We start from the raw sequence: 56,538 nt of genomic DNA, 5'->3' as shown, positions 1-56,538 counted from the left end.
CTTCTCCGTTGGCTGGAACTCCACCCCTTCAAGGAGTCCCACCCGCACATCTATGGGGCCAACCTCGGGGTCAGGGCATCTGCCTACCTGCAGTCCGGCGGATTCCCCGCTGTCCGTGCCCACGAGGACAGGATGCTGGTGGAGAGGCTTCGCCGGCACGGGTTCCTGGTGCAGGCAACAGACTCCATCCGTGTCACCACCTCGGGCCGCACCCACGCCCGGGCGCCACAGGGTTTCGCAGCCTACCTCCGCTCGCTGGCACAGGATGTCCCCGTGATTGCCGAGTCGGCGTAGGTGGACCACCAGCCCGGTACCGCCACGACCCACTTTGAGGTCCGGGCTGCCCCGACACGCCGTACATCACGGCGGAACAGGGAGCTCAGTGCTCAAAGTGGGTCGCGGAGGCACGCAGCTCTGCCGCGAAGGGCAACGAAGGCACAGCGAGCAATCAGCGCAGGGCCATGCTCGGATCCAGCTGTTCGATCCCCTCGGGTGTCACCAGCACCACGCGGGCCGTGTTGATGTCGAAGAACAAACCCGTGGCCTGAACATGCCCCGAAGCCAAGGCCGGTCCGGTGGCGTGGTGCTCATCCAGCTTGGACAACTGGACGGCAACGTTGACCATGCTGAGCTGGTCCAGCCGGCTGAATCCGGCGGCCGCCGCAGCAAGGCCCACCGGGTGGTCGGCAAGGAGGGCCTGATAGCTGGGACGGGCATGCTCCAGCCACGTATTGAACCCTGAGCCCAAGGCCGGGGCGGCGCCCTCGGCATCTGCCAGGACGGCCTTCATGGCCCCGCAATTGGAGTGCCCACACACCACGATCGAGTCCACTGACAAGGCCTTTACGGCAAAGGACAACGTGGAATCGATGGAAGCATCGTTGCTGTCGCTGCACACCACGTTGCCAATGTTCCGGAGCGTCAACAGATCGCCCGGGCCACTGCTGGTGATCAGGTTCGGGTTCACGCGCGAGTCCACGCAGGCAACAAACAACGTGTCCGGGTTCTGCCCGTCGGTCAGGTCCTGCACCAATGGCCGCACCTTGTCTGCGTGGCGGCGGTGGTACTTGTCGATGCCCAGGAGGATGGACCGCAAAGGCGGCTGGCCGTCGTCGTCCGTTTGCCCAGCTACCTCCAACGACTGCCAGGACGTACGCGGCGGAAGCGGGAACTCCCGCGGGTCCTGCCGCTGTGGCGCACTGTGGGCGGCATCGGTGAAGGCCGTGGTCCCGTGCTCCTCGAAGGTCACGGTGGCTCCGGTGTTTTCCCGCTGTGCACGCCAGGCCACCAAGGCTTCACGGAAAGCGTGGTCCAGGTAATCGGCGTTGAGCTCCACCACGACGTCAAGGCCGGCGGGCACGGCCTGCAGCACCCGGTTCAGCCGCGGCAGCGCGAAGAAGCTGCAGGATCCGGCGATGGTCACACGCCATGCCTGGCCCTCACCCGCGGGAGAATGGGCATGGATTTGGGCCCGCAGCACGCGCCAGAGCACAGACAGCGCAGCAACGGCCAGCCCAATGATCACGCCTTCAAGCAGGTTCAGCACCACCACGCATACCAACGTCACACCGTAGACCAGGAAGTCTCCGGTCCGAAGGCTCGTCTTGATGTCTGCCACCTTGACCAGCTTCGCGCCGATTACCAGCAAAAGCCCGGCCAGCACGGACAACGGGATCAGCTGGATCAATCCCGCGAACAGGGCCGAGAACACCAGCACCCACACGCCATGCAGGATCGCCGAGGAGCGGCCCTTGGCACCGGCCTCCACGTTCGTGGCACTGCGCACGATCACACCCGTCACCGGCAAACCACCAAGCAGGCCGGAGACCACATTGGCCGAGCCCTGCCCTACGAGCTCACGGTTGAGGTTGGTGGGCGTTCCGCCGTGCATCTTGTCCACCGCCACCGCGGAGAGCAGGGATTCGATGCTGGCAATCAGCGCGACCGTCACAACGGCCATGGCCACGGAACCCAAGCCACCGTCGGGCAGCCTTGGCAACGCAATCGCGTCGAAGATGGAACCACTGAAGCTGATACGTTCAACACCCGGCGCCACGGCAACGGACACGGCAGTGACCAGGACGACGGCCACCAACTGACCCGGCACTTTGCGGACCATGGCCGGGACGTACTTCCACAGCATGAGGATTCCCACTACCGCGATACCCAGCACGGCAGAATCCACCTTCATACCCGCAATCGCGGCAGGCAGGGTCACGAGGTTTTCCACGGCGGAGCCGGCTGCCTTGCCGCCCAGCAGGACGTGAAGCTGTTGCAGGATGATGGTGATCCCGATGCCTGCAAGCATTGCCTTGACCACCACCGGCGAGACAGCCAGCGCGGCGCGGCCCAGGCGGCTGACGCCCATGAGCAACTGCACGACGCCGGCAGCGGCGGTAATGGCGCACGTCGCCTGCCAGCCGAACTCCTGGACCAAACCGGCGACGACGACGGTCAGGCCGGCGGCGGGGCCACTCACCTGGAGGACGGAACCCCCGAGGCTGCCTGCGACGATGCCGCCCACAGCCGCGGCGATGAGGCCCGCCATGATCGGCGCACCGGACGCGGCCGCGATACCGAGAGACAGCGGCAGGGCTACGAGGAACACCACCAGCGAGGCCGGAAGGTCGGCAGCAAGGTTGCCCAGGAGCCTTGGTTTGCCGGGGCTGGGCTTGGCCCCGGAAGGCTTGTTGCCGGGCGGGCTCAGGGTGTCGCCGGGCACGGCAAGAGGACCCGATAAGTGAGACATGAATATTCCTTTTGGCTCGGAAAGACTATTTCCGCAGCCTAAAAAGACACCCAATCGTCGTCAATAAAATGTGATGAGAAAAACTAAAGTTGCCATTCTCGGCAAATATTTGGTATTCACAGCATCCATTTGAGCAAGCAATAAAACCAGCCTTCAAATAGCCAATATAGACCAGAAACCTAGGTTTATGAAAAATCAGCATTCAAAAACGTACGTTATTTCCCAAATACCTCAGCGAATTTGAGAATTACCCACCGGACAGCATCGATCGAGCGGCGGCGATCGCGGAAGTCGTAATGGCATCCCTGTCCCCCGAGCCATCCACCGTCAGCAGGATTCCGCGCCGGGAGTAGGCCGTGATCACGGGCTGCGTCTCGTCCCGGTAGAGTTCCAGCCGGCGCTGGATGACAGCCTCGGTATCGTCGCTGCGGCCTTGTTCGCGGGCCCGGCGGAGCATCCGCTGTACCAGTTCGTCGTCGGACACCGTCAGGGCCAGCACAACTTCCAGCGCCTGCTGCCGTGCGGCCAGCAGCTCGTCCAAGACGCCAATCTGGGCCACCGTCCTGGGGTAGCCGTCCAGCAAAAAGCCCGCACCGGCGTCGTCGTTTTCCAAGCGTCCGCGAAGCATGGCAGTGGTGACGTGGTCCGGGACAAACTCGCCGTGGTCCATGTACCTGCGGGCTTCGCCGCCGAGTTCGGTGCCGTCGCGGACGTGCGCCCGGAACAGCTCGCCCGTGGAGATCGCAGGAACACCGAAGTGCCGCGCAATGTACTCAGCCTGCGTACCTTTTCCTGAACCGGGAGGGCCCATGATGATCAGTCGCGCCATGACTCACGTCCGTTTCGAGAGGCGGCCGGGAGTTAAACCATAACGCCGGCGACGACGGGTGGCTCCCGCCGTCGCCGGCTTTTCTTTGACGCTGATACGGCGTTCAGGCGTTGGCGGTTTCCCCGAGCAGGGCGTCGATCTGCTCAATGGCCAATCGCAGACCTTCCTCCATGCCCATCTCGGCCATTTTCTCCATTTGCTCTGTGGACTCGAAGACAGAGGTGAGGGTCATTCGGGTCCGCCCGCCCAGGGGTTCGAGCGTCACTGTGGCATGCGTGACGCCGAGGTGGTCCACGGGTTCGCCGTGCTCGTCCGCAAAGCCGTCGTCGAATTCGAGGTGTCCGGGCGCATTGATGGCCGTGATCTTCCACCAGCCGCGCGCCTTGGTGCCATCGGGACCGGTCATGTAATACGCCGCTTTGCCACCTGGAGTGAAGTCGTAGCTGGGAAATGTAGCGGGCCAGGTGGGCGGTCCCCACCAGCGCTCCAGTTGGCGCGGGTCCTCCCATATGCGCCAGACGCGTTCAACCCCGGCATCGAACTCGGTGACAATGGTGAAGCTCAGCGCCTCAACGTTCTTGTCCACACTGACAACAGCCATGGCAGATCCCTTTCAGTTATCTTCAGCGAGAATGTCCGCAATCCGGCCGGCCCGTTGCCGCCAGACGTCTTCGAATTGATCCAACAGGTGCCGGGCTTTGTGCAGGCCATCATGGTTGCCCCGCACAATCTGCTCCCTCCCCCGCTTTTCCTTGGACACCAGGGAGGCCCGTTCCAGGACCGCGACGTGTTTTTGCACGGCCGCGAAACTCATGGCGTAGAGCGCAGCCAACCCGGACACCGTGTACTCCCCGGCAGTCACGCGGGCCACGATGTCGCGGCGCGTCGCATCGGACAACGCTTGGAAAAGGCGGTCCAGTTCGACGTCGGACGGTTTGCTGCTGAGCTGATCTACAACCATTTGGTTGTACGATACTGCGGGCGGCTTGGGGAGTCAATGGCCTGCCGGCATCTCCGGACTCCCCTTGCGGCCCGCATCACGCCCGGGGTAGGTTTTTGAAACGTCACAAAGAAAGCGTTTTCCCAGACTCTTGAGGTGAATCTCCATGACCCAGCACGCCCCGGCAACGTGGATCGACGGCGAACCCCCGGCCACCCTCAGCGGAGGTGCCACGTGGGGGATGCCCTTCCCACGGGGTGCAGTTCAGGCTGCTTCTGCTGTTTCGATCGAAGACCATGAGGGCACCCGCATCCCTGCCCAGGCCTGGCCCCTCGCAACCTGGCCGGACGGGACCCTCAAGTGGGCCGGCCTTGCCATCGCTGCAACGGAGCAGCCCTCCCCTGCGTACACCGTCCGGTACGGCTCCGGCGATCCGGACGCAACGGAAGCGCACGACGGCGGCGCGGCGGCCGCCGTCGTACGCTCGCCCCAAGTGACCGTCACCGAAACCGGAGATACTGTTGCCGTCTCCACGGGACCCTTGGACATGGTGATTCCATGCGGCGGGCAGTCCTTGTTCCGCAGCCTGTCCCGCGATGGCTCGGTGGTGGCTTCCGACGCCAGGTTGGTGAGCCTCCTGCAGCACGGAGTGGTGGAGGGCGCCGGCAGCACAGGACGCGACGGCTTCACCGGACACGTCCGCTCGGTCACTGTGGAACAGCGCGGGCCGATCCGGGCTGTGGTTCGCCTTGAGGGCGTGCATCAAGCGGATACGGGAACGCGTGAGTGGCTGCCTTTCACGGTGCGCTTCACCTTCCATGCCGGCGCTCGAAGTGTCCGCATGATGCACTCGTTCGTGTGGGACGGCGAGGCTGAACAGGACTTCCTGGCGGGACTTGGCGTGCGGTTCACCGTGCCACTGGAGAGCGCCCTGCACGATCGTCACGTGCGCCTCGCCGGAGCGGACGGCGGCTTCCTGGTGGAAGGCGTCAGGGGTTTGACCGGGCTGCGGCGCGATCCGGGCGAAGCCGTGCGGCGGGCCCAGGTGGCCGGACACGCCACGCCGGCGTTGGGTACGTGGAATCCGGAAGTCTCGGAACGGCTGCACCTCATTCCTTCGTGGAATGACTACACCCTTACGCAGTTGTCCGCCGACGGCTTCGAACTCCGGAAACGCACCGCGACCGGGCACGGATGGGTGGGGATCTCGGGAGGGACGCGCGCCGCCGGATTCTGTTCGCTCAGCGATCTGCGTGGCGGGTTCGGTGTTGGCGTGCGCGATTTCTGGCAGTCGCACCCCGGGCAGCTGGACATCCGCCGCGCAGCCTCCTCAGAGGCGACAGTGACGACGTGGTTGTACTCCCCCGAAGCCCAGCCAATGGACCTGCGTTTCTACCACGACGGCCTGGGCCAGGACACTTTCGAGGAGCAGCTCGAAGGCCTGGAGATCACGTACGAGGATTACGAGCCGGGCTTCGGAACCCCCACGGGAATCGCGCGCACCCACGAGCTGACCCTGTTCGCTTACGAGGCCAGGCCGTCCACGGAATCCCTCGCCTCAGACGCCATCGCTGCATCCACTCCTCCGTTGTTGCAGGCTCCGCCGTCATACCTCCACGCATGCAGCGTCTTCGGCGACTGGGCCCCGGTAGACCGCAGCACCCCCGCCCGCGCCGAACTCGAGGACAAACTGGACTTCCTGTTCGACTTCTACGCAGGCCAACAGGAGCAACGCCGCTGGTACGGGTTCTGGAACTACGGCGACGTGATGCACACCTACGACTCCGACAGGCACGTCTGGCGCTATGACGTAGGAGGCTACGCTTGGGACAACTCCGAGCTCTCGCCAGACCTGTGGCTCTGGTACATGTACCTCCGCTCGGGCCGCGCCGACGTGTTCCGTTTCGCCGAGGCCATGACCCGGCACACGGGCGAAGTTGATGTGTACCACTCCGGGCCCTGGCGCGGGCTTGGTTCCCGGCACAACGTCCAGCACTGGGGCTGCAGCGCCAAGCAGCTGCGCATCAGCAACCCCGCCTACCGGCGCTTCTACTACTACCTGACCGCCGACGAACGCACCGGGGACCTCCTCACCGAACTCGTGGACAGCGACCAGAACTTCCTGGGCCTGGACCCCGTCCGCAAGGTCCGGCCCGACGCCAACACCTACCGCCCGGACCGCGGCGCGCTGGGCGTTGGCCTTGGCACGGACTGGGGATCGCTCGCCGCCACCTGGCTCACCGATTGGGAACGCACCGGCAACCCCCGCTCCCGCGACCGGCTGCTGGGCACCATGGAGGACATCGGTGCGCTGAAATACGGCTTCCTCACTGGTGAGGCGCTCTACGACCTGGACGCCGGAAGGTTCGACGCCGGAAGGGAAGTCATCAGCGTCTCCCACCTCAGTGCTGTGTTCGGGCTCGTGGAAATCTGCAGCGAACTCATCAACCTGGTTCCTTCCCCGGCCTTCGAGCAGGCCTGGATGCAGTATTGCCGGTTGTTCCTGGCCTCCCCCGCAACGCAGGCGTCGGAGGTGGGGCAGCCCTTGTCCGGCATCTACCTCACCCAAGCCCACAGCCGCCTCACCGCGTACGCTGCGGCCCGGCTGGGTTCGGCGGAGTTGGCTGCCGCGGCCTGGGAGAGCTTCAGCGTCGGGGGCGAGAACCTGAACCACGCGGAGGCCTTCACCGTGCAGAAGATCCTCCCGCCCTACGTCCTGGCGCCGGTTGACGAGGCCCCCACCGTCTCCACGAACGACGCCGCGCAGTTCGGCCTCGCCGTCATCCAGAACCTGGCCCTCGTGGGCGGGCACCTGCCGGCGGGCGCCTCGCAGCATTAGCCCGGCGCGTCGGTTCTCCGCCCACCGCTGGAGGCTCCGGCGTCGTACTTCCTGCGCGCCGCAGCCCGGCGCGTCGGTTCTCCGCCCACCGCTGGAGGGTCCGGCGTCGTACGAGCTGTGCCGCCACCACCCACTTTGCCGCGTTTCGAGGCGATAATCAGCCCACGCGGGTTGATTTTTCCGCGATCCGGGCCGAAAGAAGGTCGGGACGGTACACCTGAATCCACCGGTCGCCGCACACAACAAAGCCGCCCGCCTCCGAAAGGGGCAGGCGGCTTTGTTGTTGGGGCTTACTTCTTGCCGGTATATACGACGGCGGGTGCGGCCGGAGCCTTCATGCCCTCACCGATGAAGAAGCTCGGGTGCGGCGGCTGGTTGTACGCCACGTTCTCGCGGGCCACGGCCGTGCGGTACACGGTGTCGTGCATCAGCGTGCGGAGGCGAACCTCGGTGGGAGCCGTGGTGGTGTAGATCCGCAACTCCGTGCTGTCCGTGGACGGCCACGCGATTTCCTCGCGCCAGTCACCCAGGATGTCCGCCTGGATGGACGGGTTGCCCTTGGTGGTGTTGTTGCTGCGGGCGCCTTCGGCGGTCAGCAGGCGATCGCTGGTTTCGGTTTCCCAGTTCCACTTGGAGATGGTGGGAACGCCGCGGGAAACGGTGGCGTCGTAGTCGTGGTCGACGATTTCACGGAGCAGGTCGCCATCCCACCAGGCAAGGAAGTTCGCGGCGGGGATGTTCTCCGCGATCAGCTCACCCTTGGCGGACATCAGCTGGCCACGCGGTGAATCCCACGCCGCCGTTCCGCCCACGGCCCATCCCTCGGCACCTTGGTAGCGGGGATCGATGTCGCCTGCAGCTCCACGTCCGGTGTCCTTGGTGGCCGGGATGCTCCACAGGACCTCGCCGGTAGCTGCATCACGGAAGGTTGCTCCGCGGTTGCCGCTCTGGCTCATGCTCTCGTGGACGGCGAAGGTTTCCAGCCCGGGCCGTGACGGGTCCAGGTCGCTTGTGTGGATGGCGTCGCCGTGCCCGAGCTTGGTGTTGTAGAGGGGCTGGCCATTGTCGTCGATGGTCATGGAACCGAAAACGAACTCGTCCTTGCCGTCCTGGTCAACGTCGGCCACGGACAGGTTGTGGTTGCCTTGGCCCTTGTACTCGTCGCCGGCAGTGTTGGAATCGAAGGTCCAACGCTTCACGAGCTTGCCGTTCACCAAGTCATAGGTCACCAGCACGGTACGGGTGTAGTAGCCGCGGCTGAACATCATGGACGGGTGTTCGCCGTCGAGGTACGCGACGGCGGCGAGGAACCGGTCAACGCGGTTGCCGTAGTTATCGCCCCAGCCGGCCACCGATCCGCGCTCAGGCTCATAGGCGACTGTGTCCAGGATGGTTCCCGTCTCACCCTTGAATACCGTAAGGAACTCCGGGCCGGCCAGCACATAGCCGGCGCTGTTGCGGTAGTCGGCGTTGGCGTCACCGATCACGGTGCCTGAAGCGTCCGTGGTGCCATCCGCCGTCTTGAACGAAACCTCGGCCTTGCCGTCGCCGTCGAAGTCGTACGCCAGTACCTGTGTGTAGTGCGCGCCGGCCCGGATGTTGCGGCCAAGGTCGATGCGCCACAGCTTGGTGCCGTCCAGTTTGTAGGCGTCCACATAGACGTTGCCCGTGTAGCCGGACTGCGAATTGTCCTTTGCGTTGGACGGCGACCACGTCTGGATGACCTCGTACTTGCCGTCGCCGTCGAGGTCCGCCACGGTGGCATCGTTGGCTGAGTAGGTGTAAGCCTTGCCGTCCGGGGTGACGCCGTCCGCAGGCTTGTCCAGCTTGATCGCGAGGTAGTTCTGCGCCAGCGGCGTCACAGCCTCGGTCAGTTTGTCCCTGCCTTGGCCATTGCCCACCGTCTTGATGACGTAGCTTGAGGTGGCCGTTCCCGTGGGATCCACGAAGAAGGTTGAATTGCGGATGGGTTCGGGCGTGATGTTTTTGCCGTCGCGCAGCACTTGGAAACCGATGCTGTCCTTGTCCAGGCCCAGCATGCGCCAGCTGACGGTCACACCCTGGTCAGTGAGGACAGCAACCGGGGCGCGGTCCAGGTTTTCGACCTGGCGCTTGGGCGTTTGGTCCTTCGCAGCGCTTACGACGGCGGGTGCGTTGCCTTGCGCTGTTTGCGTGGTTGCCGCTTGCGCGAGGGGCACACCCGTGAAGGCGAGGGCTGCTGCGGCAAGGGTGGCCGTGGCGGTGAGGGGAACGAGCGGTTTGCGGGAGGAACATTTCGAGGGGTAAGCCAAAGAACATCTCCTTTGATGCTGGGCGGCGGAGGGTCCGCCAACCGAGTTTGGAACGTTTCACTAACGTGGCCCCAAGCATCCCTTCCTTCAAGTGTCGGGATCCGAGGTTGCGCACCCAAGTAGGTCGCACTTCAGGTCGTTCTGAGCGCTCATAACGACGTCAACTGCGACTTAGTTGGGGAGTGAAAACGCTTTCCGGGGTCTATATTTACAGCGCTCCACACCTTGGTCAAGGGTTTGACTGGAAATAACTGGGAGTTTTCGACTCTTGACGTTCACTTTTGTTCCCCCTCCCCTTCCCCGCCCCAATCCCTCCCCTCCCCGAAACCGGACGCTCGCTCACCGAATACCCCTTCCCTGCCATCCCTCTCCCACCAAACCGCCCTTCCCGTTCAACGCTCTCTCACTCGGCCCACGGCTCTCCGGGGTACTGACAGTCACTCCCTGCGTGGACCTGCCCCTCGTACGGTAAATCCCGTGAATAACCGAAAGATGCTCCCATGAACAAGACGCTGGTGCCGGCGTCCGCACTGCTGTGGGGTCTCCAAATGGCTTTCCTGAGTCCCGCCCTGGCACTGATTCTCGTGAATCTTTACGGGGCTTCGACAACCGATGTTGGTTGGGTGCTGGCCATCTACAGCATCGGCGGGTTCGTCGCTTCCTTGGTGATTCCGGCCTACGCGGACAAGAAGCGGGACTACCTGTCTCCCATGCTTGCGTGCGGCGCAATGACACTGCTGCTGGCGGTGATCCTGGCCTTCGCAACCACCCTGCCCATTGCCACGATCGCACTGGTGGTGGTGGGCGGGCCGGCCGGCGTCGGAAGTTCCATGCTGTTCGCCCACCTCCGGCACTCCGGCGCGGGAACGTCCACCATCGTCAATACCCGGGCCGTCGTCTCAGTGGCGTGGGTGGCCGGTCCCCCGCTGGCCACCTTCATCATTGGCTGGTTGGGTAATCCGGCAATCCTTCTGGCAATCGCTGCAGTCGCAGTGCTCAACATGGCCACCACGTGGGCCATGATCAGGAAGAACCGGGCGTCCACCCGGGAGCCGGAGGACGGCACCGAAGATGCCCCATCCGATGCCCACGAGTCTCCAGTGAGCCGCACGGGAATCGTCCTGGTTACCGCGGCGTTCATTCTGCTTCAGGCCACCAATGCCACAGCCATGACCATCATGACGGTCTACGTTGCCGAAACGCTTCGTTTGGATGTGCTGTGGGCAGGTGTGGCCTTGGGTGCTGCCGCGGCCCTTGAGGTTCCAGCGTTGCTGATCATTGGAAGGTTGAGCAACCGGTTCGCGCATCTCAGCCTGATCGCCACCAGCTGCGTTGCCGGCGTCGCCTACTACGTCGGTTTGGCCTTTGTCACGGAACCCATCATGCTCCTGGCCCTGCAGTTGCTGAACGCGTGGTCCTTCGCCGGGATCGCCGGAGTGGGACTGCCCCTCTTCCAGCAGATGATTCCACGGCCTGGGCTGTCCACCGGCCTGTACATGAACACACGCCGCGTCGGCGCGATCGTGTCGGGTCCCATCATCGCCTTGGGTTCGGCTACGGCTTTCGGTCAACGCGGCATCTTCGTGGCCAGCGCCGTCCTCACCACCGTGGGTCTGGCGGTCATCGGCGTCGCGGGTCGGAAAGGACAAACAAAAAGGCCGTTGGACCATGAGGCCCGCATCCCCGCGTAATCTGGGTCGCAAACGCGGCGCCTGCTTAGGCCGCATGTGACGGTCTGTTGCCCCCGGTTGAGCCGGATGTAGCCCCGTTGAGGACAGTGACAGCGGGACTTTGGCACCCGCGCCGGGCTCCGTAGTGTGCTGCCATGCCGAAGCCTTCCGTGATTCCCTTGTCAGTCCTTGACCTCAGCCCTGTGTCAGCCAACCAGAGCTCCGGCGAGGCCCTGCGCAGCACCATCAACCTGGCCGTCGCAACGGAAGCAGCAGGCTACTCCCGGTATTGGCTGGCCGAGCACCACCTCAACGACGGGGTGGCCGGTTCGTCCCCGCATGTACTCGCCGGCCTGGTGGCATCGGCAACAAAGAGCATCCGGGTAGGTACGGCAGCGACGCTGCTGGGCAATTACCGGCCCCTCCAGATCGCGGAGAGCATCGGCACCCTGGCAGCCGTCTTCCCTGATCGGCTGGACTTGGGCTTTGGACGCTCCGGTCCGCCCAAGTCACCCAGCGAACCGGCGCCCGGTTTTATTGCACCGGACAGCAGCGAACCCGAGGAGCGCATAGTGGACGGACTGGTGGTTCCCGCTCCCCGGCCCATCTTTGGCGCGGTCCTGCCACGGAAGTTTCGCCTGCAGAGCGAACTCCTGGGGCGTTTCCCGGGCGACACGGACAACTTCGAAAACGACGTACAGGACATCATCGGCTTCTTTACCGGGGACTACCGCACCAAGCATGGTGAGGAAGTCACGGCCACACCGGCTCTGGGCCAGTCGCCGCAGTTCTGGATCCACGGCTCGACGGCGGGGCCGAGCGCGAGGCTCGCGGGCAAGCTGGGCCTCCCGTTCGGCGCCAACTACCACGTGGCCCCGGCAACCGTCCTGGATGCCATCGCCGAGTATCGATCACACTTCAAGCCCTCCGAAACCTTGCCGGAGCCGCATGTGATCGTCTCCGCGGATGTCCTGGTGGCACCTGACGAGTTCAGCGCCCGTCGCTTGGCCCGCGGCTACGCGCAGTGGGTTTACGGTATCCGCAGCGGCCAGGGCGCCATCCCCTACCCTTCGCCTGACGACGCTGCGGACTTCACGCTGGACGGCGAAGCCGAAGAGTCGGTCAAGGACCGACTGGACACCCGCTTTGTGGGAGACCCGCATCAAGTCAGCGACAACCTCCGGACCCTGCAGCACGCAACGGGAGCGCAGGAATTGCTCATCACTACCATCGCCCACCACCCCAGCGACCGCGAGAGCTCCTACCAGCTACTCGCCGAGGCCTGGGGTCTCTGAGTTTGTCCGTCACCAACCAAAGGAGCATCAATGACCACCGAAACCACGACTGAAACAGATACCCAACTCATCACTGCCGCACAAGCGGCCGGGTTGATCGCTGACGGCGCGCTGGTCATCGATGTCCGCAGCGAAGGCGGCCGCGCCAGTACCGGCGCAGTGCCTGGCGCCGTCATTGTGAACCGCGAGCACGTGGACGAGGACTTCGCCCCGGACTCACCGCACCGACTCCCGCAGCTCAGCGGCACTGACCAGAGGATCGTCGTTTTCTGCGGCTCGGTGAACGGCTCGCGACCCGTCGCGCAGAAGCTCAAGGTCCTGGGTTACGACAATGTGGTCCACGTGGACGGCGGATTCCCAGCCCTGCGCGACGTCGGCGTCCCCACCACCGGGCCCACGGAGCCACCGGTTGAAGCCGCCCAGCGTGATGAAACCGCCTCGGAGTCCATAATTCGGGGCCAGCTTTAGCAAACGCCCTGACGTTTGACCGCTAGCAACGAATCGCTCTATCACCGGGTGAGAGAGGAACGGCGGATAAGGGCGATTTCGTGAGAGAGGAACGGCGGAAAAGGGCGGTTTCGTGAGAGAGGATCGGCGGAAGCCGCCGACGCCCGCCGCACGGGCTGACCGCCGTCGTCGAAAGGACCACCATGACCACCCAAGCAACCGCCGCCACCGGCACCTACGTGATCCGCGAGGCCCGCCACGAAGAGTACGACGCCGTGGGGCGGCTGACGTACGAAGGTTTCGGCCATCACCTGCCCGGCGCCCGCCAGCCCGACGACGAACGGCTCCACCTGTTGCTCGACGCCGCGGCGCGTGCACACGAAGGCGTGCTGTTGGTTGTGGAAGACGCCGAAACGGGCTGGCTGGTGGGAACAGCGAGCCTGCTTCCCTACGGTTCCCACCTCAGCCGCCAGGCCGCGGAAGGCGAAGTGGAACTCAGGCTGCTCGCCGTGCTGCCCGAAACCCGCCGGACCGGGCTCGGCAGGCGGCTCCTGAACGAGGCCGCGCGCCTGGCCGCGGAACAAGGCGCCAAGCGTGTAGTGCTGGATACCGCCGTCGACAATGAACCATCCCAAAGCCTGTACCGGCAACTGGGCTACGTCCGCAGGCCCGAACGCGAGAAACCGCGTCCCGCGCCCAAGGTGCAACTGGTGGTGTACACGCTGGAGCTGCCTGCGAGGGGTTAGCTCCCGCGCCTTTCGCACATGCATAACGCCGAGAGCCGGCCCCTCGCTGTTAAGGACTCATCAAGAATCCTCCCAGCCCGGTACTAAGCACACTTTGCGGTGCTATGTTCAGCTCACACAATGAGCGTCGGGCTGGGAGGAAACCCATGACCACGTTGAGCAGGCCGCCCGCGGACCCTTCGGCGCCCAAGCCCGGGGGCTGGACGTCGTTCAAGACTTGGCTCCTGTTCGGCCTCCAGGACAGCAAAGGCAGGCATCAAGGTCCTGGCGGTGTCACCACGGCCCATGAGAAGAAGCACCACTGGTGGCAGGTCATGTGCCTCACCGGCGTGGACTACTTCTCCACCCTGGGTTACCAACCGGCCATTGCCGCCCTGGCTGCGGGTGTCATCTCGCCCATGGCCACGATCGTGCTGGTGGCTGTGACCCTCTTGGGCGCCTTGCCCGTGTACCGGAGGGTGGCGGGCGAAAGTCCCCGGGGCGAGGGTTCCATCGCCATGCTGGAACGGCTGCTCCCCCGCTGGGGCGGCAAGCTCCTGGTCCTGGTGCTGCTGGGCTTCGCCGCAACGGACTTCATGATCACCATGACCCTCTCCGCAGCCGATGCCACCGCCCACTTGATCCAGAACCCGGTGATGCCGGGCTGGTTGCAGGGGCAAAACGTGCTGGTCACGCTGTTCCTGCTGGCCCTGTTGGCGGCCGTGTTCCTGCGTGGCTTCAAGGAAGCGATCGGCATGGCCGTGGTCCTGGTGGTTCTGTACCTGGGCCTGAATCTGGTGGTGGTGGCAACAACGGTGTTCGAGGTGCTCACCCATCCCACGGCCGTTGGCGACTGGTGGCAGCTCCTCTGGACCTCGCACGGAAATCCGGTCATGGCCGTGGCCATCGCGTTGATCGTGTTCCCCAAGCTCGCCCTGGGCCTTTCCGGCTTCGAAACCGGCGTGGCCGTGATGCCGCAGGTCAAAGGCAACCCGGACGACACCGAAGCGAAACCCACGGGACGCATCAAGGGAACCCGCCGGATGCTGACTACCGCCGCGCTGATCATGAGCACGTTCCTCATCACCTCCAGCTTCACCACCGTGGTCCTCATCCCGGACCACGAGTTCGAGCCCGGCGGCCAGGCCAACGGACGTGCCTTGGCGTTCCTGGCCCACGAATACCTGGGCATCGGCTTTGGCACCGTGTACGACATCAGCACCATCGCCATCCTGTGGTTCGCCGGTGCCTCGGCCATGGCCGGCCTACTCAACCTGGTCCCGCGGTACCTGCCGCGCTATGGCATGGCGCCCGAGTGGGCCAAGGCCGTCCGACCCCTCGTCATGGTCTTCACGTTGGTGGGGTTCTTCATCACCGTGGTGTTCAACGCCGACGTCGACGCCCAGGGCGGTGCCTACGCCACCGGCGTCCTGGTGCTCATGACGTCAGCCGCCGTGGCAGTAACACTGTCCGCCCGCCGTCGTCATCAACGCAAGCGGACCCTCGGTTTCGGCGCCATAGCCGCCGTGTTCGTCTACACCACGGTGGCCAACATCGTGGAGCGGCCCGAGGGCATCCGGATCGCGGCGATCTTCATTGCGGGCATCATCGGCATTTCGCTGCTGTCCAGGGTGCGCCGGTCCTTCGAACTGCACGCGACCCACGTCCACCTGGACCGGCAAGCCCTTGAGTTCATCCTCGACGACGATTCCGGACCCATCAGGCTGATCGCGCACGAACCCCGCAGGCTCACCGCGGAGGCCTACAGGGAGAAGCTTGTCTCTGCCATCGAAGTAAGCCACCTGCCGCTGAACTACCACGGTATCTTCCTGGAAGTGGTGCTGGAGGACACCTCCGACTTTGAAACCGAACTCTACGTCACAGGCATCGAGCGGCAAGGTTACCGGATCCTCGAAGTCCACGGCCCGGTCATCGCCAACACCATCGCTTCCGTGCTGCTCCATATCCGGGACGTCACCGGGCTCATGCCGCACATCTATTTCCGCTGGACCGAGGGCAACCCCATCACCAACCTGCTGCGCTTCCTGTTCCTTGGCGAAGGCGAGATCGCCCCGGTGACGCGTGAGGTCCTCCGCGAGGCCGAACCGGATGTGAGCCGCCGGCCATGGGTCCACGTGGGCTGAGGGGCACTGGGAGTACCCGGATCACCCGTCACTCCCGCAGCACCGCGGAGTAGCGTTCAGTGGGAGAGGACAACCCACCGAAAGGAACACCATGACCACCTGGCTCATCACAGGCTGCTCCACCGGACTTGGCCGGGCACTGGCGCGCGCCGTCCTCGCCCAAGGCGATAACGCCGTCGTGACCGCCCGCAGCACCGAGCCGCTTCAGGAGCTCACAGCGGAATTCCCGACGACGTCCCTCGCCGTGGCACTCGACGTCACCGTGCAGTCGCAGGTGGACGCCGCCGTACAGCAGGCCGAGGAAAGCTTTGGCGGTGTGGACGTACTCGTGAACAACGCAGGGTACGGCTACCGTGCCGCCGTGGAGGAAGGCGACGACGCCGACGTCCGCGCCCTGTTCGACACCAACGTTTTTGGACCCGTCGCCATGATCAAGGGCGTCCTGCCCGGCATGCGCTCCCGACGCTCCGGCGCAATCGTGAACATCTCCTCGATCGGTGCCCGCATCTGCCCTCCCGGCTCGGGCTACTACTCGGCCACGAAAGCAGCATTGGAAGGCATCTCCGGCTCGCTGCAGAAGGAACTGGCTCCGCTGGGGATCTCGGTGACCGCCGTGGAACCGGGCGGGTTCCGCACTGACTTCGCGGGGCGTTCCCTGACCCAATCTGCCGTAGCGATTGACGACTACGCCGAGACCGCCGGCAAGCGCCGCAAGGAGAACGACACCGTCCACGGCACCCAGCCCGGCGACCCGGAGAAGGCTGCCCAGCTGATCATCAGTGCTGTTGAGGCTCCCGAAACGCCCGCATTCCTCCTCCTGGGGGCCGACGCGGTGTACGCCTACAACGCCGTGGAGGAAGCCATGCGCGCACAGGTTGACGGCTGGCGGGAGCGCAGCGAAAGCACCGGTTACACAGAGTAAAGAGGAGCGTGTAATCGGTCACACTTGTGGCGTTTGGCTTGTTTTTCCGGGTGTGCAGCATGAACCATGAATGAGGGAACCCGTTCCCGTACAAGCTGAATCAGCAACCTCACCGACGAGGATGCGGCCCCGGGCGAAGAGGCTTGGGGCTGTTAAACAGCCTGAGTGAAAGTACTGACAATGACGACACATACTGACTCCATCACGCTGAAAATCTGGGATAACACGGCCATCGACCACACCATCGATGCTGCCATCCGGGATCTCACACCCCGCGCCACCGCAGAAAACTGCGGGATCGCCGTGACGCTCAGCGGACCGAAAACCTTCACCGTCAGCCTGGCCCGCTAAAGCAGCCCCAGCAGACAAAAGCGGACGACGCCGGTACCCACCGGCGTCGTCCGCTGTCGTTTAAGCGGGCGCTCCGTGCGACTTCGCGGGAAGTGTGCCAAAGCTCCCGCAAGTTTCCGTGCTCGCTGGCATGTTTCCCCGCGAAGTCGTGCCAAGCCCCCAACTAGTGCGTTTGATGCACGCTTCGTGACGCCGCAGTGCAATTTTGCAGAAAGCTTGTGTATTTCTTGATCCTTTGGCGGGTCGTTTCTTGTGTTGGCCTTGGAAATCTAAGGGTGTCAGCACGCCAGGACGAACGAAAAGGACCGCCATGAGCACGCGAACCCTGCAGGCAAGGCCGGACACGGGCGCCGAGCTGCGCCACGGTGCCCACCGCGCCGCCGGCGGAGTGGTCACGGTCCTGGTCCCGGCACACAACGAGTCCGCAGGCATCACCGAAACCTTGGTCTCGCTGGGAAACCAGACCCGGCGACCGGACCGCGTGATCGTGGTGGCGGACAACTGCACCGACGACACAGAGGAACTCGCGCTTGCCCAGGGCGTTGAGGTCCTCCGTACCGTGGGGAACAAGGACAAGAAGGCAGGCGCCCTCAACTACGCCCTCAGCACCCTGCTCCCGGACGCTGATCCCGAGGATTTGATCCTGGTGCAGGATGCCGATTCACAGCTGGCCCTTGACTTCATCGAGAACGCCACGGCGAACCTCCTCAAGGATGAACTGCTCGGTGCAGTCGGAGGCGTCTTCAGCGGCGGACCCGGCGGCGGCTTCGTTGGACACCTCCAGCGCAACGAATACGCCCGCTATGCCCGCGATGTGAAGCGCCTCCACGGCAAGTGCCTGGTAGTGACCGGAACGGCAGCGCTGTTCCGCGTCAAGACCCTGCGCGACGTCGTCTCCGCCCGTCTGGAAGGTATCCTCCCTCCCGGCAATGGCAAGGGAGGCGTGTACGACACCTCCGTGCTCACCGAGGACAACGAGCTCTCCTTTGCATTGCTGACGCTCGGGTACCGCATCGCTTCGCCGTCAAACTGCACCCTGGTCACCGAGGTCATGCCCACGTGGCGTGAGCTCTGGGCCCAGCGCCTGCGCTGGAAGCGGGGCGCCGTGGAGAACTGCGTGCAGTACGGCTGGACCAAGGTGACCCGCGCCTACTGGGGGCGGCAATTCCTGTCCATGATCGGCGTCGTAGTTACCGCCGCCTACTTCGGTTCCATCATCTTCGCCATGGTCACGGGCATGGGCCTGAACCTGCAGCCCTTCTGGGTGGCTGTCACCGCAATCTTTATTTTGGAACGCATCGTCACGGTGCGCTTCAGGGGCTGGAGGTACATGCTTCTGGCCGCCACCATGTACGAAACCGTCATCGATATCTTCCTGCAGGCCGTTCACGCCAAGGCGTACCTGGATGCAGCATTCAACCGCAAGAAAGTTTGGTAAGGACTCATGTACAACAACCCCGCAGGTCCCGCAGCCGGTGCATTCGTTGGCGCCACAGGATCCGGAACGCTGGCTATGACCGGTGCAGGCGATCTGTTCTGGTTCGCCCTTGCAGCCTTCGCCATGCTGGCCCTTGGACTGGCCATCAAGCGGATCGTCCCGGTGCGCGCTGAAAAGAAGGCCTGAGAATACAGGTTCCCCAAGCCCAGCAAGCCCGCCTTTGTGTCGGATGCCCCCAGCGCGACACAAAGGCGGGCTTGCTGCCTGCCGCAGCCTCAGCTCACTGCTGCGGTATTCGCGGAGTACCTGGAGACCGTGGTGTAGCCGGCCTTGGTGCCGGTAACCCGGACCATCATGGTGTCCGCCCGGTCAGTCGCCACCAGCGTGTAGGTCTTGGCCGTGGCGCCCGTAATGGCGACGCCGGACCGGTACCACTGATAGGTGAGCGTGGTACCCGTGGTCCACGTACCGGTGTTGGCCGTCAGGGTGGACCCTACGGTCAGAGCCCCGGAGATCGTTGGCGTGGGACCTACCAGAGTGCCTGCCGCGACGGTTGCCGTTTGCGCGGATTCCTTGGTGGTGGTGGCGTAACTGTTCTTGGTTCCCGTCACGCGGACCGTCAGCTTGCTGCCCTGGTCGGCCGCCGCGAGGACGTAGTTGGATGCAGTGGCACCGGAAATGGCCGCGCCGTTCCTGTACCACTGGTAGGCCAGGCTGGTTCCGGCGGTCCAGGTTCCTGCGTTGGCAGTCAGGGTGTTACCCACGGCTGCCGTTCCGCTGATGGTGGGCGTGGGAGCGGTCAGCGGGATGCCGGCAACGAAGGAGAAGTCGCGGATAGTGACGGATTCCGGAGCGACGTGGGCCGCATCGCCGCCGCCTCCGCCGGTGACCCAGAGGTTGAAGTGGATCTGTTCCTTGGCGGGAACCGGAACGGTGGATCCTTGGAGGACCGTACGCTTCAGCAGTGTTCCGCTCGCATTCGCCCCCGCGAACGTCTCAAAAGTAATCTTGCCCGGTTCCCACACCATGCGGTGGGTCAGGATCGGGGCGTTCGTTGTGTCGAAGTTGATGGTGTCGTTGCCTTGGCCAGGAGGCTTGGTGGCGTCGAACCAGTATCCGTGACCCTGAACCACCGGCCAGTCCTCTCCATACGCAGCCCCGCCACCCCAAGCAGACGCCTCGCAAAGATCAATTTCGGTGTAGCCCGGAGCAGCATTGGGATCGTAAGTGAAGAGGCACCCCCACACCACTTCCTTCTGGAGGGAACTGACGTCCTTCTCCACCGTGGTGCTGTAGGTGCCGTAACCAAAGCCCTCGCGGGTGGACTGGAATTCTGCGCCGACAGGAGCCGAACCTGTCGGGTTGCTGATGGAAAGCTTCACGTAGCCGTTGGCATCAGGGGTGCTGACGTTGTTCGGGTCCCAGGTCCCGTTGTACATGGGAGCCCCACCCCAGAAACGCTTCTGCCAGTTGAAGCCTTCCCAAGCGAAGCTGCCCACCGGTCCTGGATCTTCCGCAACCACTGCTGCCTTCTTTGCCGCTTGTGCCGATCCGATTCCTGCAAACATGGACAGACCCACCGCCAAGGTGAGGGCCAACCCCATGACTTTTCTGCCCCCAGTTGGAAGGAGCCTTACTGACATTGACATAGCTGTAGCCTCCGATTGATGCGCCCAGAAAGGCCTCCGACAATCACCGGAGGCCCGCAATGACGTTCCACCCCCACGAGTAACGTCATGTCCGTTGATTATGAGGGAGACAGTTTTCTTCGGGAAGACGACCGGTTAACCAAGTTCATCGTTAGGCCATCAATTGGATGTGTTGGCCGTTGCCTGGGGTAGCGTTGGCCTTGTCTGTCCGCATGTGGTTTCGGGAGGGCAAATCAGCATTCGAAGCGCAGGAATTCTCCTCTACCGGCACTCCCCCGCGGGCGTGCTGGAACTCTGGATTGCCCACATGGGTGGGCCGTTCTGGGCACGCAAAGATCAACACGCCTGGTCCATTCCCAAGGGAGAATTTCCCGAGGATGAAGACCCTTTGGTGGCTGCGCGCCGCGAGTTCACGGAAGAGATCGGCACTGCACCGCCCGCCGTCGAGTACCACCTCCTCGGCGTGTTCAGGCAGCCTTCAGGAAAGCTGATCACGGCCTACACCGCTCAGGCCGATTCGTTTCAGCCGGGCCACATCGTCAGCAACACGTTCCCTATGGAATGGCCCAAGGGGTCCGGCGCCATCAAGGAATTCCCGGAGATCGACGATGCCCGGTGGGTGGATGAAGCTACGGCACGGACCAAGCTGGTCAAAGGGCAACTGCCGATTGTCGATGCGCTGGTGGAGCATCTTAAGGCGTAGGACTACGCCACCTAAAGAGGTTCTCAAAATACCTAGACAGTTTCTCAAAATACCTAAATTTTGAGATTCGACCACCTAGAGACCTTCAAAAACCGCGTATTTCCGGGGACGGCCAACACCTAGGGAATTTTCTGCTCCACTCAGAGAGCAAAATTTAGGGCAAGCTTCCCTTGAAGGCGAAAACCGTAGAGGGGACTTGGCCGTGAACAGCATCGTCTTAGCTCGGCGACTTCCACCGAGCCACGGCAGCAGATCGGAAGCTCGGTGCAGTCACGGAACGGACGAGAATCCATGGCCTGTTGTCCACTCACAATCCATACGTCGTTTTGCACATTTTGGACTGGACCCATCTTGCTTCAGGGGCGGGATACGAGGAAGGACGATATTGAGTGCAGGAAGTATCCGTAGTAGTTGGCATCCGGGATGCCCACTTGCAATCAGCCTTGGCAGCAATCTTTCGTTTCAACCCGCAGACCCGGGCGATATTCAGTGGAGCTACGTCGCCTCTTGAGCTCGCTGCCGACTGTCGAGCCAATCAGGCGGATCTCGTGGTCATTGACGCCAGGTTGCCACACAGCAAGGACTCCCCGGAGTTCCTCCCCGTACTCTCCTTCTACCCACAAGCGCATCTAATAGCCTTCATAGATACGACTTCGGCGGAGCTAATACCGGACATCATCGACGCAGGAACCCGTGGACTACTCACCAGGGACGCCTCGGTTCGCGAGATCCAAACCGCGATAACTGAAGTGACATCCGGGCACGTATTTCTGTCCCGATCCGCTCTCATTGGAGTGCTGGAGGTGTTGCGGAGAGCAAGACCAGCCGAACATGCGCCGTCACGCGCCGACCTGCCCGCTCTGACAAGTCGGGAACGAGAAGTCGTCAACTGCCTGGGCCGAGGGCAATCCAATCGCGAAATAGCACGAGGTCTCGGTGTCTCGGAGGCGGCCGTCAAAGGCCATCTGTCTCGCATCATGATCAAGTGGGGGGTCCAAGACCGGCTGCAGGTACTTCTGGCCGCCCTCGAATCCGGGAACTGCCGCGTCGGCGAATGGGAATGACATTTATGAACTAATGGACTAAAACCCTGGTCATCCATCTGCCAAATGCACCTTTGCAGTATACAAAAGTCGATAAGACAAGGAGATTTGGATACTACTTCATCCTTCATTCAAAAAATAGCGTTGAAAACGTCAGGGAATTCCCTTTCATCAACATCTATTTCGAAGATGGAGAATATAGTGGGTGCTGTATTGAGGTTTATCGGTTGGGTACTGGGACAAATTTGGCGCTGGGGGGTTGGTGTTGTCAATGCCATTGTTACGTGGGCAAGAAACAATTGGCCGACAGTGCAGCGCTGGCTTGAGCGCGGCGTAACCTTCGGTACCATCGCCCAGTGGATCATGGAGATTCTAGGCATCGGCTGACATTCCTCCGGCTGCGGTGTGGCCGGAGGAACAACAACACCCTCCGGCCACACTGCTTCCACAGAACATGACGTAATTGGCATAATTTCAGGATAAGTAAGGAATCCGTGGCCAGCACATTAAGAGAAAATGCGAACGAATGGACAGCTCGCGCATCGCATTTGTCGGCCTACGCATCGAAGCTGCCGTCCGCAGCCCTGCGCTATCTTGTGATCCGTTCCACCGTCGACGTACTGGTTATTGGAACTTTTACGTGCATACTCGTGCTTATGCTGGTTCCGCGCGACTGGAGCGTCCCATCTCTGGCTGCCACGGGAATCCTCATCTCTGCAGGCCTCATCATCGATGTGCCTATTATTAGCCGGCTTACGATGCGTCACACGTCGTATGAGGTTGACAGCAATGCCGTGAGAGTGAAACGGGGCATTCTTTTCTCGAAGGATACAGTTCTGTCCACCGCCCAGATCTTGAACGTTTCGATAGTCGAGGGGCCGCTGATGCGGCGTTATGGTCTCGCTAAGGTCAAGTTCATCACTCTCAATCACGTTGAACCCTTAGGTCCTGTGGAACTGGCGGTTGCCAATGAGATCCGCCGGCTGACGTTATCCGTCTACTTGGAGGCATCTACAAGTGGAAAATGAAGGTTTTCAGCTCCTGCCTCTGCGAGTTGTGGCCGCAATGGCACTCCGCGGCATCCCCAGCATCGCCAGCCTGTCGCTCGCCGGATTCCTGTACTGGAATCGGCCTGAGGTATGGCCCGGCCCGACCGCAGTCTTCCTAATAGCCAGCTTGCTCCTTATTCGCTTGGTGCAACCCTTCTACACCTGGTCAACCTTGAGGTACGCAATATCCGAGGATTCGTTCGTACTCACCCGTGGCATGCTCTCCAAGACCACCAGCACAGTTTCTTGGCGCGACGTATCGGTCGTTGACATCCAATCCCCTTGGGCCTTTCGCTGCTTTGGACTCGGAGTTGTTTCCTTGCGATGCGGCGGGCACGATGACTCAAAAATTGATGTGCCCGGCGTTGACCGCAGAGTTATGGATACCATCGTTCAGCTGGCAAGTGCGAAAGAAGCGCCAAGAGAACAGATTGCAGTCTCCGAAAGCGTCACCAATGGCCAGCCCGGATCCGCTCCAAGGCCTCCTTGGAGCGGACGGAGAGTCCTCTATAAGTCGAGCCAGCGGGATCTCGTGACCGCAAACCTGATCTATGGCCACGTTGTGGTGTTCGGGACTGGTGCCGTCATGACATTCATCGACCTCGCCGACCAACTGGCCATATTCGACGATGCGCTGAATGTCTTCAGGGCGCATTTTTGGGAGGGAAGCCTCTTTCTTTGTGGTGCGATCCTCTGTGGCGGGTCTGTCGTTGCCCTGATTAGATACCGTGGATTTACGGTGAGCGCCGATTTGACCGCACTATCCATCACGTACGGATGGCTCTCCACCCAGCAACGCGAAGTAAAGTCTTCCGCTGTCAGTGGGATCACTGCCCGGCGCAACCTTATCGAAATGGTCCTCGACAGAGTACGGGTGGCCCTCCTGACGACAGACTCAGACGCCCAGATGGGGACCAACATGGTCCTCCCATCCTTGCCGCGGCTGCAGGTGGGACAGATACTCGATTACTCCCTACCGGAACTTCCGCGTCCAGCCTTGCTTGAGTCCGCGGGCAACAAATCCATCACCAGGTCATTATCGATCTTCACCGCAGTCGGAGCACTCTCGCTCGGTCTGGGCTGGACTCTGCACCAAGTGCTTGGTGCTACGCTCACCCTGGCCGCGGTGGGATCAGCCGCCGCCTGCTATCTTCTGGCAACCGCGGTCCGCCTTGCCAATGCCGAATTCGCTGTATTTGGAACAACGGTCGGTTGGGGGAGCAAATCTATTGCCGACCACGAAATCGTACTGTCCGCCACCGGCCTTCATTCTTTTTCCCTAACCCGGGCGCGGTCTGCAAGGTTGTCCTTGGTGAGAGTCCATTACTTTGCCGGGCGACCTCGATCCCTCGCCTCTTTGAGCCTTTCACAAGCGATCTCCGAGCAGATGGCCCGCATCGTGGAAGTCACCTCACCTGGAATCGCCGCTCGTCGACTGCATCTAACTGACCGGCAGCCTACCGCAAGGAGTCCGTTCGTCCATGATCCTCGTCAATGAACTAAGTAAGAGCTTTGGGAGCAGAAGGGTTCTGCAAAACGTCACCTTCACGGCTGAGCCTGGACGCGTCACCGGCTTTGTCGGACCGAATGGCGCTGGCAAGTCCACCGTCCTAAAGACCATTGCCGGGCTGGTTCGTCCTGATGTCGGCTCAGTCGAAGTCAACGGCACAGATTTCGCGAAAGCTGCGCGCCCGGGAAGGACAATGGGGCTCTTTCTATCCGCCGAATGGCTGCCGGTCCATGCGACGGCCAGCGGCATCGTAAATTACGTATGCCGTTCGCAGGGCCTGCCGCTTGCCTGGGGAAGGCATGCTCTGGAGACAGTCGGTTTGGCAAAAGTGGCGCACCACCGAGTCCGCACTTTTTCATTGGGCATGCGCCAAAGGCTGGGTATCGCCGCGGCGACAGTGAGTCGTCCGGACGTGCTCGTGATGGACGAACCAATCAATGGGCTCGATCCCGATGGAATCGCCTGGATCAGGTCGTTCTTTTCATCTGCGGCATCGCAGGGTGCAACGGTCCTCCTGTCTTCCCACCACATGGCGGAACTGGCAGAAGTTGCTGATGACATCGTGATGATCGGCGGCGGCCGGATCCTGGGGCAAGGGAGCATTGGGGATTTTGTGTCAAGCCTGAACGAGACGGGTTACTACCTGGAGTCTCCGAGACCAGAGATATTGATTCGTGCGCTTTCACAAGAAGGCTTTCGGGTTTCCCGTGAAGGCGGCGGAATGACAGTCCACCACACGGATCCGACCAAGCTCGCGTCAGTGGCTCTTGAGTCCGGAGCCGGCATTTCGCATCTGTCCCGGGTAACCCGCAGTCTCGAAGAGACCTACTTTGAAGTCCTGGCCCGGAGCGCATCAGGAGGAAGGGAATGACGACGACCGACTCACCGAGCCAAGCTCACGCTGAGGTAACTCCGGAACAGACCCTCCGCGCTGTAGCAAAGGCCGAGGTTCGCCGTCTTCTCAGCAAGGGCGGCGTCCCCATTCCCGTCATCGTGGCAGGCACATTGGCCCTGACAACCGGGATTCTGACCATGTTCGTCATGAAGTCGCTGGCACCGGAACCCGCCAGGATCATGACCACAACCCCCGTGGAGCTTGGGGCATTCATAGGTGCTCTGGTCCTTTCGGTGGCAGCTGTATTTGCAGTCGGTCGGGACCATGCCGGGCAACTGGGATTGGCACTGTCATTGACACCAAACAGAAGCCGGCTCTTTATGGCCAGGACCATGTCTTGGGTCGCCCTCACTGCGGTCGTTATTGCCATTTGCACAACAGTGCTCGCCGCTCTCGGTTTCGTCTTGTCAGAGGGCAGATTCGCGGGGTCCGGGCTATTGTCCGTGGCTGTGGCCGTCCCAGGCAGTGCGAGCATGGTGCTGATTGCCGTAGCTCTGGCGCATCTCGTGGGCCGCGCCTTCGGCTCGGTGCTGCTCCTCGTGGGAGTCAATCTGCTCCTGCCTCTTGGGGTCTTCGCTGTTGGCACCATGATTCCCGCGCAGGCCGCCGAGGCAGTGGACTTTCTCTTGAACGTAACTCCCACCCCGTTGTTCATACGAGCCGTCGGCGCAACGACGATCGAGGAATTAGGGCCGGGCCACCTGTTGCTGGGCCAATTTGGACTTGTGCTGTGGGCCCTCGTGCTCACGGGATTGGCGCATGCAGTCTTCCGCCGCCGAACAATCTAAGGACTGCGATTGACCGCCTAACCGACCAATACCGACCCGAAGGAGAATTATGGCCAAAATCAAAGACCAGCGCCAGGCGAACGCTGCCTTACGGAGAAAGCCGACTGGGGAAACGGCTTCTACAATTGCGCTCTTCGTCACCATATTGGTCGTCAGTGTTGGACTCGCATTGTGGGCCGACCTGAACATCGTAATCCGGGGGCTCATTGCCATTGTCGCCGGTATCGTGGCCGCCGGTACGACGTTGGCCCTTATCAACCGGAGTCAAGGAGGTAAGAACCGAACGACGGATCCCGTGGACGAATAGGTCTGATTGCAGTTTCGGGAAAGCCTACCCGCTCTTCCTCGCGATGAACTCCCGGATCCAGTCGATGGTCCGTGGGTGGTCCAGGTGAAGGCCGTGGCCCGCGCCGGGTACACGCACCAGCAGGGAACCGGGAATGTGCTTCCGGAGGAGAACGGCGTTGGCCAAGGGCGTGAGTGGGTCCTCGGTTCCGTGGAGGATCAGGGTCGGGGCCTGGATGGACCCGAGTTTGCTCCAAGCATCGTGATCGCGGCTGGCCTTGAAATGCTGCGCCTTGGCCCAAGCCGAGGCGCGGGATGTGAAGAAGGTATGCACGGCCTCCGGATGGTCCGCAGCCCATCCGGAGTCAAAGAACAGCGGAGTCAGTCGTGACAGCTCGCCGCTGACCAGCGCCTCCATCGCTTCGGGAGAAGCCCGCAGAGCCGGATCCGCTGAGCGCCCGCCACTCGTCGCCGCGAGAATCAACGTCCGCACCCGGGACGGGGAATCGATGGCCAGCCACTGCCCGATCCGGCCACCCATGGAATGTCCGTAAACATGGGCGGACGAAACCCCGGCAGCATCCAGCACTGCAACGGCATCCGCAGCAAGCAATCGGGTGGTGTAGCGCTCGGCCTCCCCGCGGCCACTGCGTCCAATCCCCCGGTGATCGAAGCGGATGACGCGGAAAGAGCGGGACAGAAGTTCCGCCGTCGGGCCCCAACCGTCCATGGCGGTCGCCTGGCCGGCGATCAACAACATTGGTTCGCCCCCGCCGGACTCGGTCCACGCGAGTTCGGTACCGTCCGGGGCCGCAGCAAAGTTCACCGTGACACTGTAACTTTGCTGCGGCCCGCCAAACCCCCGAACGCGAACAACGTCACACAGCGGCTACCGTACGTGGACCGATGTCGAAGCCCGGGCCGCCCGGAACCGAGTCGATCAACCGGCGCGTGTAGGGGTGCTGCGGATTTCCGTAGACGGCATCCACCTCGCCGGACTCAACCACCTCGCCGTGGAACAGGACCAGGATTTCGTCACTGACGTGGTGCACCACGTCGAGGTCATGCGAGATGAAGGCCATGGTGAGGTCCAGTTCTTTCCGGAGCCTGCCGATCAGGTTCAGGATCTCTGCCTGCACGGAGAGGTCCAGCGCGGAGGTAATCTCGTCGGCAATGATGAGCTTGGGCTGCACCGCCAAGGCACGGGCAATGGCGATGCGCTGCCGCTGCCCACCGGAGAACTCGTGCGGATAGCGCTCGGCGACCTCGGGATCCAAACGGATCGTCGAGAGCCAGTAGGAGATCTTCTCGCGGTGTTCCTTGGGGTTGGCCCGCAGCGGGTCAATGGCCTCGGCGAGCGTCTGGCCGATGGTCCGCCGCGGGTTCAGGGACGAGTACGGGTCCTGCGGGACCATCTGGACTGCCCGGCGCATGCGCCGCCGTTCAGCCCCGGACATCGCCGAAACGTCGCGTCCGGAGAACGAAATCACACCACTGCTGGGCTTCACCAGACCCACGATCGCCTTGGCCATGGTGGATTTGCCTGAGCCCGATTCGCCCACGATTCCCAGGGTCTTGCCTTGATGGATGCTTGTGTTGACTCCTTTCAGCACGGTGGCTGCGGATCGACCGGAGCCAAACGTAACCCGCACATCGTTCAATTCCAGGACTGGCTGGTTTGTGCTCATTTGACAACCTCCTTGGTGTCACTGCCGGATTCGTCCGCAACCTCGTCCATGGTGAAGTCCGTAGCCCGCACGGTGACGAGTTCGGCCTTGCGTTCGGCGATGGACGGTGTGGCCGCCAGAAGGGCCTTGGTGTAGGGGTGTTTGACCTTGCCGGCCGCGAGTTCCTCGCCAGTGAGGCGCTCCAGAATCTTGCCGCCGTTCATGACTATGACCTTGTCGCACAGCGCCTGGACCACGCCGATGTCGTGCGAGATGAACAGCATGGCGGTTCCCATTTCCCGGTTGATGGTGCGGAACTGCCGGAGCACGTCAGCCTGGACCGTCACATCCAGGGCGGTGGTGGGTTCGTCGGCAATGATGAGCCGCGGGTCCGTGACCAGCGTGGACGCGATCATGGCCCGCTGCAGCATCCCGCCGGACAGTTCGTGCGGGTGCTGCTTCATGCGCTTCTCCGGCTGCGTGATCCGGATGTCGGCCAGTGCCCTGACCATGCGACCGAACGCAGTGCTGCGCGACTGGCCAAGGTGCACGCGGCTGACTTCGGTCAACTGGGATCCGATGCGCAACGCAGGGTTGAAGCTCGTTCCGGGGTCCTGGTACACCAGCCCAATGGACGTGGCCAGCTCACGCGGGTTGTTCTTCTTCAGCAGATTCAAGTCCCCCAGGCGCATGGTCTTTGCATTAACGCCCAGTTCCTCCGGTAACAGGCCGGCGATGGACATCGCAGTCAGGGACTTTCCGGATCCGGACTCGCCAACCAGTCCCACTACTTCGCCCGCGTGGATGCTGAGTGAAACACCCTTGACCAACGGAACGCCCGACGGCGTAGTGACAGTCAGGTTGTCCACCTCAACGAGCGCTTCGGCATCCGCCCGCAGTGAGGCGGGAACCTCGGATGCCTTGCGGAGGCTGCCGAACTTGCGGCCGCCCCGGGGGTCGGTAGCGGCTGCGAGGCCGTCACCGATGAGCATGGCCGACAAGCCGGTGATGGTGATCATGATGGACGGCATCACGGCCTGCAGGGGCTGCGAGTAGATGTTGACCAGGGCCTCGTTGAGGAGGCGGCCGAAGTCGTACTCGGGGTTTTGCACGCCGAGGCCTATGAAGGACAGGCTGGAGAGGTCGATCAACGTTGTCGCGAAGACTGTTGCAGTGAGGACCAGGAGGGGTTCGGCCATGTTGGGCAGCAGGTGCCGGGTGATGATGTGAGGTCCGGAAACTCCGAGCAAGCGGGCCGTGGAGACGTAGTTGCGCTGCGAAATCGAAGCTGCCATGTTCGCCGTCAGGCGCGCGAAGGCCGGGATGCTGGCAATGGAGATGGCCAGCACGGCAGACCACGTTCCTTGGCCCAGGATGGCGGCAATCAACAACGAGAAGATGAGGCTCGGGTACGCAACGGCAGCTTCGATGACCCGGAGGACCGCGATACGGATGCGGCGCGGCGCCAGCCAGACTGCGGTACCGATGGCGATACCCGCGACGACGGCGATCGCAGTGGTTGCCGCCGTCATGAGCAGGGTGAGCCGGGCAGCAACCAAGGACCGGGCCAGCACATCGCGGCCGAAGTCGTCCGTGCCGAGCCAGTGCTCGGCACTGGGTCCTTGGGATGCCTGCGGGGTCAGCTTCTCGGCGGCATCCGTGAGGAACATCGGGGCGATGAGTGCCGTGAGGACCATGGCGGACATCAACACAATGCCGACAATGAGGCCCGTGGTCCAGCGGAACCGTCGGCGGCGAGGGGCGGTCTCAGCCATTGGACTTTCCTCCAAGGGTGCGGGGGTCGATGAGGCCAAGGATGACGTCCACCAGCAGGTTGAGCACGATGGCCAGGAAGCCGAGGACCAGGATGATGCCCTGAATGACCGGGTAGTCCTTGTTGACGATTGCCGTGACGATTTCGCGTCCCAGTCCTGGCCAGTTGAAGACGTTCTCCACGATGATGGCGCCGCCAAGCATGCCGGCCAGGATCAGGCCGGCCAAGGTCAATGCAGTGGTCAGCAGGTTGGGCAGGGCGTGCCGTGCGTAGAGCCGCAGTGCGGGCAAACGCCAGCCCCGGCCGGTGCGCAGGTAGTCCTGCTCCAGCACGGTGGACGTCTCGCGACGGACCACGCGGGCAATCGAGCAGATCGGTGCGATGGAGAGGCCGATCACGGGCAGGATCAGCGAGGTCAGCGAGGCCGCACCAGCTGCCGGAAGAACCTTGAGCATGATGGCGAAGACCACCACCAGCATGGTGGAGACCACGTATTGCGGAACCGCCTGGAAGAAACCCGTGAGCATCCCAAAGGACACGTCCAGCCATTTCTTGCGGCCGCCGCGGGTCAGGATACCCACCAGCATGCCCACGGGAACCGAGACCAGCAGCACCAGGATGATGCCCAGCAACGCAATCTCGGCAGTGAACGGCAACTTTGTGGCGATGATCTGCGAGACCGACGTGCTGTAGGCGAAGGATTCGCCGAGGTCCCCGGTGAACAGTCCGCCAGCGTAGTGGATGAACTGGATGTAGAGCGGATCGTTGAGGCCGAGGCTGTTGCGGATAGCCTCGATCTGTTCGGTGGTTGCGTCGGCTCCCGCCACGGCCACTGCCGGATCGCCCGGGATGAGCGGAACCATGAAGAAGGTCACGACGACGAGCAGGGCTACGGAGAGCAGGACACCGCCGGCGCGGCGAAGGGCGTAGTCGGCCCACGGAGACAGGCTCAGGGCCCTGCCCCGGGGGCCTTCGGCGGCCCCCGGGGTTTGGCTCTCAAGGATCTGGACTTCCTTGGAGAGCATGGTTGGTTCAGTCATCGTGATGCCTTTGCTTACTTGGTGATGCGCATGGTGGCGTAGTCGACAATCCCGGACGGTGCCTGGATGGCGAATCCGGAGCGCTGGGCGACGATCTGCGGCTCACCCACGAACGGAACAATGTCGTTGTCGCTGAGGATGCTCTTCTGTGCCTTGGTGTAGGCATCGCAACGGGCCGATTCGTCAGTGGCGGCCTGTGCCGTGGCGATGTCCGCCAGGATGTCCGCGTTCTCGCCACCGCCGATGTTGCGGCCGCCCTTTTCCGTGGGAACACCGGCAATGCGGGTCAGGGAGGCTGCCACGGTTCCTACGAAGTTGGCATCACCCTGCACGGTCAGGTCCCAGGTCTCCGGCTTGGTCTGGGTCATGGTGGCCCAGGTTCCGTTGTCCACAAGCTGCAGGTCCACGGTTGCTCCGGCGGCGCGGAGTGCTTCCTGGACGTAGGTGCTGCCTGCGCCGTTCGGGCCGATGCTGGTGGTGCCCACCATTTTGAAGGTCTTCCCCGAGAGCACTGCCTTGGCCGCGGCAGCGTCTTCCTTGGTGAGGCTCGAGTTATCCGGCAGGACGCAGGGCACCGTAGGCGCAACGATCGAGTTGTAGGTGATGCCCTTGCCCGCATATGCGGCAGCGTTGAAAGCCTGCTGGTTCATCAGCTGGGCCACGGCCTTGCGGAGTGCGGGATCGGTAAAGGGGCTGCCTTCGCGCTGGTTGAACAGAAGGAAGATGCCGGCAAAAGGCACCGACGTGACGGAGTAATCCTTGTTGCCTTCGAAACGCTGTACGTCGGCGGGCGCGATGTCCGAGACATCCATTTCACCGGTGAGGAGCTGGTTGGCCACCGTGGTCTTGTTGACGCCGGGGAAGAAGCGGACCGTCTTGGCCGGAACACCTTCCAACGGCTTGGAGTACTGCGGCCACGCTTTGTAGTCCTCGCGGAGCGTCATGTCGTAGCTGACACCGTGGCTGGCCTTGGTGAGGGTGTAGGGCCCGGAGAACGCACCCTTGACGGCGCCCTTGGCCAGTCCGTCCAGGTCAGCGAGGCCGGCCGGGCAGATGATGCCTGTCTGCGCCAAGGTCAGGCCGCCGATCAGTTCAGACCACGGCTGCGCAAGCTTGATGTCCACTGTGCCGGCAGCGTCGTCTCCGGTAATCACCGGCTGGCCGGGACCGAAGACGAGCTTGCCGAAGTTGTTCTTGGTGGCGGGATCCGCAAAGTAGCTGAGGGACTTCGCCACGATAGTGGGAGTAATGGGGGTACCGTCGGAGCATGTTGCGTCCTTGCGGATGGTCAACGTGGCGTTGGTGGCAGTGGACTTCCACTCGGTGGCCAGTCCGCCGATGAACTTCCCGTCAGCGTCCCTGCGGACCACGGTGTCGTACAGGAACCGGGCTACCTCGTAGTCGTCCTTGGCGTTGGCCTTGGCTGCGTTGAAGGTAGTGGGATCTGCGTTGAGGGCGGTCCGGATGGTGTCCGTGGACATCGCCCCGCCGGAGGCGTTTCCTGCGGGTGCCTGGCCGCCCGTGGTGCAGCCGGCCAAAAAGAACGCGGCCGCCGTGAGGGATGCCGCTGCGGCCATGAAAGTGGAACGTCCTTGCATAAGGGGTGAACCTCCTGGTCGCCTTCAGGGCTGCCTGGCCGCGGCGGATGCGATGCGCCGGGGAGTGCCGAAACCCGAAGGATTGAACTGCGATAAGTTTCGCGAATGAGAAGAGATTCACACATCGGCTCAACGAAGTCAACGCTTTTTTGTGAGTTCCCCCACACGAGACCTGCGCCACGCCGAGGTTTTACAGCCCGGAAACATCCAGGGCTTGACGGGGTGGGGAAAAAACGCGAAACTTTTCTCATATGTGATTGGCGTCTCAAGGCGGCCAACCCGAACAACCCCGGACCAACCCAAAGGTGGAACACATGGCAACGACTCTCGAGCTCACAGTCCGCAAGGCGCAGTGGACCCGTCCGCCGCGGGAACTGGTCCGCGCCTTCGAAGAATTCCCCGTCGCCAACATCGGAGACGCCATGGAGCGCCTCGGACTGGTGGACGGCAACATCAACCCCGTGTGGGCCGGCGCAAAGTGCGTTGGTTCGGCCCTCACCGTCCTCGGCGCGGCCGGCGACAACGCCGCAGTCATCGAGTCCCTCAACTACATCGAGCCCGGTGACGTAGTAGTCATCAACGGCTTCGGCCACGAACACCGGGCGCTGGTGGGCGAACAGCTCTCCCAGCGCTTCGAGGCCGCCGGTGCTACCGGTGCCGTCATCGACGGCTACATCCGGGACCGTGCCACCATCACCGACATCAAGTTCCCGGTCTTCGCCCGCGGTACCACCCCTGCCGGACCGTTCAAGAACGGCCCCGGAGTCATCGGCGAACCGGTGGCCATCGGCGGCATCGTGTGCGCCGCCGGTGACATCGTCGCCGCAGACGATGACGGCGTCGTCATCATCCCCCAGGCCCGCGCCGCGGAAATCCTGGAGCTGGTCAAGGCTGTCGCGGTCCACGAGGCCGAAATGACCGCCGAGATTACCCGCGAATACAGCTAACCCCTTCTCCCCTCCCCAACAGCGGGACCTAAACTGAGAGAACCACCAATGTCTAGTTCATCGACGGAATCAGTGGAACTGAACACCGCACAGGTAAAGGTCGTCACAGCCGACGGCAAGATGGTGCGCAAGGCGACGATCGCCGGCACCATGGGCTCCTTCGTGGAGTGGTACGACTACGGCATTTACGGGCTCCTGACCACGTACCTTGCCATCAACATCATGGGTTCCAAGGACCTCGGGTCCCTGCTGCTGACCAACGTAGGCTTCCTGGTCAGCTTCCTGGCCCGCCCCTTCGGCAGCGTTATCTGCGGTTATCTGGGCGACAAGCTGGGCCGCAAGAACCTGCTGTCCATGTTGCTGCTCCTCATCTCCGGCGCCACCGCCTGCATCGGCCTCATCCCGTCGTCGTCGGTCATTGGCTGGGCGGCCCCTGCGTTGCTGATTCTCTTCCGCATCCTGCAGGGCTTCTCCGCAGGTGGCGAAGTGGCGGGCGCCATGGCGTTCGTTGGGGAGTATGCGCACAACAAGCACCGCAACTACTCCATGAGCTTCATCGCCGTGGGCTCCTTCTGCGCCCTGCTGTTCGGCAGCGCCTTCTCCGCAACGCTGATCACCACGCTCGGTGACGCCACCATGGAATCCTGGGCCTGGCGCATCCCGTTCCTCTTCGCGCTTCCGCTCGGTTATGTGGGCTACTACATCCGTTCCAAGATGGAAGACACCCCGCATTTCGCGGCACTCCGCGAACGCAACGAAGTTGAACGCAACCCCCTGCGCGCGGTCTTCACGTCCAAGCGCCACCTGAAGGCCATTGCACTGACCATCTTCCTGCCGGCGTTGAACGGCCCCGGCTACTACCTGCTGTTCGCCTACATGCCTACGTACCTGAAGACCCAGCTGGGCTCCGGCAACAACTTCTCCATGGTTCAGGCATTGCTGGTGACAGCCGTCAGCCTGGTCGCCATCATCATCTCCATCCCGCTGATGGCCTGCCTCTCTGACCGCATCGGACGGAAGCCCGTGCTGGCACTGTCCGCAGTCCTCATGGCCCTGGTCTCCTACCCGATGTTCGCCATGATCACCACCGGCAACATGGGCCTGGCCTGCATCGCCACCATCGTCATGGCCATCGCATTCTCCGGCCACGCCGCCGTGGTCCACACGGTCCTGACGGAAATGTTCCCCACCACGGTCCGCTACAGCGCGTACAGCATCGGCTTCAGCCTCAGCACCATCATCTTCGGTGGCAGCGCCCCGCTGATCATGACCGAGATCATCAAGGCCACCAGCAACAGCATGGTTCCGGCCTACGCCTCGATCGGCACGGCCATCATCACCCTGGTTTCGGTGTTCTTCCTGAAGGAAACCAAGGGACAGCCGCTGGCCACCCACTAACAAAACCCGTACGACGGCGGCCTGCCGCCATTGCTGCCAGGCCGCCGTCGTTGGACCATAAAGCACCACACGAAAAACCATTGGGAGTCACCTTGGGCATCAACTCAGTCGCCGTCGTTGCAGACCTCGGCGAAAGCTACGGAAACTACACAATCGGCGACGACGACGCGCTGCTGGGCCTGGTCACGGCCTCCAACATTGCCTGCGGCTTCCACGCCGGCGATCCCCGCGTCATGGACGCCACCGTCAAGGCCTGCGTGGAAAGCGGCATCGAACTGGGCGCACACCCGGGCTATCCGGACCTGGTGGGCTTTGGCCGCCGCCTGATCGAGGCCAGCGAGGAGGAAATCCGCACGGACGTTCTCTACCAGATCGGTGCCCTTGACGCTTTCGCCCGGATCCACGGCGGCAAGATCAGCCACGTTGCCCCGCACGGCCGCATGGGCAGCATCGCCCAGACCGACGCCAAGCACGCGCGTGCCATCACGGACGCCATCAAGGCCTACGACCCTTCCTACATCGTGATCTGCCAGAACGGCCTGCTCGCCGAGGAATCCCGCAAGCGCGGACTCGAGGTTGGCTACGTCTTCCTGGCCGACCGCGGCTACGGCGAGGACGGCATGCCCGTTTCCCGCAACACCGAGGGCGCCCTGCTGCACGACCCCGAGGAAATCGGCCGCCGCGTCGTCCAGGTGGTGACCGAAGGAACGGTTCGCGCCGTCACCGGCAAGGTTGTCCCGCTCGGCCACGATGCCGACGTCGTGCTCCTCCATGGCGACCACCCGCAGGTCCTGGAGAACGGCACCGCCCTCCGCGCCGCGTTGGACAAGGCCGGAGTCAAGGCCACCGGGCTGCAGGAAGTTTTGGCCGAAAAGGCCAGGCTCGCCACCGTCTGACCTACCGCACCAACAAGCCAAGGAACCATGAGCACGCACCCAGAGCCCGGACAGTTGCCGGACATCAAGGCCGTACCGTTCGGTGATTCCGCGCTGATGGTCAGCGCGGCATCCGGCACGGTCGAGGAACGGCAGGCCGGCAGCCGCCGGATCCGTGAAATCCTCCTCGACGTGCGGCCCCATGGCCTGCAGGACGTAGTGGCAGGCGTCGACTCCATCCTGGTGGAGTTCGACTGCCTCGCCGTCGGCCACGCCCAGCTTGCCCAAACCATCAGGCTCGCGGCGGCTGGACGGTTCCACCAGGAAGACGGACAGGCCGACGGCAAGCACTTTGTGATTCCAATGGTGGTCAACGAAGCCTTCGCTCCGGACCTGCCGGATGTGGCCGCGGAGCTGGGCATCAGCCAGGAGGCCGTCCTTGGGCATCTTGAGGATTCGGTGCTCTCGATCAACCTCCTGGCCTCGGCCATGGCACCCATGATGGGCACCGTGCAGTTTCCCGGGCAGGTCAGCCGCTGCAGGGAACCGCGAACCAACGTGGATCCGGGATCGGTGATGGTGGCCGGAACCAACGCCATCATCCAACCCTTCCCCGGACCCACCGGCTGGAAGGTCATTGGGCGCACTCCCCTGACCATCTGCGATATCAGGGAGAATCCGCCCACGTCCTATAAGCCAGGAGACACTGTCCGGTTCAAGGTAGTCCCGGAGTCCGAGTGGGAACGCCTGGAGGGCCACTTCCTGAGGACTGATTCGTACACGATTGAAGGGGCACTCTGATGGTTGAACGCACCGTGACCCTCAAAGTCCGCGAAACTGCCTGGTTGGCCACGTTCCAGGACCTGGGCCGCGAACAGTCAGAAGCCCTTGGTGTCCCTTGCGGCGGTGCGGCCGACCAGCACTCAGCTGCGGTGGCGAACATCCTGGTGGGCAATGACCGGTCCGCTACTGTCCTGGAACTCATGGGCGGCAGGTTCGTTTTCACCACCTCCAAGCCGGTCCTGATCTCCGTCACGGGAGCTCCCGCGGACGTCACAGTCAACGGCAGCGCCGTGGCCCTGTGGCAGCCCGTCTGCGTTCCGGCGAAGGGACGCGTGGTGATCGCGAACGCCCGCGGCGGGATGCGGAACTATTTGGCGTTCAGCGGGACGCTCGTCACCGATCGCTTCATGGGCAGTGCGGCTCCCGAAGCGCGAATGGGCTTTCCGCAGCAGATCGCCGCTGGCCAGCATCTGGAACTCGGGACCACCTATTCAGGTTTCGAGCACCCCTACCTGACGCAGCCGCTGTTCCGTCTCCCGGTACCCGTTCCTTCCTTTGAAGACTCTCTGTGGAACATCGACATTGTGGAGGGTCCGGAAACGGATGCAGCGGAGGGTATCCGGGAATTGCTGGCTTCGCGTGAATACACGGTCACCGCCAAGTCCAACCACGTTGGCCTGCGGCTGGACGGCCCGGTGGTGCATCCCGAGGGACTGGGTGAAATCGTGTCCCACGGTGTACCCATCGGCGCCTTCGAGATCCCGCATGGGGACGAGCTCATCATCCTGGGCAGGTACCGGACCCTGACGGCGGGCTACCCGATTGTCGCTTTCGCTACCAAGGCCTCTTTGCCCATGTTGGGCCAAGCACGACCGGGACAGCGCATGACGTTCCGCTGGGTGACCCAGGAGCAGGCCGTCGCGGATTACCACGAGTCGCAACGCCTGCTCGGTGTCCTTGAATCACGGGTCCAGAGCCTCTTCGGCGCCGTGGACCTGCCGCACCATTCGCGGAGCGCTTCCGTCCGGGTGGCAGCCTGAGCCTCAAGGGGCCAGGAACACTTGACCTTCATGCTTCGCAAATGAGAAACTTTTCGCATATGTGATAGCTATCGCAATACTTTCCACATCTGGAGGAAACGGAACCATGGGACTTCTCGAAGGCAAAGTCGCCGTCATCACCGGCGCGGGAACGGGCATGGGCCGCTCGACGGCGGAACTGCTCGCAGCCGAAGGCGCACAGGTGGTGCTGGTGGGCCGTCGGCTTTCCGTTCTGGAGGAAGTCGCCTCGGTCATCGCGAACGACGGCGGCAAGGTCACCTCACGCGCCGCGGACATCTCATCCAAGGACGACGTCGACGCCCTGGTTGCGTGGGTTTCCGAAAACCTCGGGCCCGTGGACATCCTGGTCAACAACGCCGGGAGCGCCAGCAAGGTCCTCAACGTCCGCTGGATCAGCCAGGAGGAATGGAACGGCGTCCTGGACGTCAACCTCAACGCCGTATACCTCCTGACGCAGGCCGTACTGCCGGGCATGCTCTCCCGGAACACGGGCACCATCATCACGGTGTCCTCGCTCGCAGCGGTCAACCCGAACCTCCTGGGCGGTGCCGCCTACGGTGCAGCAAAGGCCGCGGTCCGGAACTTCATGACCTACCTCCACAACACCTTCCGCAACGAAGGACTCCGTGCCATCACCATCCTTCCCGGCGAAACAGCAACCCCCATCCTGGACAACCGCGCCAGGCCTCCCCGGAGCGAAGAACGCGACGCGATGGTCCAGCCGGAGGACGTGGCCCGCGCCATCCACCTCGTGGCCACGCTGCCGCAGCGCACGGTGGTCCAGGAGCTCGTCATCGCACCAACAGTGCAGCGCGATACCTCCGGAGACATCGAAATCAGCCGCTGGGCTGGCGCTCCCGAACAAGACCTCCCCCAGCGCTAGCAAGCCCATCAACTTTCCCTTCCCAACCAGCCGAAGCAGGACTGCCATGACCCCCGAACCATACACCGCCGTCGCAACCTTCCAGCCTTCCGAGGCCGTGCTGCGGGTCCAGCGGACATCGCTGCGTGTCCAGCAGCCCCAATCCAAAGGCGACCTCGTCTCGCTGGCCATGGGCGAACCGGACTTCGACACACCCGAACAGGTCCGCGCTGCTGCCGCCCGTGCCCTGGAAGAGGGCCACACCCACTACTCGCCGTTGCTCGGCGAGCTGGTGCTTCGCGAGGAGTTGGCTGCCCGTATCGGCCAGCTCCTCGGCGAAGTGGCCAGCCCCGCGGACGTGCTCATCACCCAGGGCGGAACGGCCGGACTGTCCGCTGCGATCCTGGGCATCGTCAATCCCGGTGACAAGGTGGTCATCCCGGACCCCACCTACTCGCTGTATGCCGACCTGGTCAGCATGGCCGGCGGCACCACTGTTGCTGTTCCGTTGGCCGATGACCTCCACTGGGACCTTGATGCCCTGGCATCCGCGCTGCAGGGCGCAAAGATGTTCGTCTTCTGCAACCCCTCCAACCCCACCGGCATTGTCCACTCGCGCCAGGAACTCGAAGCCCTCGCAGAGATGGTTGCCGGAACGGACACCCTGGTCCTCTCCGACGAGGCCTACAGCGACCTCGTCTACACCGAGGAACCCTTCACCTCCGCCCTGGAAATTCTGGGCCTGGCAGGCAGGACCATCTACTGCCAGACGTTCTCCAAGAGCTACGCCATGACCGGCTGGCGCGTCGGCTACCTGTGGGGACCCTCCGATGTCATCGCCTCCGCAGCGCGTGTACACAACACCTTCAACGGTTCCATGAACACCGCCGTGCAGCTGGCGGCGCTGACCGCACTCAAGACCTGCGGTCCTGACATCAAGCGCATGCACGCCTCCTACGCCGAACGCCGCCAACTGATGTTCGACGGCCTCAGCAAGATCCCCGGCCTCACGGTCAGCTCCCCCGAAGGCGCCTTCTACCTCTTCCCCAAGTACGACGTAGACCTCCCCGCCGCCCAGATGGTGGCCCACCTGCGCGAATTCGGCGTCGCTGTGCGTCCGGGCAGCGAGTTCGGGCGCAACGGCGAACACCACCTGCGGCTTTCCTACGCCGCCAGCGCGGAGGCGATCGTTGCCGGCGTTGAACGTCTTGCTGCAGGCCTCGCGGCCCTCAGGCAGGACGCGTGACCCTGCTCGACCCACCGGCAGGGCTGCGCGTTGACATGCAGCGAAACCGGATGCTCTTGGTTTACGCGGCCGGCCGGCTCTTCGGAGCCGGCCGCTCGGCTACCATGTCGCAAATCGCCGCGGAGGCAGGAATCTCCACGGCCACCGCCTACCGGCACTTCGCTTCAGTGGAGGATGCTTTGGCGGCCTACCGGTTCGAGGTTGGCCGTGAACTGCTGGAGTTCAGCAGAACCCAGACTTCGGCAGGCCTCGAGTTGCTGGAAGCCGTGTGCGCCAAATGGGTGCATCTTGTGGTCCAGCACGGCGAGTCCATGATCCATACGCGGTCCGCCGAGGGCTATCTGGCCCGCGTCAAGGCGGGCGCGTACTACCTGACAGTCCAGGCCGACGCCCTCGCCGTGCCCCTGCGGGAAGCCTGCCGGGAACTCGGGATCGAGCACCCAGGGGACGAGGCGCTCTTCCTGTGGAACGGCTTCTTCGACCCCCGCGAAATCAACGATCTCATCCAGAGCCTGCAGCTCACGGCCGAGCAGGCCTCCGCCCGATTGGTCAGGACCTTCACGGCCGCCCTGACAGGGTGGTCCGCTTCCAGGACCTAAGCTTGAAGAGACGAAAGGGTGCCCATCAATGCGTAGCGACACACAGCGCAACCGCCGACAACTGGTCAAGGCAGCGGGTCAGCTTTTCGCGTCCCGCCGCGGTCCCATCAGCATGACAGACGTCGCCAAGCATGCCGAAATATCCACGGCCACCGCTTACCGGCACTTTCCTTCAGTCGAGGACATCCTGGCCGAGTACCGCTTTGGCGTTGGTGAGAAACTGCGCGACTACAGCCTCAAGCAGCAGGAGCTGACCGGCGTCGAACTTTTGACCGCCGTGAGCCGCAAGTGGGTGGACCTGGTCACCCGACATGGCGGCGCCATGCTGTACACCCGTTCCGGCGAGGGCTACTTAGCCCGCCTGCGTTCCGGCGCGTTCTACCTGACTGTGCAGGCCGATGCCTTGGAGCGCCCGCTGCGCGAAGCATGCGAGGAATTGGGCCTGCCGCCGATCGGCGACGAGGCAATGTTCCTGTGGAATATCCTGTTCGACCCCCGCGAAATCCTGGACCTCATCAACACTGTGGGGCTCACCAAGGACCAGGCCACCGCGCGGCTGATTGCTGCGTTGAAGGGTGCCTTGGCGGGCTGGAGTGCGGACCGCGGACAGGCCTGAATTTCCCGTATCACCAAAAAAGCCGGACCTGTGGGCCCGGCTTTTCACTGCCTACAGGGCCACTGGCCTGATCAGTTCGCGGATTCGCTCGGCTGGCAGTGATGTCAAAGCTGCGATGCGGAAGACGTCCATGTGCCCGGCTTCCAGGCATTGCAGGACGTCGCTGCGGAGGCTCTCCACGCTTTGCTCCTTGTCCTTGAGAGCGGCCTCGAGTTGCTTCGCGACGGCGGCAAGCCCGGAAAGGTGCCATTCCTGCGGCGCCCCGGAGAAGTGGAGGTCTTGGTACGCCCCGCCGAGCCTCTTGACGTCCGCGGCCCGGATGCCGACAACCGCAGAAACGGCAGCCAGGGAAACCTTGTCCGCCAGCGCCGCGGCAATGGCCTCGTTCCGGCGGCCCAGGAGTGTACGGATATGGCTGTCGATGCGGGCACGGGGCACCCTGGACCCGGCGAGACGCAGTTCAAGGGACGTCAGCCGGGGCTGGTGGGGCGTTGCTCGCCTGCGCGGCCGCGCCTCAGCTACGTAGGTCACGGTGCGTGAGGCCCTGGACCAGGTGCCAGACAACCGCTTCATTCCGGTGCGTCGGCATAATGCTGCCTTCAAGCACCTGCAGGCTTGGGCCTACTTGGCCTACGGGAGTCCACAGGCCACTGACCGGGCAATGGCTTCCGGTTCCGGCGACGTACCGGCACCGGTGCTGGTGGCCAACTGAATGTTCTCCAACGATGCGACGCATCACATGCCTCCGGGGATTGGGGAGTTTGCTCGGAAACTCGGGGAAATCTGATGGATTAAGCGTATGTCGCACGTCACTCAAAGGCAAGAAACTTTTCTCATTTGTTTAAGTTTTCTCATGGTTGCCCGGAGGGCTGGGCGGTCCCGGGACCATAGGCGCCCACTGTGGGCCAATAGCTTTCACATATGGAAAAGCCCTTGACTGGAGCGCCCTGCGTCTGCGAATCTTTTCTCAAATATGATTTTTTGGATCATCCGTCTGCAACGGCGCGACCGGAAGGAACTTCCTCATGACCACTGCTCCCCACCCACCTATGGTTGTCATGGGCGTCTCCGGATGCGGCAAATCCACTGTCGGCTCACTGCTCGGCGAGCGGCTCGGCATGGTGTTCCAGGATGGCGACCACCTGCACCCCGCCGCCAACAAGACCAAGATGGGGGCCGGCATCCCGTTGGATGATGCGGACAGGAAACCATGGCTTGAAGAAATCGGCCGGGTACTTCGGGATTCTTCGGATGCGGGCACTCCGATGATCATCGCCTGCTCCGCCTTGAAGCGCAGTTACCGGGACCTGCTGCGGCAGCACGCTCCCGGCGTCGTTTTCGTCCACCTCAACGGCGACCGCGCGACCCTCCTGGCCCGCATGAATGCCCGCGACCACGAGTTCATGCCCTCCAGCCTCCTGGACTCGCAGCTCAGCACCCTCGAACCACTTGAACACGATGAGCAGCACGTGCTCGCAGACATCACACTCGCCCCCAGCGCCTTGGTTGATGCCATCTGCGATCGACTCTCCGTGCTCACGCTGCCGGTTGGGGCTAGCGTTGAGGGATGACCTCTGAGTACAGGTACGACGTCGATGTGCTGCACCTTTTGATCTCACCCGCGCACGCCTACTTCGGGCGGGCGCGGGAAGGAGCAGCCGACGTCCCCACTCTTGATGCCGCGACGGCGGAACTCGTTGCCGGGAAAGGTATCGTAGGCGACCGTTTCTTCGGCAAGGCCGCCCACATGGACGCAGCGGTGACGGTGTTCGCCGTCGAAGCGCTGGAGGCAATCGCAGCAGAACTCGACGCCGGCCCGTTCGATCCGCTGCTGACCCGCCGGAACGTGGTGATCCGCGGCGCCGAGCTTGCTCCGCTGCTGGGCCACGAGTTCGTCCTTGAATCGGGCGGCGATTCCGTGACTTTGAAGGCCGGACGCCCAGCCCATCCCTGCGCCTGGATGGACCAGATGCTCGCGCCGGGAGCCCACAAGGCCATGCGGGGACGGGGTGGCGTTCGCTGCCAGGTAATCTCCGGCGGGCTGCTCCACCGCGGGCCGGCCGTGCTGGTGAGCCCGGTTGTCCTCGACCCCGCGCGGGCCGGCGAGGCGACGGTGCTAAGGCCGTCGAGGCTGCCGTAGCCGGGCATCGGTCGCCCTAAGCCGTCATCCTTCGCCCTTGCCCGCGTGAATCCCGCATCAGGCAGGCGTGTACCGCCACGACCAACTTTGCGCCGGCCCCCGACGCCGACACCAATCCCACATCCGACACGCGTGTACCGCCGCGACCCACTTCCAGCCGCCACCTGACCCCGACACCAATCCCGCCTCCGGGACGCGTGTACCGCCACGACCTACTTTGGACCGGCCCCCGACGCCGACACCAATCCCACATCCGAAACACGTGTACCGCCGCGACCCACTTTGGGCTGACGACGCCCTTAATTCAACCCAATAAGGTTGGATAGAAGAGACTCGGGCGGCAAAGTAGGTCGCAGCGGCACGCCGGCCGCGGCGGAAAACGGTTGGCCGACGCTGGGTCCGGCTGCAAAGTGGGTCGTGAAGGCCCGCCAGCTGCGGCGGAAAACGGTTGGCCGACGCTGTGTCCGGCTTCAAAGTGGGTCGTGGCGGCACGCCGGCAGCAACTCTCACCGGAAGTTGCGACCAGGCTCTGTCTCATTCGGGTGGCCAACTTCGACCCTTTCAATCAGCACTCGCCCCGACCCCTTGCCCTTCTTGGCTGGCTTTACCACCGCGTACCAGATGCGGCCACTATGGGTGAACTTGTACTGATACCGCGCGTATTCCGACCCTTGGTACGTCAGGCTCTGAAACCTGCCCCGCAGGATGTAGCAAAGTCCCGGCTGTTCCAAACCTGGCGTGTTTGTCAGGTAGTCCCATGCATCAGTCAGAGCATTGCGGGCGGTGGCTCTGGCGTCCTGCCATCCTTTCTCCGCCTCACGGGTGATGAATTCAAGAACGTAATCTGTGCTTTTCCCCGGCCGTGCAACGCCGTCAGTCTTCTTCGACAAGCTACGGCCCCTCGACCACAACGGGCCGGTCGAAATAAACCAGGTCCACATTGCCAACGGGGATTCCCTCCGCCACGGCCGAGGCAGTTGCCTCCCAAGCTGAAATCACCACGCCCAACCGGCCAAAAAAGCCGACGGCCGCACAGCCTCTGGCCACGTCCACAACCTCCGCAGCGAATTCCTCCTGCTCTTCACGGGAGAGGAAAGTCAGCCAGGGGAACGGGAGGCGAAGCCGGGTCATGAAGTCCCCTTCGCCGAGCGAAGCAGCGATAAGGGCTGAAGCCAGTTGCAGGCCTTGTCGATCATTGCGATGATCGCTTGCCTTGGAAACAATGAGGTCTTCCTTGCCGCGGCGGGTCACCACAATGTCACCCTCATCGATGTGCGACAAGACCTCCTTCGGCTCGCGAAGGAGTTGTGTGAAGGTGGCGGTGGTAGTCATGGAGGATAGTTTATCTGATAAACATCAGATAAACATCCTAAGGGGAAGCGATCAGCACCGTGAACCCGGCGCCTCAAGAACGTCAGGAGGGCTCGCGCATCCTCCGCTCAGCCTCGGCAATCACCTTTTCCTGGTTGGCCAGCAGCCACGTTTCGGCTCCTTGCGAGTCCGTAAAAGGCTCCGTGATCCTGCGCGTCCCGGCTTTGCTCCATGATGAAGCGCCACATCAGCCCTGGCGGAATACCCAACAGTTCCACACTGGAACCCTTCAGCAAGGTCTGTCCAACAACGCGTTCGCTTCCCAGCTTCGAGGCAATGGCCAACCAGGTGGGCAGGTGGTTGACACCTTGTTGGGCGCCTTCGCCCCGGCCCTCTTTGTCAGCTTCAACCAGGCGGGCCCAGTCGAGAATCGAGGGCCCTCCATTGACATGATCCAGACGTCGGATCAGCCTGCGGACGGCGGAGTCAGTGATCTTCCCGCCAGGCCCCTCCGGAGTGTGGCACATGTGCTCGCGGATGAGGGGCAATATGATTCCCTCATAACGCCGGGGTGCGCCGATCTGGCGGAGGAACTGCTTCGCGGGCTCAACACCTGTGACGTTGTGGCCATTCGATGTGATCCTGCCGCTGTCAGAAATCCTGGTTGATATGGCTTTCCCAAAATCATGGGTGATGGCAGCCAAGACCAAGATGGCAGTCTCATCCGAATCCAGCCCGTCCCGGCGTGCGATACGTGCCGCCTGATCGCCAGCGAGCCCAAGATGAACATTGACATCCCCCTCTGGGTGCCATCCAGCATCCTGCGGAACACCCCTAGTTGCCGCGAGCCCTGGAAAATGGGCTTCCCAACCAGTGGCCTGGAGAGTCTCCAGGGCACGGGAGATATGAGTTCCCTTGGCGGAAAGCTTGAAGAACTCTCCCCAGATCCGCGACGCAGGCAGGTCACGGAAAGCCGGGAAAAGTTGGGCGCAGACCGTGGCGGTCTCCGGGGCCAACTGAAAGCCGAAACGGCCGCTCAGTTGGACTGCCCGGAGCACACGCAACGGATCTTCGGAGAACGCACTGCTTGTGTGCCGGAGGATTCCTGCCTCCAGATCGGCCCGGCCTCCATGCGGATCGACCAGGTGCCCGGTCGTGGCATTCCAGCCCATCGCATTGATGGTGAAGTCCCTGCGGGCGAACGCTTCCGCTTCGGAATTCCGGGCCGACAACGAAACGTCGAAGGCCTGCCCGTTCAGCGCAACGTTCACGATGCCGAAGTGTTGGCCCATTTCCATGGCCTGCCCCGGCAAGGCAGCCAAGACATTGGCCGCCGATAGGCCGTACACCTCAATGTCGATGTCCTTCGATGCCACCGACCCGCCGCCGCCGAGCGTCAGCAACGCATCCCGGACCGACCCACCGACCACCAGGGATCGACCACCAGCGGCATCCAGGGCTTCAAGGACTGTTTTGGCTTCGGGAGTGAGCTGAACCAGCTCAGGGATCGTAGTGATGATAGTTCTCGGTTCCGTAGGAGATCTTGCTTGGCTAAAGGGCTCGTACTGACTTTCTACCCCAAGTGAAGCCGCTGTGGCCGTAAGCCCGTCAGAGGTGCGTACCGCCACGACCTACTTTGGACCGGCCCCCGACGCCGACACCAATCCCACATCCGAAACACGTGTACCGCCACGACCCACTTTGGGCCGACGCAGCCCTTAGTTCAACCCAAACCAGTTGGATAGCGCTGCCTCGGGCGTCAAAGTGGGTCGTGGCAGCACCCCGGCCGCGGCGGAAAACGGTTGGCCGACGCTGTGTCCGGCGGCAAAGTAGGTCGCGAAGGCACGCCGGCCGCGGCGGAAAACGGTTGGCCGACGCTGTGTCCGGCTTCAAAGTAGGTCGTGGCGGCACGCCGGCCGCGGCGCGGAGAAGGACCGGGAGGCACGGTCCGGCAACCAAGCGGGCGATCGGCAGCAAACGGCAGCCCTCAAACCTCTGCAGCGGGGGCCGCGAACTGGGCTTCGTACAGCCTGGAATACGCGCCACCCGCAGAAAGCAGCTCAGCGTGGGTCCCTTGCTCCACGATCTGCCCGGCTTCCATCACCAGGATGAGGTCGGCATCCCGAATGGTGGAGAGCCGGTGGGCGATCACAAAGCTGGTGCGGTCCGAGCGGAGGGCACTCATGGCCTTCTGGACCAGGACCTCGGTCCGGGTATCCACTGAGCTGGTGGCCTCGTCCAGGATCAGCACCGAAGGACGGGACAGGAAGGCCCGGGCGATGGTGAGGAGCTGCTTCTCGCCAGCGGAGACGTTGCTGCCCTCGTCGTCCAGGACGGTGTCATAGCCCTCCGGGAGCGAGCGCACAAAGCGGTCAACATAGGTGGCCTGTGCAGCTTCCACGATCGAGGACTCCGAAGCATCCGGCCGTCCGTAAGCGATGTTGTCCCGGATGGTCCCGCCGAAGAGCCACGTGTCCTGGAGGACCATGCCCATCCGCGAGCGCAGTTCCTGCCGGGACATGGTGGAGATGTCCACGCCGTCCAAGGTGATCCGGCCGCCGTCGAGCTCGTAGAACCGCATCATGAGGTTCACCAGCGTGGTCTTGCCCGCGCCGGTGGGCCCAACAATGGCGATGCTCTGACCGGGCTCGGCCACCAGGTCCAGGTCCTTGATGAGCGGCTTGTCCGGTGAGTAGCTGAAGGAAACGTTCTCGAACACGAGCCGGCCCCGTCCCCCCACAGGATCAGAACCAACAGGCTCCGGAGACTCTTCCTCCTCATCCAGCAAATCGAACACCCGCTCCGCCGAGGCAACGCCGGATTGCAGCATGTTCGCCATGGATCCGAGCTGCGCCAGGGGCATGGTGAACTGGCGCGAGTACTGGATGAAGGCCTGGACGTCACCAAGCTGCATGGCACCGGAGGCGACCTGGAGGCCGCCCACCACGGCGATGCCCACGTACACCAGGTTCCCGATGAAGGTCATGGCCGGCATGATGAGGCCGCTGACGAACTGTGCCCCGAAGCTAGCCTGGTACAGCTCGGCGTTCTTGGCCCGGAAGCGTTCCTGCACCTCGTTCTGCCGGCCGAAGACCTTCACCAAGGCGTGCCCGGTGTAGGTCTCCTCGATCTGCCCGTTAAGCTCGCCGGTGTTCTTCCATTGGGCAACGAAGAGCTTCTGCGAACGCTTGGCAATCAGCACCGTGGTCCCCAAAGTCAACGGAACGGTCACCAGGGCGATCAGTGCCAGCAGCGGCGAGAGGATGAACATCATCACCAGCACACCCAGCACCGTCAGGAGGGAGGAGACCACCTGGCTGATGGATTGCTGGAGACTCTGGGAGATGTTGTCGACGTCGTTGGTGACCCGGCTGAGCAGCTCACCGCGCTGGATGGAGTCGAAGTAGCGCAGGGGCAGCCGGTGGATTTTGGCTTCGATCCGTTCGCGCAGGCGATAGACGGTCCGCTGCACGACGCCGTTGAGCACATAGGCCTGCATCCAACCGAACGCGGCGGCCAGCACATACAGCGCGAGCGCCCACAGCAGCACCGAGGACAGGGCCGCGAAGTCGATCCCAACCCCTGGTGTCAGGGTCATGGCACTGAGCATGTCGGCTTTCGCGTTGTCACCGGAGGCACGCAAACCCGCAATGACCTGATCCTTGGTGACCCCCGCGGGCAGTTGTTTGGAGACGACGCCGGCAAAGATCAGGTTGGTGCCTTCGCCCAGGAGCCGTGGGCCAATGACGTTCAACGCCACGCTGGCCACGGCAAAGATCACCACGATGGTCAGCCACATGCGTTCGGGCTGCAGCGTACCCAGCAACCGGCGGGCTGAGGCACCAAAGTTGGAGGCCTTCTCGGCGGGAACGTTCATCCCGGCGAAGGGTCCGCCCCTGCCCGGACCCATGGGAGGCCGCTGCGGGCCACGTGTCATGGTGCTCATGCTGCCTCCTCCGCTGCGAGCTGGGAAGAAACGATCTCCCGGTAGGTTTCGGAAGTCTCCAACAACTCTTCGTGCGTTCCCTGCCCAACGATCCTGCCGTCGTCGAGCACCAGGATCTGGTCCGCGTCCGCGATGCTGGAGACACGCTGGGCAATGATCACCAGGGTGGCACCGCTGGTGTGCTGCTTGAGGGCCTGGCGGAGCCGGGCATCCGTGGCGGTGTCCAGGGAGGAGAACGAGTCGTCGAAGATGTACAGCTCAGGGCGTTTCACCAAGGCCCGTGCGATGGCCAGGCGTTGGCGCTGACCACCGGAGACGTTGGTTCCGCCTTGGGAGATGGGAGCGTCCAGACCACCCTCCATCTGCTCCACAAAATCGCGGGCTTGGGCCACGGAGAGGGCCTGCCAGAGTTCATCGTCCGTGGCATCCGGTTTGCCGTACAGGAGGTTGCTGCGCACGGTCCCGGAGAAGAGGTAGGGCTTCTGCGGGACCAGGCCGATGTGCCCCCACAGCAGGTCCGGGTGCAGCTCGCGGATGTCCACGCCGTCCATGCGCACAGAACCGGAGGTCACGTCGAACAGCCGCGGCATCAGGTTCACCAGCGTGGTCTTTCCGGCTCCGGTGCTGCCGATGATCGCGGTGGTCCGGCCAGCCAACGCCGTGAAGGACACCCCGCTCAGGACCGGCTGCTCGGCACCCGGGTAGGCGAATCCGACGTCGTGCATTTCCAGTTGCCCGCTGCGGCGGCCGGTGAGGGAAACAGGGTTCGACGGCGGCAGGACACTTGAGTCGGTGTCCAGCACTTCGCCGATGCGGTCGGCGGAGACGGAGGCGCGCGGGATCATGACTGCCATGAAGGTTGCCATCATGACGGACATAAGGATCTGCATGAGGTAGCTCAGGAACGCGATCAACGTGCCCACTTGCATGGAGCCGTCCTCGATCCTGAAGGACCCGAACCAGATCACAGCAACGCTGGAAACGTTCATCACCAACATGACCACGGGGAACATGAGGCTCATCAAACGGCCGGCCCGCAGCGCAACGTCCGTGACGTCGTCGTTCGCTTTCCCAAACCGGGCCGACTCCATGTCTTCCCGCACGAACGCCCGCACCACTCGGATACCGGTGAGCTGCTCGCGGAGGACGCGGTTCACGGCGTCGATCCGGATCTGCATCTTGCGGAACAGCGGAACCATGCGCGTCACGATCAGGCCGACGCAGACAAGCAGCACCGGCACGCACACGGCAATCAGCCAGGACAACTGCGCGTCCTGACGAACGGCCATGATCACGCCGCCGATGCTCAGCATCGGGGCCGCGACCATGAGCGTGCAGGACATCAATACCAGTTGCTGGACTTGTTGAACGTCGTTGGTGGACCGCGTGATCAGCGATGCTGCACCGAACCGGGTGACCTCCTGCTCGGAGAATTCACCCACGCGGCTGAAGATCGCGTCCCGGACATCGCGTCCCATGCTCATGGCCGCCTTGGCTCCGAAGTAGACGGCCACAACAGCGCAGGCGATCTGCAGCAGGGTGATGAGGAGCATGAGTCCGCCCATGCGAAGGATGTAGCCGGTATCCCCCACGGCCACGCCGTTGTCGATGATGTCCGCGTTGAGCGTCGGCAGGTACAGCGAGGCGATCGACTGCGCGAGTTGGAAAACGACGACGGCGATCAGCAGCCTCTGGTGGGGCCGCAGAAATCGAACCAGAACCTTCCACAGCATGGGGTCTCCGAGCTTCAAGGGAGTGAACCGAAGGCCAGTTTACGTCTGGTTGCTGTGGGCAACTAGGGGAATTCAGTAGGCTGGAATGGTTCCACCCCAGAACCGCTATGAAGGGACCGAAGTCTTGGCTTACATCACCGTCGGAAACGAAAACAGCACTGAGATTGAGCTCTATTACGAGGATCACGGGTCGGGACAGGCAGTGGTGCTGATCCACGGCTACCCGCTGGATGGTTCATCCTGGGAGAAGCAGACCGCCGCACTTCTGGACGCAGGCTACCGGGTCATCACCTACGACCGCCGCGGCTTCGGCAAGTCCAGCAAGCCCACGGTTGGCTACGACTACGACACGTTCGCCGCGGACCTCAAGGCCGTCCTGGAAACCCTTGACCTGAACGACGCCGTGCTGGTGGGCTTCTCCATGGGCACTGGCGAGGTTGCCCGGTACATCGCCACGTATGGTTCCGGCCGCGTTGCCAAGGCCGTGTTCCTCGGCTCGCTGGAACCCTTCCTGTTGAAGACGGACGACAACCCGGACGGCGTTCCGCAGGACATCTTCGATGGCCTGGCCCAGGCCGTGAAGGCCGACCGTTACGCCTTCTTCACCGAGTTCTTCAAGAACTTCTACAACAGCGATACCTTCCTGGGCACCGAGCGCCTGAGCCAGGAATCCGTTGACGCGAGCTGGAACCTGGCCTCCCAGTCCGGCGCCTTTGCTTCGGTCGCCGCCCAGCCCACCTGGGTGACGGACTTCCGGGCGGACATCCCCAAGATCGATGTTCCCGCGCTGATCGTCCATGGCACGGCGGACAACATCCTGCCCATCGACGCCACGGGCCGCCGGTTCAAGGATGCCCTGCCCAGTGCCGAGTACCTGGAGATCGAGGGCGCACCGCACGGCCTCCTCTGGACACACGGAGCAGAGATCAACGAGGCCCTGCTGGGCTTCCTGAAGAAGTAACGCCCCGCATGGAAGAAGCCCCCGAAGCTGCTGCTTCGGGGGCTTCTTGCCTACTTCTTGAGCCGGAGTTTGCGCGCCTTCTTTCCGCTGCGCAGGTACTCCTTTTCGGACGCCTCGGCCGCTGCCCGTTCGGCTTCGTGGAGCAGCCCGTACGTGAAGGCTGCGTTGCCCGCGTGCTCAGCGGAGCCCAGTTTCAGAAGCTCAGCGCGGGCGACGGCACTGTCCTGGTGCTCGCCCAGGACAGTTTGAACGTTGTGGGCGGCATCGGAAAGTTTTGCTGCCCGCTTGCCCTGGATGCTTTCGACGGCGGCCGCCGCGAACCGCAGCTTCTTTGCCGCCTTCCGGACGTCATGGAACGCCTTGTCACGAGCAGGCCCGACGGCGGCGCCCACTGCTGCGTCGTGACGCTTGGCAAGGCGCTTACTCGCCTTGGTCACGAGTTTCCGGGTCGCTTTCCTCGCACCGGGAGTCGGCGTCGTGGCAACAGGCGGCGTATCGAGGAATGCCTCGAGCTCATCGAGCAGCCGGAAGTAGCGTGGGCTGTTGAGCCGCGAATGGATGGCCGCGAGCGCGGTGTCCTTCCGTACCTTCATTCGCTCATCCAGCTCATGTTGCAATGGGCCAAACACCAGTTTCCCCGGCAGCTCGTCGAGGGAGTTCCGTAGCCGCTCGTGCATGACCTCCGCATCCCTGTACCTGCCCAGGGTCTTGGCGAGGGACTGCAAACCCAATTCAAGTTCCGTTACCGGATGGGCCTTGAACAGTTTGCGGTAACTATGGAGCACGGACCTGATACGTCGGGTGAGCGAGCGCATTTGGTGGACGGAGTCATCGCGATCGAAGCGTACGTGTGCGTCCTCGAGGAGCATCTTGGCTACTTGCTGGTCAAGGTAATCCAGCACGGGAACCGCGGCGGGTCCCTTGCGGTGGGGAGTCCCGCGGTCACTCCCCCTGGCCTGCGGCCACAAATCGCCAAGGGCTGTGGCCAGTTTGGATGTCCGTTCGCTGGGGTTCGCCCCGGACTTCGCCAGGACGTCAGCGGCGGCGTCAAGGACTGATTCGCCTGCGGCGTCGTCACTGCCGTTCAGCTCGATTTCCCATTCCCGCCAGCTATGTGCGTGGCCGTCGCCGAGCGAAACCAGCGCCTGTACGTGGTCGTCGACGAACTCGGCAATCCTATGGCCGTCCTGTTGGTACAGGGGGTAGCTGGTGCGTTCCGTGGTGAGCGTGGCGATCGGGGCAACGGCGTGGCCGCGCGTGTACGCGAGGACCCTGGCCAGGAGCTCTTCGGGTACAGTCTCAGGCTGCCCCAGCGGTGCGTGGATTTCGGTGCGCCTGCCCGGGCTGAGCGGCAACTTGAGGTGCCAACCCGCATCCGGCCCACCGGTCCGTCGTCGCAGGGTTATCCTGCGGGCTGCCAAAGCCAGGCCCTGTGTATCGAAGTAGACGGCCTCCAAGGTGTGGGTGGCGGGTTCGCCCACGTGGGAGACACCCTTGATCTTGTCGAGTTTGGGGAGGGGGGTTGAGTCCTCCGCGTCGAATTTCTGCTCTACTTCCACGTTGGTGGGCTTGGCCATGGCTGCGGGTCCTTCAGGCTGGGGTCGGTCCTGTTTTTGGAGCCCACAAAGGCCGGCCCGTTCGCTTGGCCGGCCTTTGTGGGGACTGCGGGTTAAACCAATGCTCCTCCGCCTTCGTCCACATCGCCACCGGTAACGGTGCCCCGCCATGCTCCGGTTTCGTGTCCTTGGGCTTCGATGAATTTCTTGAACTTGTCCAAGTCCGCGCCAACCCGGAGGCTGTCCGCCCCGACGGCGGAGCCGGCCTTCTCGGCGAGGCCTTCCGGCTCCCACTCGATCTCCACATTCACCCGGGTCCGGCCCGTGTCCAGCGGTTCGAACGTCACAGATCCGGCGTTGCGGGGACCGTCGACGCTTGCCCAACTCACCAGGGAATCCGGGACCTGCTCAATGATCTGCGCGTTGTAATCACGCTTGACGCCGCCAATGTTGGTGGAGAAATGGAGCGCCGTCTCATCGATCTGCTGGACGGCCTCCACCCCGTTCATGAACTCCGGAAAGCTCTCGAACTGGGTCCACTGGTTGTAGGCAACAGAAACGGGGACGTCTACTTCTACTGATTTGTTTACGGTAGCCATGAATTGTTTCTCCTTCAGTGCTGTGGTGCATGTCCGCGGGCACGCTTGTTGCCCTCGTTCGGACAGCTAGCCTGCGTTGAAGTCCTCTTCATCGTCATCGTTCGGGGATTGGTCCTGCGGAAGGTTGTTCCCGCTGCCGTCGGGCAGGTCGCCGTCCGGCTCCAGGTTCTGCTCTTCGCGGGACTGCTCGTCGACCCCGCCGAAGCGGCCCGCTCCCGGCTCTCCCGCGCTGTCCGAGTCTTCCGGATCGAGGTGGCTCAGGTTGGGAGCGCCCGTGGCGTACGTTTCGCCGTCGGGGCTGTCCTGGCTCAGGCCGGCCTCGCTGAGGTCTTCTTCCACGCGGGGCTGCGCCTGGCTGCCTCCGGCTTCCTGCTCTGCTGTCGGCGTACCGTAGCCTCCAACTTCCTCGTCGGGTGTCGGATTCTGCGTGTCCATGAGACCTGTCCTTTCCATGTGGTTGAACACTTGATGGAACACTTCGAATTTATAAGGGTGCTTAGCTTCATGTCCACCGTTTACAGTAAATACTCAGCAAACTTATTATTTTGGCTCTTGAGGCACTATCGTGTGAGCTCGGATTCGTCGGATGCTGAGGATGACAGGGCTTTTACTTCATCGGGGGCAGATTCAAGCTGCTTCACCGTGTCGTCTGCAGCGGTGGTGCCGGCTGCCGCCGTCGTACGTTCCTTGATCCGCAAGTCCACAGCCAAGGCAGTGGTCCGCACGGCGGATACCGGGTCTTTCAGCGGACCTTCAGCGCTTGGCTGGTGGGAGGCTGCGCTCAGGTCGAAAGCGCTCCGGCCACCGTTGCCAGGGCGAGGAGAATCACGGCGAGATGCCACCGAAAACGGTTCACGAAGGCTGCGGAAGCTCGCATCCACCCTGCGGATCCAGGCCTGTGTAATTCAATGGCCCGGCCACAATGTTCAGGGCGATCGTGGCAAATTGTGAGCACTGGGCCGGGGGTGTGCTGTAGTAGCCACGCTGCCCCGCGGCTACCGCGCCAATAACCAGCCACACAACAACGATCAGCCCGATAATTGAACCGATACGCATTTTTCCTCAATTGCTTCGGGGACTTTCCGCACAGGGCGGAATCGGGAACGGCCGCGGGCAATATGTCCTTGCCCGCGGCCGCCAAGCCCGATCAGTCCGTCGGATTGGTTTCAGTCGTCAAACCGCGGTCATCCGCAGTCTGGTCATCCTTTTCTTCAGCCGGCCCGGGCGGGTCCGCCGACTTGCTCTCCCCAACATCGGCGGCATCATCCGAGTCCCTGCCGGACTCGGCGCCAACCGGCACCTGCGCCTGTTGTTCAGGTGAGCCAGGATCACGGGGGATCGGCTGGCCGGGCGTCGACACGCCGTCATGGACCTGGCCTGAGCCCCCGGGCTCCACGGGGTCCGAAGTCATACGCGCGACCGCCCCCGCCCGAGAACCCATCCCAGCAAAGCCAGGACAAGCAGGATAATTCCTACCCACAGCAAGAAACTAAGGGCTTGGTTGAATCCACCAACCAGCAGCAGGACGATCGCAATCACGCCTGCAATAACCAACAGTGTGTTCATAAAGCTACGCATCCCTTCAAACAAATATGTCCAGTGAGGAAGGCGTCCGCTGGAACTCCCTTCGAAGCTCTACCCCATGGCAACGGGCACCGTACGGAGAATGTCCTCTCCTTATTCCGTACTTACCCATAACGGCTGCGGTTGAAACAAAGCACCCTTTTTGGGAAGCACGTTCACAGCATCATGATAAGCATGCTTTGTGTATTGGCGAAGGAGCTCGCAGGGATATTTAAGTACCACTTCCCGCCGCACCGCCTTAGTGATCTGCCACTCAATCCGGCACCGGACGGGCGGCTCCCCCGTTGGACAAGAGACGAAGGGAGGCCCCATGCTCATCGTTCTCACCGGAATAGACGGTTCAGGGAAGACGACGGCGGCACGTGCCCTGGTTGCCGCGACCCGGGATTCAGGCAGCGCGGCACTGCTGCTCAGCAACCACGCTGCGCGACGCCGCCTCTCGAACATCAGCCGACGCATCGGCTGGGGTCTTCCGCCGCGCTTCGCAGACGCCGTGGAGACTTCCATCCGGGTGTCCAACGTTCTTGTGTCGCATGCGCGGGCCTGGTTGTTCGCCTGCCGCCACCCCCGCGGGCTGGTGGTGATGGACAGGCATCTCCATTGCCAACTGGCCCTGCGCCGAGCACACGGCCTGCGGGAGGGCCGCGTGCTTCCCTGGCTGCTGGCCCGGCTTCCGGCACCGGATGCCGTGGTGTTCATCGATGCCGCTCCCGAACTGGCCCATCATCGGGTGACTGTCCGTGGCACCGACCAGGAAACCCTGGACCACCTCACCGCTCTTCGGACTGCTTACAGCTCGATCCCGGGTTTTGCGGAATTCGTGGTTGTGGACGCCAATGGCACTCCAGGGGATGTCTTGGCGGAACTCGAACGCGTGATCGACTCGGCCCGATCCGCTGGTGCATAAGAGGGGGCCGGCAATCCGACGCTTTCCTCAGCCAACGCGTACAGGAAGCGGCTCAACGGCACCTCATCTGTGTATTCGGGACGCCACACTGGCAGGATCATCAGTTCCCCGCCGCGGTCAAGAATGATGGGGAACGTCTGCGCCTCGCGTGACGTCCCGATCGCGCCCACTTGCCGCCGGTAGCGGTGTTCCAAGGCCGACGACCCAATGGGAACCACCCACGACCCGTGGGCGGCCACCTGTACTTCGTGGAACAACGCAAGCCGGCCCGAACCATCCAAGGCCACCTCGGCAAAGGCGGTTCCGGCGTCGTGCTCCTTGGGACTGAGCTGCCCCAGAACGAAGACGCGCGGCCAACCCGCCGACTGCCGGGTGTCCACCACGGGAACCGGAGCACGGCCGGACTGCCGCAACATCGCCACCACGCCACCCACTATCTCAGCGAGCTTGGGTACCACGATCGAATCGGCGGCGGGCCTGGGCGGCGGCGCACTGGAAGGCAACGGGTTTCTGTGAATCCTGGCGTCGAAGAAGTCTCCGAACCTGCCCATGGCGGCCTCCTGGAAGGGCCCCACTGCTGAAGCCCATACACCAGACTGCAACCGAAGCCGCCGGCTGTCCAGAGCGAATTCTCGCCAGCAGCGAGGTCGCCGGAAACCTGCGGGATCGCTGGTCACCCGGTATGTATCAAGCTGTTTGTGACAGCGTGGTGGGTTGTTTGTGGTTGATGCCTGCGCTTGGTGGGATTCCGGGGGCGGTGGGCCTTCGGCGGT

At 63.1% G+C, this 56,538-nt stretch carries 57 protein-coding genes (1 of these 57 only partly in view); 33 read left to right on the top strand and 24 right to left on the bottom strand.

Features of this window, described 5'->3' with window-relative positions; genetic code table 11:
* On the top strand, positions 1–294 hold the end of the coding sequence (locus ACIPV6_RS20235) for a glycosyltransferase (RefSeq protein ID WP_400272606.1). The gene continues 651 nt to the left of window position 1, outside the view; 294 of the gene's 945 nt are visible here — the last part of the coding sequence; the start codon falls outside the window, past its left edge; it ends in the stop codon at positions 292–294.
* Between the two features lie 154 nt (positions 295–448).
* On the opposite strand, the gene ACIPV6_RS20230 is transcribed toward ACIPV6_RS20235, so the two are convergent.
* From ACIPV6_RS20230 to ACIPV6_RS20215, 4 genes are all read right to left on the bottom strand, one after another.
* Positions 449–2,749 (bottom strand): SulP family inorganic anion transporter, encoded by a 2,301-nt coding sequence (locus tag ACIPV6_RS20230; RefSeq protein WP_400272605.1) that lies wholly within the window; start codon positions 2,747–2,749, stop codon positions 449–451.
* A gap of 247 nt (positions 2,750–2,996) precedes the next feature.
* A complete protein-coding gene (locus ACIPV6_RS20225) occupies positions 2,997–3,578 on the bottom strand; it encodes an adenylate kinase (RefSeq protein WP_400272604.1) in 582 nt (193 codons plus the stop codon).
* Between the two features lie 103 nt (positions 3,579–3,681).
* On the bottom strand, positions 3,682–4,179 hold the full coding sequence (locus ACIPV6_RS20220) for an SRPBCC domain-containing protein (protein WP_400272603.1): 498 nt from the start codon (positions 4,177–4,179) through the stop codon (positions 3,682–3,684).
* A 12-nt stretch (positions 4,180–4,191) separates the two neighbouring features.
* Positions 4,192–4,539: an ArsR/SmtB family transcription factor gene (locus ACIPV6_RS20215; protein WP_400272602.1), complete on the bottom strand. Its 348-nt coding sequence runs from the start codon at positions 4,537–4,539 to the stop codon at positions 4,192–4,194.
* A 145-nt stretch (positions 4,540–4,684) separates the two neighbouring features.
* Between ACIPV6_RS20215 and ACIPV6_RS20210 the strand changes: the two genes are divergently transcribed.
* A complete protein-coding gene (locus ACIPV6_RS20210) occupies positions 4,685–7,357 on the top strand; it encodes a Tat pathway signal sequence domain protein (protein ID WP_400272601.1) in 2,673 nt (890 codons plus the stop codon).
* Positions 7,358–7,647: 290 nt separating this feature from the next.
* On the opposite strand, the gene ACIPV6_RS20205 is transcribed toward ACIPV6_RS20210, so the two are convergent.
* Complete coding sequence (locus ACIPV6_RS20205; RefSeq protein ID WP_400272600.1) at positions 7,648–9,648, bottom strand: rhamnogalacturonan lyase; 2,001 nt, start codon at positions 9,646–9,648, stop codon at positions 7,648–7,650.
* A 500-nt stretch (positions 9,649–10,148) separates the two neighbouring features.
* On the opposite strand from ACIPV6_RS20205, the gene ACIPV6_RS20200 reads away from it, so the two are divergent.
* From ACIPV6_RS20200 to ACIPV6_RS20160, 9 genes are all read left to right on the top strand, one after another.
* Entirely contained in the window at positions 10,149–11,339 is a 1,191-nt protein-coding gene (locus tag ACIPV6_RS20200; RefSeq protein ID WP_400272599.1) for an MFS transporter, read from the top strand.
* Positions 11,340–11,473: 134 nt separating this feature from the next.
* Positions 11,474–12,613, top strand: coding sequence for an LLM class flavin-dependent oxidoreductase (locus tag ACIPV6_RS20195; RefSeq protein ID WP_400272598.1), 1,140 nt, complete (start codon positions 11,474–11,476; stop codon positions 12,611–12,613).
* A gap of 30 nt (positions 12,614–12,643) precedes the next feature.
* Entirely contained in the window at positions 12,644–13,081 is a 438-nt protein-coding gene (locus ACIPV6_RS20190) for a rhodanese-like domain-containing protein (protein WP_400272597.1), read from the top strand.
* A gap of 182 nt (positions 13,082–13,263) precedes the next feature.
* Entirely contained in the window at positions 13,264–13,806 is a 543-nt protein-coding gene (locus tag ACIPV6_RS20185; RefSeq protein WP_400272596.1) for a GNAT family N-acetyltransferase, read from the top strand.
* Between the two features lie 146 nt (positions 13,807–13,952).
* Positions 13,953–15,929, top strand: coding sequence for an amino acid transporter (locus ACIPV6_RS20180; RefSeq protein WP_400272595.1), 1,977 nt, complete (start codon positions 13,953–13,955; stop codon positions 15,927–15,929).
* A gap of 91 nt (positions 15,930–16,020) precedes the next feature.
* Positions 16,021–16,851, top strand: coding sequence for an oxidoreductase (locus ACIPV6_RS20175; RefSeq protein ID WP_400272594.1), 831 nt, complete (start codon positions 16,021–16,023; stop codon positions 16,849–16,851).
* Positions 16,852–17,031: 180 nt separating this feature from the next.
* Positions 17,032–17,202, top strand: coding sequence for a hypothetical protein (locus ACIPV6_RS20170; RefSeq protein WP_397323390.1), 171 nt, complete (start codon positions 17,032–17,034; stop codon positions 17,200–17,202).
* 310 nt (positions 17,203–17,512) lie between these two features.
* A complete protein-coding gene (locus tag ACIPV6_RS20165; protein ID WP_400272593.1) occupies positions 17,513–18,640 on the top strand; it encodes a glycosyltransferase family 2 protein in 1,128 nt (375 codons plus the stop codon).
* A gap of 6 nt (positions 18,641–18,646) precedes the next feature.
* On the top strand, positions 18,647–18,826 hold the full coding sequence (locus tag ACIPV6_RS20160) for a hypothetical protein (RefSeq protein WP_211713326.1): 180 nt from the start codon (positions 18,647–18,649) through the stop codon (positions 18,824–18,826).
* Positions 18,827–18,915: 89 nt separating this feature from the next.
* Here the strand turns inward: ACIPV6_RS20160 and ACIPV6_RS20155 are convergent, their stop codons facing one another.
* On the bottom strand, positions 18,916–20,244 hold the full coding sequence (locus ACIPV6_RS20155) for a hypothetical protein (RefSeq protein ID WP_400272592.1): 1,329 nt from the start codon (positions 20,242–20,244) through the stop codon (positions 18,916–18,918).
* A 277-nt stretch (positions 20,245–20,521) separates the two neighbouring features.
* On the opposite strand from ACIPV6_RS20155, the gene ACIPV6_RS20150 reads away from it, so the two are divergent.
* The 8 genes from ACIPV6_RS20150 (at position 20,522) to ACIPV6_RS20115 (ending at position 26,584) form a co-directional block, all read left to right on the top strand.
* Positions 20,522–20,992: an NUDIX domain-containing protein gene (locus tag ACIPV6_RS20150; protein WP_400272626.1), complete on the top strand. Its 471-nt coding sequence runs from the start codon at positions 20,522–20,524 to the stop codon at positions 20,990–20,992.
* 389 nt (positions 20,993–21,381) lie between these two features.
* On the top strand, positions 21,382–22,056 hold the full coding sequence (locus ACIPV6_RS20145; RefSeq protein ID WP_400272591.1) for a DNA-binding response regulator: 675 nt from the start codon (positions 21,382–21,384) through the stop codon (positions 22,054–22,056).
* A gap of 87 nt (positions 22,057–22,143) precedes the next feature.
* Positions 22,144–22,422 carry an aureocin A53 family class IId bacteriocin gene (locus ACIPV6_RS20140; protein WP_400272590.1) on the top strand — a complete coding sequence of 93 codons (279 nt, stop codon included), beginning with the start codon at positions 22,144–22,146 and terminating at the stop codon, positions 22,420–22,422.
* Positions 22,423–22,529: 107 nt separating this feature from the next.
* Positions 22,530–23,063: a PH domain-containing protein gene (locus ACIPV6_RS20135; protein ID WP_400272589.1), complete on the top strand. Its 534-nt coding sequence runs from the start codon at positions 22,530–22,532 to the stop codon at positions 23,061–23,063.
* Positions 23,064–23,301: 238 nt separating this feature from the next.
* The gene (locus tag ACIPV6_RS20130; protein ID WP_400272625.1) at positions 23,302–24,582 is read left to right on the top strand and encodes a hypothetical protein; all 1,281 of its coding nucleotides are present in this window, start codon (positions 23,302–23,304) and stop codon (positions 24,580–24,582) included.
* Complete coding sequence (locus ACIPV6_RS20125; protein WP_400272588.1) at positions 24,566–25,465, top strand: ATP-binding cassette domain-containing protein; 900 nt, start codon at positions 24,566–24,568, stop codon at positions 25,463–25,465. The genes ACIPV6_RS20130 and ACIPV6_RS20125 overlap by 17 nt, the downstream gene beginning before the upstream one ends.
* Positions 25,462–26,277 (top strand): hypothetical protein, encoded by an 816-nt coding sequence (locus tag ACIPV6_RS20120; protein WP_400272587.1) that lies wholly within the window; start codon positions 25,462–25,464, stop codon positions 26,275–26,277. The genes ACIPV6_RS20125 and ACIPV6_RS20120 overlap by 4 nt, the downstream gene beginning before the upstream one ends.
* A 49-nt stretch (positions 26,278–26,326) precedes the next feature.
* A complete protein-coding gene (locus tag ACIPV6_RS20115) occupies positions 26,327–26,584 on the top strand; it encodes a hypothetical protein (protein WP_400272586.1) in 258 nt (85 codons plus the stop codon).
* Positions 26,585–26,608: 24 nt separating this feature from the next.
* On the opposite strand, the gene ACIPV6_RS20110 is transcribed toward ACIPV6_RS20115, so the two are convergent.
* Genes ACIPV6_RS20110 through ACIPV6_RS20090 form a run of 5 tightly spaced genes read right to left on the bottom strand, consistent with a single transcriptional unit; the run spans position 26,609 to position 32,620 of the window.
* Complete coding sequence (locus ACIPV6_RS20110) at positions 26,609–27,388, bottom strand: alpha/beta fold hydrolase (protein ID WP_400272585.1); 780 nt, start codon at positions 27,386–27,388, stop codon at positions 26,609–26,611.
* 52 nt (positions 27,389–27,440) lie between these two features.
* Positions 27,441–28,250, bottom strand: coding sequence for an ABC transporter ATP-binding protein (locus ACIPV6_RS20105; RefSeq protein ID WP_400272584.1), 810 nt, complete (start codon positions 28,248–28,250; stop codon positions 27,441–27,443).
* Positions 28,247–30,004: a dipeptide/oligopeptide/nickel ABC transporter permease/ATP-binding protein gene (locus tag ACIPV6_RS20100; RefSeq protein WP_400272583.1), complete on the bottom strand. Its 1,758-nt coding sequence runs from the start codon at positions 30,002–30,004 to the stop codon at positions 28,247–28,249. The genes ACIPV6_RS20105 and ACIPV6_RS20100 overlap by 4 nt, the downstream gene beginning before the upstream one ends.
* Complete coding sequence (locus ACIPV6_RS20095; RefSeq protein WP_400272582.1) at positions 29,997–31,043, bottom strand: ABC transporter permease; 1,047 nt, start codon at positions 31,041–31,043, stop codon at positions 29,997–29,999. The genes ACIPV6_RS20100 and ACIPV6_RS20095 overlap by 8 nt, the downstream gene beginning before the upstream one ends.
* A gap of 14 nt (positions 31,044–31,057) precedes the next feature.
* The gene (locus ACIPV6_RS20090) at positions 31,058–32,620 is read right to left on the bottom strand and encodes an ABC transporter substrate-binding protein (RefSeq protein ID WP_400272581.1); all 1,563 of its coding nucleotides are present in this window, start codon (positions 32,618–32,620) and stop codon (positions 31,058–31,060) included.
* A gap of 335 nt (positions 32,621–32,955) precedes the next feature.
* Here ACIPV6_RS20090 and ACIPV6_RS20085 point away from each other — a divergent pair, with 335 nt between their 5' ends.
* The 9 genes from ACIPV6_RS20085 (at position 32,956) to ACIPV6_RS20045 (ending at position 41,028) form a co-directional block, all read left to right on the top strand.
* Positions 32,956–33,588, top strand: coding sequence for an RraA family protein (locus tag ACIPV6_RS20085; protein WP_400272580.1), 633 nt, complete (start codon positions 32,956–32,958; stop codon positions 33,586–33,588).
* A 48-nt stretch (positions 33,589–33,636) separates the two neighbouring features.
* Complete coding sequence (locus ACIPV6_RS20080; protein ID WP_400272579.1) at positions 33,637–34,986, top strand: MFS transporter; 1,350 nt, start codon at positions 33,637–33,639, stop codon at positions 34,984–34,986.
* Positions 34,987–35,078: 92 nt separating this feature from the next.
* Complete coding sequence (locus tag ACIPV6_RS20075; protein ID WP_400272578.1) at positions 35,079–35,882, top strand: LamB/YcsF family protein; 804 nt, start codon at positions 35,079–35,081, stop codon at positions 35,880–35,882.
* 27 nt (positions 35,883–35,909) lie between these two features.
* The gene (locus tag ACIPV6_RS20070) at positions 35,910–36,662 is read left to right on the top strand and encodes an allophanate hydrolase subunit 1 (protein ID WP_400272577.1); all 753 of its coding nucleotides are present in this window, start codon (positions 35,910–35,912) and stop codon (positions 36,660–36,662) included.
* A complete protein-coding gene (locus tag ACIPV6_RS20065; protein ID WP_400272576.1) occupies positions 36,662–37,684 on the top strand; it encodes a biotin-dependent carboxyltransferase family protein in 1,023 nt (340 codons plus the stop codon). The genes ACIPV6_RS20070 and ACIPV6_RS20065 overlap by 1 nt, the downstream gene beginning before the upstream one ends.
* A gap of 106 nt (positions 37,685–37,790) precedes the next feature.
* Positions 37,791–38,588, top strand: a complete 798-nt coding sequence (locus tag ACIPV6_RS20060; RefSeq protein ID WP_400272575.1) for an SDR family oxidoreductase — start codon at positions 37,791–37,793, stop codon at positions 38,586–38,588.
* 46 nt (positions 38,589–38,634) lie between these two features.
* Positions 38,635–39,813: a pyridoxal phosphate-dependent aminotransferase gene (locus ACIPV6_RS20055; RefSeq protein ID WP_400272574.1), complete on the top strand. Its 1,179-nt coding sequence runs from the start codon at positions 38,635–38,637 to the stop codon at positions 39,811–39,813.
* Positions 39,810–40,412, top strand: coding sequence for a TetR/AcrR family transcriptional regulator (locus tag ACIPV6_RS20050; RefSeq protein WP_400272573.1), 603 nt, complete (start codon positions 39,810–39,812; stop codon positions 40,410–40,412). Before ACIPV6_RS20055 ends, ACIPV6_RS20050 begins: the two co-directional genes overlap by 4 nt.
* Positions 40,413–40,440: 28 nt before the next feature.
* Positions 40,441–41,028 (top strand): TetR/AcrR family transcriptional regulator, encoded by a 588-nt coding sequence (locus tag ACIPV6_RS20045; protein ID WP_400272572.1) that lies wholly within the window; start codon positions 40,441–40,443, stop codon positions 41,026–41,028.
* A gap of 51 nt (positions 41,029–41,079) precedes the next feature.
* On the opposite strand, the gene ACIPV6_RS20040 is transcribed toward ACIPV6_RS20045, so the two are convergent.
* Positions 41,080–41,559, bottom strand: coding sequence for a hypothetical protein (locus ACIPV6_RS20040; protein ID WP_400272571.1), 480 nt, complete (start codon positions 41,557–41,559; stop codon positions 41,080–41,082).
* A 1-nt stretch (position 41,560) separates the two neighbouring features.
* Here ACIPV6_RS20040 and ACIPV6_RS20035 point away from each other — a divergent pair, with 1 nt between their 5' ends.
* From ACIPV6_RS20035 to ACIPV6_RS20025, 3 genes are all read left to right on the top strand, one after another.
* Entirely contained in the window at positions 41,561–41,740 is a 180-nt protein-coding gene (locus ACIPV6_RS20035; RefSeq protein WP_400272570.1) for a hypothetical protein, read from the top strand.
* 313 nt (positions 41,741–42,053) lie between these two features.
* Positions 42,054–42,599, top strand: a complete 546-nt coding sequence (locus ACIPV6_RS20030; RefSeq protein WP_400272569.1) for a gluconokinase — start codon at positions 42,054–42,056, stop codon at positions 42,597–42,599.
* Positions 42,596–43,168, top strand: coding sequence for an MOSC domain-containing protein (locus ACIPV6_RS20025; RefSeq protein ID WP_400272568.1), 573 nt, complete (start codon positions 42,596–42,598; stop codon positions 43,166–43,168). The genes ACIPV6_RS20030 and ACIPV6_RS20025 overlap by 4 nt, the downstream gene beginning before the upstream one ends.
* 506 nt (positions 43,169–43,674) lie before the next feature.
* On the opposite strand, the gene ACIPV6_RS20020 is transcribed toward ACIPV6_RS20025, so the two are convergent.
* From ACIPV6_RS20020 to ACIPV6_RS20000, 5 genes are all read right to left on the bottom strand, one after another.
* A complete protein-coding gene (locus tag ACIPV6_RS20020; protein ID WP_400272567.1) occupies positions 43,675–44,058 on the bottom strand; it encodes a hypothetical protein in 384 nt (127 codons plus the stop codon).
* A gap of 1 nt (position 44,059) precedes the next feature.
* On the bottom strand, positions 44,060–44,500 hold the full coding sequence (locus ACIPV6_RS20015) for a type II toxin-antitoxin system Phd/YefM family antitoxin (protein WP_400272566.1): 441 nt from the start codon (positions 44,498–44,500) through the stop codon (positions 44,060–44,062).
* A 107-nt stretch (positions 44,501–44,607) separates the two neighbouring features.
* Positions 44,608–45,909, bottom strand: a complete 1,302-nt coding sequence (locus ACIPV6_RS20010) for a metal-dependent phosphohydrolase (protein WP_400272565.1) — start codon at positions 45,907–45,909, stop codon at positions 44,608–44,610.
* Between the two features lie 557 nt (positions 45,910–46,466).
* Positions 46,467–48,425 carry an ABC transporter ATP-binding protein gene (locus ACIPV6_RS20005; RefSeq protein WP_400272564.1) on the bottom strand — a complete coding sequence of 653 codons (1,959 nt, stop codon included), beginning with the start codon at positions 48,423–48,425 and terminating at the stop codon, positions 46,467–46,469.
* Positions 48,422–50,158: an ABC transporter ATP-binding protein gene (locus ACIPV6_RS20000; protein WP_400272563.1), complete on the bottom strand. Its 1,737-nt coding sequence runs from the start codon at positions 50,156–50,158 to the stop codon at positions 48,422–48,424. The genes ACIPV6_RS20005 and ACIPV6_RS20000 overlap by 4 nt, the downstream gene beginning before the upstream one ends.
* A gap of 124 nt (positions 50,159–50,282) precedes the next feature.
* Here ACIPV6_RS20000 and ACIPV6_RS19995 point away from each other — a divergent pair, with 124 nt between their 5' ends.
* Positions 50,283–51,119: an alpha/beta fold hydrolase gene (locus ACIPV6_RS19995; RefSeq protein WP_400272624.1), complete on the top strand. Its 837-nt coding sequence runs from the start codon at positions 50,283–50,285 to the stop codon at positions 51,117–51,119.
* Between the two features lie 50 nt (positions 51,120–51,169).
* Here the strand turns inward: ACIPV6_RS19995 and ACIPV6_RS19990 are convergent, their stop codons facing one another.
* From ACIPV6_RS19990 to ACIPV6_RS19965, 6 genes are all read right to left on the bottom strand, one after another.
* A complete protein-coding gene (locus ACIPV6_RS19990; protein ID WP_400272562.1) occupies positions 51,170–52,696 on the bottom strand; it encodes a CHAD domain-containing protein in 1,527 nt (508 codons plus the stop codon).
* 92 nt (positions 52,697–52,788) lie between these two features.
* Positions 52,789–53,274 (bottom strand): SRPBCC family protein, encoded by a 486-nt coding sequence (locus ACIPV6_RS19985; RefSeq protein ID WP_400272561.1) that lies wholly within the window; start codon positions 53,272–53,274, stop codon positions 52,789–52,791.
* 66 nt (positions 53,275–53,340) lie between these two features.
* Positions 53,341–53,709: a hypothetical protein gene (locus tag ACIPV6_RS19980; RefSeq protein WP_400272560.1), complete on the bottom strand. Its 369-nt coding sequence runs from the start codon at positions 53,707–53,709 to the stop codon at positions 53,341–53,343.
* Between the two features lie 125 nt (positions 53,710–53,834).
* Positions 53,835–54,116 carry a hypothetical protein gene (locus ACIPV6_RS19975; RefSeq protein WP_400272559.1) on the bottom strand — a complete coding sequence of 94 codons (282 nt, stop codon included), beginning with the start codon at positions 54,114–54,116 and terminating at the stop codon, positions 53,835–53,837.
* Positions 54,117–54,126: 10 nt separating this feature from the next.
* Positions 54,127–54,330: a hypothetical protein gene (locus ACIPV6_RS19970; protein WP_400272558.1), complete on the bottom strand. Its 204-nt coding sequence runs from the start codon at positions 54,328–54,330 to the stop codon at positions 54,127–54,129.
* Between the two features lie 91 nt (positions 54,331–54,421).
* Positions 54,422–54,685, bottom strand: a complete 264-nt coding sequence (locus ACIPV6_RS19965) for a hypothetical protein (protein ID WP_400272557.1) — start codon at positions 54,683–54,685, stop codon at positions 54,422–54,424.
* 483 nt (positions 54,686–55,168) lie between these two features.
* On the opposite strand from ACIPV6_RS19965, the gene ACIPV6_RS19960 reads away from it, so the two are divergent.
* A complete protein-coding gene (locus tag ACIPV6_RS19960) occupies positions 55,169–55,765 on the top strand; it encodes a thymidylate kinase (protein WP_400272556.1) in 597 nt (198 codons plus the stop codon).
* Here ACIPV6_RS19960 and ACIPV6_RS19955 read toward each other — a convergent pair.
* Positions 55,648–56,316: a hypothetical protein gene (locus tag ACIPV6_RS19955; RefSeq protein ID WP_400272555.1), complete on the bottom strand. Its 669-nt coding sequence runs from the start codon at positions 56,314–56,316 to the stop codon at positions 55,648–55,650. The genes ACIPV6_RS19960 and ACIPV6_RS19955 overlap by 118 nt on opposite strands.
* Positions 56,317–56,538 lie beyond the last annotated feature (222 nt).

It is taken from the genome of Paenarthrobacter sp. NPDC089988 (genome assembly GCF_044748465.1).
Taxonomy (GTDB): domain Bacteria; phylum Actinomycetota; class Actinomycetes; order Actinomycetales; family Micrococcaceae; genus Arthrobacter.
This window is presented reverse-complemented; position numbering and strand designations above follow the sequence as displayed.

Bases quoted from the DNA above. Each gene is read 5' to 3' on its own strand.
- ACIPV6_RS20230 (WP_400272605.1), bottom strand. From the start codon at position 2,749: ATGTCTCACTTATCGGGTCCTCTTGCCGTGCCCGGCGACACCCTGAGC.
- ACIPV6_RS20225 (WP_400272604.1), bottom strand. From the start codon at position 3,578: ATGGCGCGACTGATCATCATGGGCCCTCCCGGTTCAGGAAAAGGTACG.
- ACIPV6_RS20220 (WP_400272603.1), bottom strand. From the start codon at position 4,179: ATGGCTGTTGTCAGTGTGGACAAGAACGTTGAGGCGCTGAGCTTCACC.
- ACIPV6_RS20215 (WP_400272602.1), bottom strand. From the start codon at position 4,539: ATGGTTGTAGATCAGCTCAGCAGCAAACCGTCCGACGTCGAACTGGAC.
- ACIPV6_RS20210 (WP_400272601.1), top strand. From the start codon at position 4,685: ATGACCCAGCACGCCCCGGCAACGTGGATCGACGGCGAACCCCCGGCC.
- ACIPV6_RS20200 (WP_400272599.1), top strand. From the start codon at position 10,149: ATGAACAAGACGCTGGTGCCGGCGTCCGCACTGCTGTGGGGTCTCCAA.
- ACIPV6_RS20195 (WP_400272598.1), top strand. From the start codon at position 11,474: ATGCCGAAGCCTTCCGTGATTCCCTTGTCAGTCCTTGACCTCAGCCCT.
- ACIPV6_RS20190 (WP_400272597.1), top strand. From the start codon at position 12,644: ATGACCACCGAAACCACGACTGAAACAGATACCCAACTCATCACTGCC.
- ACIPV6_RS20185 (WP_400272596.1), top strand. From the start codon at position 13,264: ATGACCACCCAAGCAACCGCCGCCACCGGCACCTACGTGATCCGCGAG.
- ACIPV6_RS20180 (WP_400272595.1), top strand. From the start codon at position 13,953: ATGACCACGTTGAGCAGGCCGCCCGCGGACCCTTCGGCGCCCAAGCCC.
- ACIPV6_RS20175 (WP_400272594.1), top strand. From the start codon at position 16,021: ATGACCACCTGGCTCATCACAGGCTGCTCCACCGGACTTGGCCGGGCA.
- ACIPV6_RS20170 (WP_397323390.1), top strand. From the start codon at position 17,032: ATGACGACACATACTGACTCCATCACGCTGAAAATCTGGGATAACACG.
- ACIPV6_RS20165 (WP_400272593.1), top strand. From the start codon at position 17,513: ATGAGCACGCGAACCCTGCAGGCAAGGCCGGACACGGGCGCCGAGCTG.
- ACIPV6_RS20160 (WP_211713326.1), top strand. From the start codon at position 18,647: ATGTACAACAACCCCGCAGGTCCCGCAGCCGGTGCATTCGTTGGCGCC.
- ACIPV6_RS20155 (WP_400272592.1), bottom strand. From the start codon at position 20,244: ATGGGGTTGGCCCTCACCTTGGCGGTGGGTCTGTCCATGTTTGCAGGA.
- ACIPV6_RS20130 (WP_400272625.1), top strand. From the start codon at position 23,302: ATGCTCTCCAAGACCACCAGCACAGTTTCTTGGCGCGACGTATCGGTC.
- ACIPV6_RS20125 (WP_400272588.1), top strand. From the start codon at position 24,566: ATGATCCTCGTCAATGAACTAAGTAAGAGCTTTGGGAGCAGAAGGGTT.
- ACIPV6_RS20120 (WP_400272587.1), top strand. From the start codon at position 25,462: ATGACGACGACCGACTCACCGAGCCAAGCTCACGCTGAGGTAACTCCG.
- ACIPV6_RS20115 (WP_400272586.1), top strand. From the start codon at position 26,327: ATGGCCAAAATCAAAGACCAGCGCCAGGCGAACGCTGCCTTACGGAGA.
- ACIPV6_RS20105 (WP_400272584.1), bottom strand. From the start codon at position 28,250: ATGAGCACAAACCAGCCAGTCCTGGAATTGAACGATGTGCGGGTTACG.
- ACIPV6_RS20100 (WP_400272583.1), bottom strand. From the start codon at position 30,004: ATGGCTGAGACCGCCCCTCGCCGCCGACGGTTCCGCTGGACCACGGGC.
- ACIPV6_RS20095 (WP_400272582.1), bottom strand. From the start codon at position 31,043: ATGACTGAACCAACCATGCTCTCCAAGGAAGTCCAGATCCTTGAGAGC.
- ACIPV6_RS20090 (WP_400272581.1), bottom strand. From the start codon at position 32,620: ATGGCCGCAGCGGCATCCCTCACGGCGGCCGCGTTCTTTTTGGCCGGC.
- ACIPV6_RS20085 (WP_400272580.1), top strand. From the start codon at position 32,956: ATGGCAACGACTCTCGAGCTCACAGTCCGCAAGGCGCAGTGGACCCGT.
- ACIPV6_RS20080 (WP_400272579.1), top strand. From the start codon at position 33,637: ATGTCTAGTTCATCGACGGAATCAGTGGAACTGAACACCGCACAGGTA.
- ACIPV6_RS20070 (WP_400272577.1), top strand. From the start codon at position 35,910: ATGAGCACGCACCCAGAGCCCGGACAGTTGCCGGACATCAAGGCCGTA.
- ACIPV6_RS20065 (WP_400272576.1), top strand. From the start codon at position 36,662: ATGGTTGAACGCACCGTGACCCTCAAAGTCCGCGAAACTGCCTGGTTG.
- ACIPV6_RS20060 (WP_400272575.1), top strand. From the start codon at position 37,791: ATGGGACTTCTCGAAGGCAAAGTCGCCGTCATCACCGGCGCGGGAACG.
- ACIPV6_RS20055 (WP_400272574.1), top strand. From the start codon at position 38,635: ATGACCCCCGAACCATACACCGCCGTCGCAACCTTCCAGCCTTCCGAG.
- ACIPV6_RS20045 (WP_400272572.1), top strand. From the start codon at position 40,441: ATGCGTAGCGACACACAGCGCAACCGCCGACAACTGGTCAAGGCAGCG.
- ACIPV6_RS20030 (WP_400272569.1), top strand. From the start codon at position 42,054: ATGACCACTGCTCCCCACCCACCTATGGTTGTCATGGGCGTCTCCGGA.
- ACIPV6_RS20025 (WP_400272568.1), top strand. From the start codon at position 42,596: ATGACCTCTGAGTACAGGTACGACGTCGATGTGCTGCACCTTTTGATC.
- ACIPV6_RS20015 (WP_400272566.1), bottom strand. From the start codon at position 44,500: ATGACTACCACCGCCACCTTCACACAACTCCTTCGCGAGCCGAAGGAG.
- ACIPV6_RS20005 (WP_400272564.1), bottom strand. From the start codon at position 48,425: ATGAGCACCATGACACGTGGCCCGCAGCGGCCTCCCATGGGTCCGGGC.
- ACIPV6_RS20000 (WP_400272563.1), bottom strand. From the start codon at position 50,158: ATGCTGTGGAAGGTTCTGGTTCGATTTCTGCGGCCCCACCAGAGGCTG.
- ACIPV6_RS19990 (WP_400272562.1), bottom strand. From the start codon at position 52,696: ATGGCCAAGCCCACCAACGTGGAAGTAGAGCAGAAATTCGACGCGGAG.
- ACIPV6_RS19985 (WP_400272561.1), bottom strand. From the start codon at position 53,274: ATGGCTACCGTAAACAAATCAGTAGAAGTAGACGTCCCCGTTTCTGTT.
- ACIPV6_RS19980 (WP_400272560.1), bottom strand. From the start codon at position 53,709: ATGGACACGCAGAATCCGACACCCGACGAGGAAGTTGGAGGCTACGGT.
- ACIPV6_RS19970 (WP_400272558.1), bottom strand. From the start codon at position 54,330: ATGCGTATCGGTTCAATTATCGGGCTGATCGTTGTTGTGTGGCTGGTT.
- ACIPV6_RS19965 (WP_400272557.1), bottom strand. From the start codon at position 54,685: ATGACTTCGGACCCCGTGGAGCCCGGGGGCTCAGGCCAGGTCCATGAC.
- ACIPV6_RS19960 (WP_400272556.1), top strand. From the start codon at position 55,169: ATGCTCATCGTTCTCACCGGAATAGACGGTTCAGGGAAGACGACGGCG.
- ACIPV6_RS19955 (WP_400272555.1), bottom strand. From the start codon at position 56,316: ATGGGCAGGTTCGGAGACTTCTTCGACGCCAGGATTCACAGAAACCCG.